Source organism: Helicobacter pylori SA221C (genome assembly GCF_000476855.1).
In the GTDB taxonomy this organism is placed as follows: Bacteria; Campylobacterota; Campylobacteria; order Campylobacterales; family Helicobacteraceae; genus Helicobacter; species Helicobacter pylori_DK.
In genome coordinates, this window is the sequence record NZ_CBPT010000002.1 from 173,015 (window position 1) to 227,756 (window position 54,742).

Consider the following 54,742-nt stretch of genomic DNA (forward strand, 5'->3'; position numbering starts at 1 on the left):
AACAAAAGCCCAAAAAATAAGCCCTATCAGTTGGGCTGCACTGGCCATGTCTTTAGCTTTTTTGGCTAATGGGTGGAACTCGGTGCCAGTAAAATCCACAGCCTTTTCAATAGAGCTATTGATGAGTTCAACCACCACCGATAAAAAACAAGGCGCAATCAATAGCCCCCATTCTAAAAAATCTTTAGCTAGATAGCTCGCTAGAGTGATACAGAAAAGAGCCAAGATGGCAATTTGTCTGAACGCGCTCTCTTCAGCCCATGCGCATTTAAGCCCGTCTTTAGAATAAAAAAGGGCTTTAAAAAGGCGTTTAAACCCTTTAGCTTTGGGGGGGACTTTGAAATCACTCATGGCTTATTTTGTAAGATTGAAAGAAATTCACGCTAAGGCTATCCAACAAGGCGTTAAAAGTCAGCTTGGTGTTGTCTTTAGCCTGGGCATTAAGAGTGATCTGAGATCGTTTGTCTTTAGCCATAGAAACAAAGGCTTGCAACAATCCCTTAAAATTTTGTTGGAGTGCGCTATCGTCTTTAAAACGGGATTGGAACAAGGCCATAAAATAGTTTTCTAAAGAAGCTAACGCGCTTTCATAAGAGACGCTAGGGGTTTGAGAACGCAAGCTAAAATAAGGGGAAAAAAAGCCCAAACTCTCTTTATGTTGGTGGTAAAAGGCTTCTAAAACATTTTTAAGATGGCGCGCTTGGATAGAAACGCCCAACTTTGGTGCTGAAAAACGCAGTTTGTTTTGCAACTCTTCTATGGCTTTAGCGTCTTTAGAACTCAAGGTTTTAAAAATATTTTTAAGGGATAGATTTTCTTGCACCTCCATTAAACCCTCTTGAAAAAAAGTGTAAGCAAAGATATTCTCTGCATTAGTCAAATCGCATTTTAAGTTGTCGTTTAAGGTTTTTTCATCTAAAGCGTTGAATGCTAAAGAGCAATTCAAGCGCGTGGGTTTCATTTTTTCTAATAAGGTATTCAAATCTTTTAGGGGGATTTGGCTGATTTTTTGCTGAATATCTTGTTCTAAAATAGGGGATTGGATTTGAGAATGGACAGAAAGAGTGAGAGAGCTTTTATCTAAAGAATGGAGCTTGATACTCAAATTTTTAAAATCCATAATAGGGGAGTTTTGAGAATTTAAAAAACTGAGCTCTTTAGAAGTGCATGCAATTTTAAAAAACCCTTCGCATTCAAAAGGAGCGCCTACAATCCCCATGCCCTTAATATGGGGGCGTTGATCCAAATAAGCGTTAAGATAAGCACTTAAAGATTTTTTAACCGACATGCTAGTAAAGAAGATAAACACCCCTAAAAGCACGCAAATTAAAGCCCCAATAACCACCATCCAAGACATGAATTTTTTAGTCAAAAACACCCTTTATTTTATTGAAAGCATAGTGATAGAACCCATAAAATGCGTTTTCTTATTTTTAGAGATATTGACAATATCCTGCAGTAATTTTTCACAATTTTCTTCTTCCCAAGTGTGGTTTCGCTGGTGTACAAGGACAGAAAATATCGTGTTTGTTAGGGCAAAAAAGTCGTTAGTGGTGTCTTGTGTTATTTTCATAGCTTTCCTTTTAGGTGGGTTAAGATTATACCAAGTATTAAATCAAAAAAAAAGAAAAAGAGCTTAAAATTTTGAAAAAGTCCTAATTTGTGGCTGAATTTGTTGGGATTGAAGAAAAATTCGCTTGAGTTGAATTAACCCAAGCTTTTTATAAGTGTGTCAAAGAGGCATAAAGCCTCTTTATAAAAAGGATTGAGCGATTTTAGCGTCTTTCTGGGGGCTGTATGCCTAGCCAATCTTTATAAAACACCTCTATATCAGGCTCAAAATCATGGATCACAGGATACCAAGGAGTTGGGGCTTCAACATCTAAAAGGATGCCGCAATCCGGACAAATATACTCCCGATACACTTGCCAGTTGGTATCACTAGCTAAGAGTTTAGGATACACCTCTTCCATTTTTTCTGCTGTATCGCGCACATAGATGTTTGCATGCAATTTCCAGTTCTCCTCTGGAGCGCAAAACGCATGACCGCATGAACACTTAATGACCCACTTCTTTTGAGGATCTTGCACCACAAACAAATGCGGCCCCAAGGGTAAGACGATTTTGTCATCAAAATCTACCTTATCTTGCAACACCTTCAAATACATTTGGAACCTTTCATGATCTTTAGGCATGCTCAGCATTTTTAAGACAGTGTTCCAATCCAAGTTCCCCTCTACCAAATTTTTAATTTGTTCTTGTGTGTATTTTGACATGACCATTCTCCTTTCTTTATTTCTCATCAACCAACAGAACTGTGCGCACATCAGGCAATTTGCTCAAATCCATCCTGTATTTAGATCCATAGGTGAATACGCCAAGCTCATCTTCTTTCACGCTCCAGCTCTTTGGCAAGTTCCAGAATGTTTTAAAATCATTCAAAAACTTAGGCGAGAGATCAAAGCTAGTCGCATACATGTGTTTAACTTGTTTGGAAGCCTCTTTTTCAAGGATAGCGTTCCTTTCTTGCTCCATCCATTGTTTTACCGGTATGGATCTAGCCTTTCTGTTTTCAAGAATTTCTTTTCTTCTGGCTTTCGTTTTGGCTTCATCTCCTACCCAAATGCCGTCTTTATTCTGGCTCACAATCGCACCATAAACCTTGTAAGCGTATTCTGGCAATAGTTGTTTGCTGTTGAGATCTTCTAAAATCGCGTTCAAATCCCTTTCAATCGGATCGCCAAATCCAGGACCGCCTTTGATGTAGTTCAAATACAAGTCGTAATTGTCAAAGCAATTTTCTGTGGTGATGCATTGCTTATCCCTTTTGACTTGAGACGCATGAGAAATGTGCTTTTCATAATCTCTATCCGTTGGGTTAAAATCACCCCCCAAAGGCAAGCTGGCGTTATTTTTAATCCTGTTTTTTAAATCGGTGTTGTGCGCTTCAAACCTATAGCCACTAGCCGCTGGATAGCCCCCCATCATACCCCAATCGCTATTCATATAGCCATTACCCATAAAGAACATGGTCCAATCATGCGCACCCCACACCATTCTTAAGGTTTCAAACCCGTTACCGCCTCGATATTTCCCATACCCACCGGTATTGGCTTTGACATTCCTGCCCAAATAAAGAAGAGGCTCTGCCATTTCCCAAATTTCAACATCGCCCATATCGCCTTCTGGATTCCAAATAGCCGCTGCGTGATTCAGGCCGTCTTTTATCGCACAAGCTCCAGTCCCACAAGAACTTGTCTCAAAGCTATTCACCGCATGGATTTCTCCATCCTGGTTGATACCACCGCCTTGCAACCAATTGGAAGTGTTAGCGTTTCCAGAATTGACCTCTTCTAAATACCCTCGGCTGTAATACGCTTGAGACAAGCCTCTCCACAAAGCGCTCCAGCCTGATACCAAGAAATGCCATGCATAAGCATGCCCGGTGCGCCTGTCATCTGGATTCATCCAAGTCCCTTTTTTGAGTCTGAATTGAGTGGCGAAATAAGCACCATCATTGATGCGAGAAGTGGGTATCAGCGTTTGAGTCATCATCACCCAAATACCGCTAGTGAAAGACACTTGGTTGCAATTGAAAGAGTGCCATCCCCACCTAGACGCGCCATCAAAATCCAATTTCCATGTAGCGTCTTTATTGATAGTGATTTCCACAGGAGAGTGCATGATCGTGTCTAGCTTAGCAAATTCAGAGCACACGCCAATATCCTTATGCGCATAAGGCACATCCACAAACGCTACCTTTCTATACTTGCCTGGTATGGTCATGGATTTGATCCTAGAGATAAGACCTCTCCTCCCCTCTTCAATCACCTCATCAATAAATCGCATGTAAGAATCAATGCCGTCTTCTTTAATGACTTCCATCACTAAATCCCTAATCATATGGCATCCTGCAATTCTAGTCCTTTCATCTAGAATCCAATATTTAGGCGTGCGAACCGATCTTTGAGATTCATGCAACCAATCTTTAAAGCTCTCATCATTCGCTCCTGTCTTACGGCAAGTGATCATGTATCCATCCCCAAATCTTTGAACCTGTCCAGTGCTCATCGATCCTGGAGTAACCGATCCCGTATCAATCACATGCGTAACACCGCCTACCCACCCAATCAATTTTTCATCGTGAAAAATAGGCACAAGAGTCATAATATCGCATGGGTGCACATTCCCAATCGCGCAGTCGTTATTGGTGAAAATATCCTTGTCATTGATGCCTGGGTTATCTTCCCAATTATTCTCTACCATGTATTTGATAGCTGATCCCATAGTGCCTACATGGATAATGATACCCGTAGAAGTCAGCACGCTATCGCCCACAGCGTTATAAAGCGTGAAGCACAATTCCCCCTCTTGCTCAACAATAGGGCTTGCCGCAATCCTTTTAGCCGTTTCTCTGGCATGCACGATACCGCCTCTTAATTTAGAGAACATCTTCTCATAACCAATCGGATCTCTTTCTTTAAACTCTAGTTTTTTGAGACCATTATAATGCCCTGTTTTTTCTGTCCTGGCTAGGATTTCATCTCTAGCTTGTTTTAAAGTTTTGCCGTTTTTCAATAAATTTGCCATTTTGAACTCCTTTATTTAATTTCTTTCAAGTGGAACAATCGGTGTTTGTCTAGTCTTGTCGCAAAGCCTTTGGGTATCACGAAAGTGGTCGCATCTGATTCCACGATCGCAGGCCCTATAACTTCATTTCCAGGCAGTAATTTTTCCATTTGCCACACATCTGCATCCACCCATTTTTTATGCCGATAGAATTTTCTAACGCCTATTTTGGCTTCTTTTGGGGGCGTAGCGCCATGCTCTTTTTCAACCGGAATTACAGGTTTTTGCGTAGCCACAACACCACGCATGATCACGCCGGTCACGCTAAAACCAAGCTCTGGAGAACACGCTGATTCAGAATAAACACGAGCGTAGGTTTTTTCATATTCTTTGACAATTTCTTCCCAATCAGCCACGCTTGCAGCTTTTGATACAGGAGAAGTGATCTCTAAGTCATTCAATTGTCCCATATATTGCATCCTGTATCCAGGTCTTAAGATCACATCTTTTTCAGAGAATCCATTGATCTTGAACTCTTCAATCACTTTGAGAGTCAATTCATCCCATGCGTCTTGAATGATCTTGCATGCTTCTACTTTTGACTTGTCTGAAGAATACTGCGGAATGGCAATATCCACGCTCTTGTCGTATCTGTATTCAAAATCAGCGCAAGCGCAACCAAAAGCGCTAAATCCAGCCGCCCACGCAGGCACTACCACATCCTTAAACCCTAAGCCTTCTGTATAGCCATAGGTATGCACAGGCCCCGCGCCACCATATGAAAAGCACACAAAATCAGACGGGCTATACCCTTTAGCGCTAATATTGGATCGCAAGTACTCTTTAAGATCCAAATCAAGCAACTCAATCACACCTGCAGCCGCATCTTCTACGCTAATGCCTAGCGGATCAGCGATTTGCTCTTTAATGTGTTTTTTAGCCCTATCCACATCTAATTTGATCAAACCGCCTAAGAAATTATCCGGGTTCAAATAGCCTAAAACAATATGGCAATCGGTTACTGAAACCGTGTCTAACCCACTGTCTTTCCAACAAGTGCCAACTCTATACCCCGCACTGTCAGGCCCTAGTTTGACAGATCGGCTGTGTGGATCAATGCGCACAAAACTCCCCGCACCTGCGCCAACAGAGTCCATAGCCACAAGCGGTAGAGATAAAACAAGGCGTGCCATATCAGGGTCAGAAGCGATGTTGAAATTGCTCTTAACGATAAGCGCCATATCAAAGCTCGTGCCGCCAATATCGCTGCATGCAATATTGTCATAACCAAGCGTTTCGCCTAGCAATTTAGATCCAATCACGCCTCCAATAGGGCCGCTCACAATAGTCCTAGCGAGCTCTTTAGCTTTCCAGCTAATGGTGCCTCCATGCGTTGCCATCACACGAAGATCAAATTTAGCGCCATGCTCTTTGAATCGGTTGCTGACTTTAGAGAGAGTTTGCCTGCTTGGCTCAGCCGCATAAGCTTCTAAGATAGTGGTGTTCATTCTGTGGCTTTCTTTTCTTTGAGGGTAGTAATCCACAGAAGCGAATACGGAAATGTTTTTACCCAATTTTTCAATTTCTTTTAACGCAATATCTCTAACGATCCGCTCGCTTTCAGCGTTTTTATGAGATTGCAACAAGCAAATCACAATGGCTTTCGCACCTGCTTCTAAAAGCTCCTTAACAGCAACTTTAACCTCTTCTTGGCGCACTGGGATAACCACTTGCCCCTTGACATCGGTTCTTTCTGTAACGCCTCTAATCCTTTTTAAAGGAATCAGCGGATCATCATACTTGTGCGTGTTGATATGCAACCTTTCTTCTAGCGCATACCCCAAGTAGGATTGCAACGCTCTGCCCATAGAATGCATTTGCTCAAAACCCTTATTGCAAATCAGGCCCACTTCCATCCCGTGCCTTTGGACGACCCGATTGAGCATCGCCGTGCCTGAATACACGCAAGTGACCAACTCTGGATAAACCTTACTCACATCCGATTTCCAGTGCGATAAAGCGTCTTGCGAGCTATTATAAATAGCTAAGCTCTCATCTTCTGGGTTGCTTTGGGCTTTACCAACTACGAAACTGCCATTTTCTTTCACAAAAAATGTGTCCGTCATGGTGCCACCGGCATCAATACCCATCACCTGAACTTTTGCGTCTTTCATTGTTAGACTCCTTTGAATTAAAGTGTTTCTCAAGGAAACCTATTCAAATTATAAGGCGGATTTTTAAATGGAAATCGTTTATTTCAAAGTTGTTTGCAATAAGGAAAAATTTAGTGTAATAAAGTGAAAAGTAGTAACAAATTCATTCAAAACGCTACTGATATTCATCTTAAATCGCCAAAAAATATCATATAAATATCATATAGGCAGAAAAACATTAAACCTATATTAAATCAAAAGGCGAAATTCAATTCTAAGGTGCCGATTTGGTGGTGCTTAGGCTGGGATTGAAAGGTTTTACTAATATCAGTGATCGTAAAAGCCACCCTGAGGCTACGCCACATCATAGCCGCTCCTATTTCACTGGCATAAACAAAGTATTCCAAATTGGCAATGCCCCTAGTTTCAGGGCTATTGCCTTGAATGAAGATGTTAAGGGGTTGGAAGCGCCCAAAAGCCCCTGCAAAAAAATAGATGGAAAACTTATCGCTATAAGGCATGCCCCCATCAAAAGCGGTATTGACCTTATTGACACCATAATCAGCGTCCAGGTTATACCCAGCCCTAAAGAGCGAGCCGAGTTGGAAATAATCCCTCGCATTACCCAATTCCACATTAAACCCAGGCATTAACTCCATAGAAAAAAAACGAGTCTTTAAAAGGGGGACTTTTTTGAGCAATTGGTAGTGCAATTCAAAGATAAATTCGTTTTTGAGCTGTGTGTTCCAGCCATAAAATTGGGGGTCATGGCCCCATTTATGAATGAGACGCTGCGTTTGAGCGGCCAAAGAATCTTGCCCTGTCGTGCCTAAAGAAAGCGTGAATAACTCCATAAAAGTTTGATGGCGGTTATACACATTCAAATTCACTCTCAAATACCCCCCATAAGGGTGGTTGTCATGCAAATGCACTAGTTTTCTGTTTTTAAGTGAAGGGGTATACATGTCTTGGGCGAGGGAAATGCCAAAACGAGTAACCCTAGGGCTTTTATTGAAAAACCCTAAATACGAAGTCCATTTCATCGCTTTATTTTTGGAAAAATCAAACTCTTTAGTAGAAAAGCCTATTTGATTGCCTGCGGTATAATACTCATCAATGTAAGGGTTGATATAACCATCATTTTCAGTCATCAAATTGATAGAATAGCGTTTAGAGGGCGTTAATGGGGTAGGAATATCCTCTTTTGCCCATGCAAACATTCCTAATAATAAACATAAAATAAATTTGAAAAACAAAACACTTCCTTAGGTTATTATGGGGGTTATTGTAACGAAATAAGGCTTAATTACAAGAGCGTTTAAAGGGTAAAAAGAGAAAACTTTACCCATTGAAAAGAGCGTGGTTTTAGGCATAAAAAACTCACACTAAAAAATAAAACACCCCACACACGACTAAGCCTACAAAAATTAAAGTCAAAACGCAATAGCCCATAATATCTTTAGCGCCCAAACCCGCAATGGCTAAAGCAGGCAAAGCCCAAAAAGGCTGTATCATATTCGTCCAAGCGTCTCCCCAAGCGATAGCCATAGAAACCACGCCCGGATCCACGCCCAAGCTTTGCCCAGCCGGGAGCATGATGGGAGCTTGAATCGCCCATTGCCCTCCGCCAGACGGAATAAAAATATTGACAATCCCTGCGCTCAAAAAAGTCATGAGCGCGAAAGTTTTTTCATTAGCGATGTGCGTGAAGGCTAAAGAAAGCATTTGCGCTAAAGAATGACCCCCCACGCTATGGCTTGCCATCATCCCCATAATCCCAGCATAAAAAGGGAATTGCAATAAAATCCCAGCCACGCTCCTAGCGGAATGATTGATCGCTTTCACATAAGCCAAAGGGGTTTTATGGAGCAAAATCCCTAAAAAAAGGAAAATCGTATTGACAATGTTTAAACTAATCCCTCCCTCTTTAAAAAAATAAATACCAAGATAACCAAAACCCAAAAAAACCAAAAGATAAGAAAGCAAAGCGCTGTTTTCCAAAAAATGCGCAATCGTTTTGTCTTGTTGGTGGTCAATAAGTTCAATCTCTTTGTATTCGTCTTTTAAAAGCTTTGAATCAATCTCAACGATTTCTTCTTTTTTAGGGTGGATCATTGCCATTAAAAAGGGTAACCCTACAAGAATGATCCCTATAATGATTAAATTATAAGTAGAAAAAATCGTCTGACTGATAGGAATGGCTTTTTCAATCACCCCAGCGCTCATTTTGGACAGATTTTCATTTTGGGTGGCAACGCTTAAAGGGATAGAGCCTGATAAACCCCCATGCCAGATGACAAAACCCGAATAAGCGCTAGCAATGAGCAACCTGTAATCCACCCCTTTAACATTTTTGGCGATCTCTTTTGCAAAAATCGCGCTGATCACTAAGCCAAAACCCCAGTTGATCCAATTAGCGATTAACGATAAAAAAGTAACCAACCATAAAGCCGTGTAATACCCTTTAGGCAAAGATGCCAAGTATTTTAAAAGCTTTTGGACTAATTGAGCGCTAGCTAGAGCCTGACCTAGCACCAAAATAAGGGCCATTTGCATAGAAAAACCTAAAAGCGTCCAAGCACCATTCCCCCAACTAGAAATGACAGACGAAGCGTCTTGCCCTGTCAAGCAATAAACAAGAACAAACACGACAAACGATAAAAGAGCGACCAAGACAAAGGAGTCCGGCAAACATTTAGACGCCAAAAACACGCACGCTGAAGTCAAATGCCTTAATAAAAACATAAACACCCCCTTTTATAAGCTATAGATGCACTTCAAATTCAGCTTCTGTTTTTTCTTTCACTTGATCAAGGCTGACCCCCTCTTGCAATTCCACTAATTTCATGGCGTTATTGGAAAACTCAAACACCGCTAAATCCGTTATCAATTGATGCACCACGCCCTTTCCTGTTAAAGGCAATGAGCATTCTTTTTTCACTTTAGACTCCCCGTATTTGTTGCAATGCTCCATGATGACAATCACTTTTTTAGCGCCATGCACCAAATCCATAGCCCCTCCCATGCCCTTTATGAGCTTTTTAGGGATCATCCAATTAGCCAAATCCCCATTTTGTGAGACTTCCATCCCCCCTAAAATCGCTAAATCAATATGCCCCCCACGAATCATCGCAAACGAATCCGCGCTATTAAAAAACGAAGCGCCCGGCACCACGGTTACGGTTTCCTTTCCTGCGTTGATAAGATCCGCATCAACGCCCCCTTCTAAAGGGTAAGCACCAATCCCTAACAGCCCGTTCTCGCTTTGGAAAACGATATTCATCCCGCTCACTTCATTAGCCACAAGCGTGGGCAAGCCTATCCCTAAATTCACATACATGCCCTCTTTTAATTCCTTTGCCGCTCTTTTAATGATAGCCTCTCTCATTTCGCGCTCCTTGTGGTGATTTTTTCTATCCGTTTTTCAAATTTCTCACCCTTATAGATGTGTTGCACATAGATTCCTGGCAAGTGTATTCCATCTGGGTCTAATTCCCCGGCCGGGACAATTTCTTCCACTTCAGCGACGCATACTTTTGCCGCCATCGCGCACAAGGGGTTGAAATTTCTGGCCGTTTTTCTGAACACCAAGTTCCCAAGAGTGTCGCTTTTATAAGCTTTGATAAGCCCATAATCGCCTGTTATGGCTCTTTCTAAAATATACTCCTTGCCGTTAAATTCCCTTGATTCTTTGCCTTGAGCGATCAAAGTCCCAACCCCTGTTGGGGTGTAATAAGCGGGTATCCCAGCCCCTCCAGCGCGCAAGTTTTCAGCCAGCGTGCCTTGCGGTGTCAAAACGACTTCAATTTCTCCGTTCAGCATTTGCGATTCAAAAATCTTATTCTCCCCCACATACGAAGCGATAATCTTTTTAATCTGTTTTTTTTCTAAAAGAATGCCAAGCCCAAAGTCATCAACGCCGCAATTATTGCTCACGACAATCAAATCCTTGATGCCTTTCTTGTAAATGTAATCAATGGCGTATTCGGGTATCCCGCACAGCCCAAAACCACCCACTAAAATAGTATCTCCGTCTTTTAATGCGCTCAATGCTTTGTCTAAATCGGTTATAACCTTGTTCATCTCATTCTCCTTATTTTTGTTCCACTACCACTGATAGCCCTTGACCGCCACCCACGCACAACGACGCGCAACCCACGCCATGCCCACTTCTTTTCATTTCATGCAATAAAGTCACTAAGATTCTAGCGCCGCTCGCGCCAATAGGGTGGCCAATGGCTATCGCGCCTCCATTCACATTCACGATATTAGGGTTTAACTCAAGCTCTTTTAACACGGCGATGCTTTGCGCGGCAAAGGCTTCATTGAGTTCAAAAAGATTGATGTCGTTGAGATTCATTTTGACATTTTTAAGGTTGTTTTTAATCGCAATGCTAGGGCATATACCCATTATATCCGGACTGCAACCACCCAAACCAAACCCCTTGATAGTGGCCATGGCTTTTAACCCCAATTTTTGCGCTTTTTTAGCGCTGCATAAAATGATAATACTCGCGCCATCATTGATCCCTGATGAATTCCCTGCCGTTACCGATCCGTCTTTTTTGAAAGCGGGTTTGAGCTTTGCAAGGGATTCTAGCGTCGTGTCTCTAGGGTATTCGTCTTCTTTAAAAACCACCACGCCTTTTTTATTCGCTATTTCAATAGGTGTGATTTCTTCTTGGAATTTCCCTGCATTAATGGCGGCTCTTGCTTTGAGTTGCGATTGGAGCGCGAAATTATCTTGCTCTTCTCGGCTTATGTGGTATGCTTGAGCGACATTATCAGCGGTGATCCCCATGTGGTAATCATTGAAAGCATCCCATAGCCCATCATGTACCATGGAATCTATCATGTTCGCATTCCCCATTCTTTTCCCCTCTCGCATATCAAACGACAGGTAGGGCGCTGCACTCATGTTCTCCACGCCGCCGCACACCACCACCTCATCGCGCCCAAGCACGATGCTATCATGCGCTAACTGGATAGCTTTCATAGACGATCCGCAAACCATATTGACGCTGAAAGCGTTTCTGTCATTAGGGATACCGGCGTCTAGTTGGATCTGTCTGGCGATATTTTGACCCAAACCAGCACCTAAAACATTGCCTAAAATGACAGAATCCACATCGCTAGGCTTAAGAGCACTCGCATTCAAAGCGTCTTTAAGCACGCAAACACCCATTTCTCTAGCGCCTACATTCTTTAGAGAGCCTAAAAAACTCCCCACCGCGCTCCGCTTTGCCGCCACTACAACCACTTCATTCATGTCTTTGCCTTTAAGTTGATTTGCTCATCATGATATCACTTTTAGATAATTGACGCCCTAACAGGTTGGATTTTACTTTAGGTTTTGTTTTAGATTGAGGGCGATCCGTTTATTTTTTTCACAAAATATTATTCTTATCGTTCAATAATTATTGCACAATATAGCTTCAAGTGGGGATCTAAAATCAAGCAGATACGCACTTTAGGCTCATGTTTCTCTAACGCTTTAAAAAATTTCTTTCTAAGCAGTCTTTACCTAGTTTCAAGGTTTTAATAGAATTTTAAGCAAACTCCCTAATCTCTTTTTCTAAAGCGTTAATAAAAACGCTTGAATAGGATTTTTCCTTAGGGAATTTGGCTAAAAAATCATTCAATAGCCCAAGGTATTGCTCCTTACTTAAAGCCCCTTTCAGCACTTCGTATTTTAAAAAAAGCCAGTAAGTGTTAAGCACATCGCTTTGGCAATAGCCATCAATAATGCCTTTTTTCTCCTTTTGGCTTATCTTAGGGTTGTAATAAATCGCATGCACTAAATCCCCGCTCACATCAAATTTACCAGGAATATTCATCATAGAGCAAATGCCATTCAAATTCAACCCCCTAACGGATCCATAATGGCTCAAGCTATCCATTAAATCCAAATGGAACTGCTCGCTATAACGCGCGCGGTAATTCTCCCACAATCATAAAAAAATATTTTTAAGGCTTTAAAAAACAATAGATAGTTTTTCTAAAACTCACATGAAAAAATCCAGTTAAGTTACCTTGATCTTTTTAACCAAAGAATATAGTGTTACATTTTTCTAGTAAAGTTTTATGCCACTTTAAAGCTTTTTCTTCCCCTTTATAAAGTTTTAAAGTGTCATAAATAGCTTGTATAAATTCATGTGTATTTTGAAAAGCAAAAGCCTTATTGGTTTTAAAAGCACTATTAGGGCGTATATTATAAATCATTCCTCTTTTTACTTGCACTTTTAAAGGATAATAAGATGAACGCCCTGCAATTTCATAAATTTTATGCAAATAAATTTCTTTAATTAGAATATCCCCATTTTCTTGCATCTTATAGGCAAAAATCAAGTAAAAAGTGTTTAAAATTTGTGGATTTTCTAGCAATCTATCACAATAAGACTCAAAATTTGCAATATCAAATGCAGGGTTTTTTTCGTATTGAAAAGCCTTGATTTCTAAAAACTCCCAAATTTGTAATTCTTGATTAAACAATAAAAAATCAGGAAAACTTTGTGAATTTTTTGGTTCTTCAAATTGATAGCCAACCTGCAACATAAAATCTTTAAGCCATTCTTGCAAAACAAACCCTACTGTATCTTTGGCTTTTAGAGTAGTAGAAATATTAGCTAAACAAAAAATAATTTTTCCTTGTGTTTTATCCCATTCGATCTTTTTTAAATCTCCATAAAGTCGTGTTGTGCTTATAGTTTATCCTTTTATTGTTGTTAATAAGCCAAATTATAGCCAAAAACAATTATAATAACTCCATGATAGTAGAACAAGACCTTTTTGCACCATTGTTGAAACCCAATAATTTTAAGCCTTATTTCACAGATTATAAAAATCAAATTGTGCGTTTTGTAGATTTATTTGCAGGTCTTGGTGGGTTGCGTTTGGGACTTGAACAAGCTTTATCTAGCATAGGGTTAAAATCACAATGTGTTTTAAGCTCTGAAATTAAAAAAAGTGCCTTACAAGCTTATATAAATCATTTTAAAGAAACGCCACAAGGTGATGTTACACAAATTAATACAAATGCTATTCCTAATTTTGATATTTTATTAGCAGGTTTTCCTTGTCAACCTTTTTCTAGTGCTGGGAAACGACGAGGACTAGACGATACTAGGGGAACTTTATTTTTTGAAATCATGCGGTTTTTATTAGCTAAAAAACCTAAAGGATTTTTGCTAGAGAATGTTCCTGGACTTCTTACGCATGACAAAGGAAAAACTTTTTCCATTATGTTAAGCCATTTAAAAGAATGTGGTTATTTTGTCAATTATAAACTTTTGAATGCCAAAGATTTTGGGGTTGCACAAAATAGAGAACGCCTTTATATTGTAGGTAGTTTATCTTGTCCTATTGATTTGAATAATTTTCCTACTACAAAATGTGTTTTTAAAGATGTTCAAGAACACCACTTGGAACTTTTAAATACCCCTTTCACAAAAAAAATTTTGTCTCAATTTACTCCAGATGAACTTTATGGTAAGGCTATTAAAGATAAAAGAGGGGCTAGCAACAATATCCACTCATGGGATTTAGAGCTAAGAGGAGCGGTTAATCAAACTCAAAAAGACTTTCTTAATCTCTTTTTAAAAGAGAGACGCAAATCTAAATATGCCATACTTTGGGGAACACCCAAGAAAGATGGTGTACCTCTTAATTTGAAAAGTATTCAGGATTTTTTTAACCATGTAGATTTAATCAATTTGTTAGATGATTTGGTCGTTAAAGGCTATTTAAAAAAATTTAAAAATCCTAAAAATAACGAATTTGGTTTTGCTCTTAGTGGTGGAAAACTTTCTTTTGAATTTTCTAAAATCTTGCACCCTAATGAACCTACTCCAACCTTAGTAGCGAGCGATATGCATAAAATGGGAGTAATAGATTTTAAAAACAAAAAGGTAGGATTACGGCGTTTGAGCATTCAAGAAGGATTAAGATTGTTTGGTTTTCCTAAAAATTATAACCTAAATACATCCTACAAAGAAAGCATGGATTTATTAGGCAATAGCGTGTGTGTACCTGTTATTCAAGCCATTAGCAAGAGACTAATAAAAATTATATAAAAAGGGATTGAAACATCTCAAAAAAGTATATAGCTAATCTTAAAAACACATTTTTTATTTTATTAAATTTATAGAATTTTAAGCAAACTCCCTAATCTCTTTTTCTAAAGCGTTAATAAAAACGCTTGAATAGGATTTTTCCTTAGGGAATTTGGCTAAAAAATCATTCAATAGCCCAAGGTATTGCTCCTTACTTAAAGCCCCTTTCAGCACTTCGTATTTTAAAAAAAGCCAGTAAGTGTTAAGCACATCGCTTTGGCAATAGCCATCAATAATGCCTTTTTTCTCCTTTTGGCTTATCTTAGGGTTGTAATAAATCGCATGCACTAAATCCCCGCTCACATCAAATTTACCAGGAATATTCATCATAGAGCAAATGCCATTCAAATTCAACCCCCTAACGGATCCATAATGGCTCAAGCTATCCATTAAATCCAAATGGAACTGCTCGCTATAACGCGCGCGGTAATTCTCCCATTTGTTTTCTTGGTTGTAAAAAGCGTCTAAGGTTAAATTGTATTTAAGGGCTTTGAGCGTGAGTAGAGGCATATCAAAACCTCTGCCATTGAAGCTTATTAGGCGCGGTTGCTTTTCGTTAAAGTATTTGAAAAAGTCCTCTAAAAGCTCTTTTTCGCTTGTAAAACCCTCTTTATTTTCGTGTTTTTGACCAAAATTCCCCACTTTGATAAATTGCCCGTAATCATCGCCAATGACTGCTGCAATAGAGATGATTTCATGCAAATAAAGGGGCAAAAACTCGCTCCCACTTTTTTCTTTTTGCTTTTCAAAACTCCATTCACAGATTTTTAGCGCATCATTTTCTTCTAATTGAAAATGCTCTTTACACAAACTCACGCTAGGAATGGTTTCTATATCAAACACGCACAACATTACACGCTCCTTTCGCATTTTGACATTCTTGTCTCGCTTTTATTATATAACAATTAGTCTTATAGCGCTATAGTGCCAACTTTTAATATCAAAACGATATAACCAAAAATTAAAAAAACTTATTTGGAGAATTGGAAGTGAAAGAAATCACTATCGCTCTTGTGGGCCAACCTAATGTGGGGAAATCGTCTCTCATCAACGCTTTGAGCAACGCCCATTTGAAAGTGGGGAATTTTGCTGGGGTTACCGTGGATAAGATGGAAGTGGGTTTGATCCATAAAGAGCATCAAATCACTATCATTGATTTACCGGGCACTTACGCGCTCAATGACTTCACCACTGAAGAAAAGGTTACTAAAGATTTTTTAGAAAAAGGGCAATACGATCTCATTCTTAATGTGGTGGATTCCACCAATTTAGAGCGTAATTTAGCCTTAAGCGCTCAGCTGTTAGACACGAATAAAAAAATGCTTCTCGCGCTCAACATGTGGGATGAGGTGCAAAAAGAAGGCGTTAAAATTGATACAGAAAAGCTTTCTAAAGAATTAGGGGTTGTGTGCGTGCCTACAAGCGCAAGATCCAAAGAAGATCGCTTGAATACAGAGCTTTTATTAGATGAAATTGTCAGGCTTTATTCTCAAAATACTACAAATAATGAAAGCATAAAAGTCCCGTCTCAAAGCTTTAAGGAGTCTTTAAAATACAGCCAGAGCGCTCAAAGAATCGCTCAATTAGTGATCAGTGAAAACAAGCAAAATGCGAGCTTTGAACACACCTATAAGATTGATAAGATTTTAATGCACCCTCGTTATGGGATTTTCATTTTTTTAGGGTTTATGTTTATCATTTTTTCCTTGAGCTTTTTAATAGGGGGGGGAGTGCAAAAAGCGCTTGAAGCAGGGTTTAAATTTTTGAGCGATGGCATCAAAGAAAATGTGGCTAATGAAGATTTAGCGTCTTTGGTGGGCGATGGCATTATTGGGGGAGTGGGAGCGACGGTTTCATTCTTGCCTTTAATTGTGGTGTTGTATTTTGGGATTTCTTTACTAGAGACGACAGGCTATATGAGTAGGGTAGCGTTTTTACTAGACGGGATCTTGCATAAATTTGGCTTGCATGGGAAGAGTTTTATCCCTTTAATCACCGGTTTTGGCTGCTCTGTGCCAGCTTACATGGCGACAAGAACCTTACAAAACTATAACGAACGGTTGATCACGCTTTTTGTGATCGGGTTTATGAGCTGCTCGGCAAGGCTGCCTATTTATGTGCTGTTTGTAGGCTCGTTTTTCCCTTCTTCAAGCGCGGGGTTTGTGCTGTTTTGCATTTATATTTTGGGGGCGGTTGTGGCGTTAGTGATGGCCAAATTACTCAAATTAAGCGTGTTTAAAGGACAGACTGAATCCTTTATCATGGAAATGCCCAAATACCGCTTTCCCAGTTGGAGAATGGTCTATTTCAGTATCTACACCAAATCGCTTTCTTACCTAAAAAAAGCCGGGACTTACATTTTAGTGGGGGCGATTTTAATCTGGTTTATGTCTCAATACCCTAAAAGCGATGCGGCTATGAAAACTTATAAACAAGAAAGCTTATTAGTGGATAAAAACACCACTCTTTCAAGCGAAGCTAAAGAAGAAAAATTAAAAGAATTAAAAGCAGAATTGGATAAAAAGAATTTAAAAAACAGCATTGTAGGAAGAGGCGGGGCGTATTTAGAAAAAGTCTTTAGCCCTATGGATTTTGATTGGCGTTTGAGTGTGTCGCTTGTAACCGGATTTATGGCTAAAGAGGTGGTGGTTTCTACTTTGGGGGTGTTGTTTTCTTTAGGGGATCAAAATGAAAAATCTGACGCTTTTAGAGAGATTTTAAGAAAAGAAGTCAGCGTGCCTAGCGGGATCGCTTTTATCGTGTTTGTGATGTTTTATATCCCTTGTTTTGCAGCGACCATCACTTTTGGTAGGGAAGCTGGGGGGATAAAGTTTGTAGCGTATTTATTCATCTTTACAACCGTTGTAGCGTATGCGTTTTCCTTGATAGCTTTTTATGCAACTCAAATTTTGGTTTAAAGACCAGCCATAAAAGGGTTTTTAAACCCTTTATTTGTTTAAAATCCACCCCATTAGAAATATTAAAAAATTTTTATTTTTCTTTATATCCCAATCTTTTCTATAAACATTCGCATTAATCGGCATTTTTGATAAAAAAGTCATTAATATTATCTAAATAATAATTTTTTAAAAATTTAAGCTAAAACTAATAATAGTTATTATAAATTTCACCTTGTTGTAAAAAAGAACATTTTTCATAAAAGGTGGTAAATGAAAAGAATTTTAGTCTCTTTGGTTGTTTTGAGTCATAGCGCGCATGCTGTCAAAACTCATAATTTGGAAAGGGTGGAAGCTTCAGGGGTGGCTAACGATAAAGAAGCGCCTTTAAGCTGGAGGAGCAAGGAAGTTAGAAATTATATGGGTTCTCGCACGGTGATTTCTAACAAACAACTCACTAAAAGCGCCAATCAAAGCATTGAAGAAGCTTTGCAAAATGTGCCAGGCGTGCATATTAGAAACTCTACAGGTATTGGAGCTGTGCCTAGCATTTCCATTAGGGGGTTTGGTGCGGGAGGCCCAGGGCATTCTAATACGGGAATGATTCTAGTCAATGGGATCCCTATTTATGTCGCGCCCTATGTTGAAATTGGCACGGTTATTTTTCCTGTAACCTTCCAATCTGTGGATAGAATCAGCGTAACTAAAGGTGGGGAGAGCGTGCGTTATGGCCCTAACGCTTTTGGCGGTGTGATCAACATTATCACCAAAGGCATTCCTACCAAGTGGGAAAGTCAAGTGAGCGAGAGGACCACTTTTTGGGGTAAATCTGAAAATGGGGGCTTTTTCAATCAAAATTCTAAAAACATTGATAAAAGCTTAGTTAATAACATGCTTTTTAACACCTATTTAAGAACGGGGGGTATGATGAATAAGCATTTTGGAATCCAAGCCCAAGTCAATTGGCTCAAAGGGCAAGGGTTTAGATACAACAGCCCTACCAACATTCAAAACTACTTGCTAGATTCGTTGTATCAAATCAATGATAGTAATAAAATCACTGCTTTTTTTCAATATTATAGCTATTTTTTAACAGACCCTGGGTCTTTAGGTATAGCTGCCTATAATGAAAATCGTTTTCAAAATAACCGCCCTAATAACGATAAAAGCGGGAGAGCGAAGCGATGGGGAGCTGTGTATCAAAACTTTTTTGGGGACACGGATAGGGTAGGGGGGGATTTCACTTTCAGTTACTATGGGCATGACATGTCAAGGGATTTTAAATTTGATTCTAACTATTTAAATGTCAATACCAATCCTAAATTAGGCCCTGTTTATACCGATCAAAATTATCCAGGATTTTTTATTTTTGATCATTTAAGGCGTTATGTGATGAACGCTTTTGAGCCTAATTTGAACTTAGTTGTCAATACCAATAAAGTTAAGCAAACTTTTAATGTGGGCATGCGCTTTATGACGATGGACATGTTCATTAGATCCGATCAAAGCACATGCGAAAAATCAGATATTATTGATGGGGTGTGCCACATGCCCCCATATGTTCTTTCTAAAAAGCCTAGTAACAATCAAGAAATGTTTAACAACTATACAGCGGTATGGTTGAGCGATAAAATAGAACTTTTTGATTCTAAATTGGTGATAACTCCAGGGCTTAGATACACCTTTTTAAACTACGATAACAAAGAGCCAGAAAAGAACGATTTTTCCGTATGGACCAGTAAAAAACAGCGTCAAAACGAATGGAGTCCCGCCCTTAACATTGGCTATAAACCTATGGAAAATTGGATATGGTATGCGAACTACCGCCGCAGTTTTATCCCCCCACAACACACAATGGTAGGCATTACTAGGACTAATTACAACCAAATTTTCAATGAAATTGAAGTGGGGCAACGCTATAGTTATAAAAATCTATTGAGCTTTAATACCAATTATTTTGTGATTTTTGCCAATCGTTACTATGCGGGAGGCTATAGCCCGCAGCCTGTGAATGCTAGGAGCCAAGGGGTGGAATTGGAATTGTATTACGCGCCGATTAGGGGTTTGCAATTCCATGTGGCTTACACTTACATTGATGCACGCATCACTTCTAACGCTGATGATATTGCTTATTATTTTACAGGCATTGTCAATAAACCCTTTGACATTAAAGGGAAGCGTTTGCCTTATGTGAGTCCTAACCAATTCATATTTGACATGATGTATACTTACAAGCACACGACTTTTGGAATCAGTAGCTATTTTTATAGTCGCGCTTATAGTTCTATGCTCAATCAAGCTAAAAGCCAAACCGTGTGCTTGCCCCTAAACCCAGAATACACAGGGGGGCTAGAGTATGGTTGTAATTCAGTGGGGTTATTGCCCTTATATTTTGTGTTGAACGTTCAAGTAAGCTCCGTTTTATGGCAAAGCGGTAGGCATAAAATCACAGGAAGCTTGCAAATCAATAACCTTTTTAACATGAAGTATTATTTTAGGGGGATTGGCACAAGCCCTACAGGGAGAGAGCCAGCACCAGGGAGATCCATTACAGCGTATTTGAATTATGAGTTTTAAATTAATTTCAAGCTTTTATAGCTTGAATGTTTTTAATGTTAAACCATTTTAAAACTCGCTACTAAATTTTCGGTCAATAAATTAAACCCATCCACCAGAATAAACACTAAAATTTTAAAAGGCAGAGAAATCATTACAGGCGGGAGCATCATCATACCCATCGCCATTAAAATAGAGCTGATAACCATATCAATCACCAAAAAAGGCAAGTAGAGTAAAAAGCCGATTTGAAACGCTGTTTTCAACTCGCTTATCATAAATGCCGGGATTAAAACGCTCAAGCTCACCTCATCAGGGGTTTTAGGGTTAGGCAAATTCCTAATCCTAAAAAAAAGCGCTAGATCCTTTTCTCGTGTGTTTTTAAGCATGAATTCCTTGAAAGGCAGAGCGCTTTTTTCAAACGCTTCGGTGTAAGAAATCTTTTTATCCATGTAAGGCTTAATCCCTGTATCATAAGCCTTTTTCAAGCTAGGTTCCATGATGAAAAAAGTCAATATCAAAGAGAGCGAGACTAAAATTTGAGTGGGGGGGGTTTGTTGCGTGCCTAAAGCGGTCCTCAAAAAAGAAAACACCACAATCAAACGGGTGAAACTCGTCATCACTAAAATCAATGATGGGGCTAAAACTAAAAGCGTGAGCAGGGCGATGACATTAAGGGTGGTTACAAGCTGTTTGGGATCATTAGGAGCGTTTAAAGAGAGATTGACGCTAGGCAAAGCGCTATCAGCGCTCATTAAAGGGCATATTAAAGGGCAAATGAGAATGAAAAAAATGAAAAAACGCAAAATTCTAGCCTTAAATCTTTGATGAAACGAAGTCAAATTATAAGATAAGGCATGTTAAAATTCCCTAAAAAAAGGATTTTAATGCTTTCTGTAATCATACTAGCCGCTGGCAAAGGCACTCGCATGCATTCTAGCCTGCCTAAAACTTTGCACACCCTTTGCGGAGAGCCTATGTTATTTTACATTTTAGAAACGGCTTTTTCAATCAGCGATGATGTGCATCTTGTCTTACACCACCAACAAGAACGCATTAAAGAAGCGGTGTTGAAGCGTTTTAAGGGCGTAATCTTTCACACTCAAATCGTGGAAAAATATTCAGGGACAGGTGGGGCTATCATGCAAGAAGATAAAACGCCTATTCCTACAAAACATGAGCGGGTTTTGATTTTGAATGCGGACATGCCCTTAATCACTAAAGACGCTCTCGCCCCCTTATTAAAAAGCCATAATAACGCTATAGGCTTACTCCATTTGGCTGACCCTAAAGGTTATGGGCGCGTTGTTTTAGAAAACCATCAGGTTAAAAAGATTGTAGAAGAAAAGGACGCTAATACCAAAGAAAAAGAAATTAAAAGCGTGAATGCTGGCGTGTATGGGTTTGAAAGAAAGTTTTTAGAAAAATACTTGCCCAAGCTTAATGACCAAAACGCCCAAAAAGAATACTACCTCACGGATTTAATCGCTCTAGGAATCAATGAAAACGAAACAATTGACGCTATTTTCTTAGAAGAAGAGTGTTTTTTAGGGGTGAACAGCCAAACAGAAAGGGCGAAAGCTGAAGAAATCATGCTAGAAAGACTACGGAAAAACGCCATGGACTTGGGGGTAGTGATGCAATTGCCTAATAGCATTTATTTAGAAAAAGGCGTGAGTTTTAAGGGGGAGTGCGTTTTAGAGCAAGGGGTGCGTTTGAGTGGGAATTGTTTGATAGAAAACGCGCATATTAAGGCTTATAGCGTGATAGAAGAAAGCCAGATTGTTAATAGCAGTGTGGGGCCGTTTGCCCATGCACGCCCTAAAAGCGTGATTTGTAACAGCCATGTGGGGAATTTTGTAGAGACTAAAAACGCTAAACTTCAAGGCGCTAAAGCAGGGCATTTGAGCTATTTGGGGGATTGTGAGATAGGGAAAAACACAAATGTGGGGGCTGGCGTGATCACTTGCAATTACGATGGTAAAAAGAAATACCAAACGATTATCGGTGAAAATGTCTTTATAGGGAGCGATAGCCAGTTAGTCGCCCCCATAAATATCGGCTCTAATGTTTTAATCGGCAGCGGCACCACCATCACTAAAGACATTCCTAGCGGTTCGTTGAGCCTTTCACGCGCCCCTCAAACCAACATTGAAAACGGGTATTTTAAGTTTTTTAAGAAACCTTAATTTGCTTCAATAATGAAAAATCCTAAAATATTATAATCATTTACTTTAATCCTGTAATTTGAGTAGAAACAAAACATTTACTTATCTTTTTTGTGATATTTCGCTGATTTGTAACAATGCTTTTAAATAGGGTTGTGGTATAAATATTCTTATCAAGGTGTGCCCAACATGCCTTGAATCTCAATTTTATGAAAGGATTTGTTATGAGTGGATTAAAAGCATTTAGTTGTGTAGTGGTTTTATGCGGTGCAATGGCTAATGTGGCTATAGCTAGTCCTAAAATAGAAGCAAGGGGTCAGCTTGGTAGAGATATAGGAGGTGGTGTTGGAGCTGGAATGGGTGGTGCAATGGGTGGAATGATTGGGGCTCTTGGAGGTCCGTGGGGTACTGTGTTTGGTGCAGGCATTGGTGGTGGAATAGGGGCATATTCTGGGGCTGAAATAGGCGATAGGGTAGAAGATTTTATCCGTGGCGTTGATAGAGAGCCACAAACCCCAAGAGAACCCACCCATGATCGTCATTTCGTGTATGACAGGTAGCTTTGGGCAAGAAAGGAGAGAGCATGAATATCAAAAATCGTTTGAGCGATTTGGAATATCGATGGGCAATGGCTCTAGTCTATGGAGGATGTATCTCCATAACCATTAGGATTTTTTATGACATAAATGGTTCAGCTAGCGATCCGATTTTTGACCCTAAATACAGCTATTATGTGTGGTTAGTGGGTCTAATAGCGGCTTTGTTGTCTAATCTCTTGTTCAACCCAAAAGGCAGGTCGGTAGGTTATTTCATTATTGAAACTTGGCAAGGATTCCCCAAGTTTTTTAAAGCCATTTTTAAGGCTAGGTTTTTTGGCGCATTTTATGACGCTGTGTTAGGATCAAGGCTAAGGGATTTTTATGTGATGCTTTTAACGATACCCTTTATTATCGCTATGCATGAAATTTCGGCGTATTGTGGGCATCCTAGCAATCTCCTTGTAGAGGGTTTGGTCATTTTGGGGTTTCAAGGTTTTCTTAAGCTTTGCGCTAAATGGGGGTGGTGATTTAACTCAAATGTCATTAAATGGAGGGGGTATAAAAAAATTAAAAAACTTTAAAACTCATTCTCATTAATAAAACAGATCCAACTTGAACTTTTCTTTTTCTTAAGTTTTTTATTGATACAATGCCAAATTTAAAAGAAAACGATTTAATTCAAATTTAAGGAAAAATTTTGATTACGGTGGTTAAACGGAACGGGCGCATTGAGCCTTTGGACATTACAAAAATCCAAAAATACACTAAGGACGCTACGGACAATTTAGAGGGCGTGAGCCAAAGTGAGCTGGAAGTGGATGCGAGGTTGCAATTTAGGGACAAGATCACTACTGAAGAAATCCAACAAACTTTGATTAAAACCGCTGTGGATAAAATAGATATTGATACGCCTAATTGGAGTTTTGTCGCCTCAAGGCTTTTTTTGTATGATTTATACCATAAAGTGAGTGGTTTTACAGGGTATAGGCATTTGAAAGAGTATTTTGAAAACGCTGAAGAAAAGGGCCGCATCCTTAAGGGCTTTAAGGAAAAATTTGATTTAGAGTTTTTAAATAGCCAGATCAAGCCTGAAAGGGATTTCCAATTCAATTATTTAGGGATTAAAACCTTGTATGATCGCTATTTGTTAAAAGACGCTAACAATAACCCTATTGAATTGCCCCAACACATGTTTATGAGCATTGCGATGTTTTTAGCGCAAAACGAACAAGAACCCAATAAAATCGCTTTAGAATTTTATGAAGTTTTAAGCAAATTTGAAGCGATGTGTGCGACTCCCACTCTAGCGAACGCTCGCACCACCAAACACCAACTCAGCTCATGCTATATTGGCAGCACGCCGGATAATATTGAGGGGATTTTTGACAGCTATAAGGAAATGGCGCTGTTGTCCAAATACGGCGGGGGGATTGGCTGGGATTTTTCTTTGGTGCGCTCTATTGGGAGTTATATTGATGGGCATAAAAATGCGAGCGCTGGCACGATCCCTTTTTTAAAAATCGCTAACGATGTGGCGATTGCGGTGGATCAATTAGGCACACGAAAGGGCGCGATTGCGGTGTATTTGGAAATTTGGCACATTGATGTGATGGAGTTCATTGATTTAAGGAAAAATAGCGGCGATGAAAGGCGAAGAGCGCATGATTTGTTCCCGGCTCTTTGGGTGTGCGATTTGTTTTTGAAAAGGGTTTTAGAAGATGCGATGTGGACTTTGTTTGACCCTTATGAGTGTAAGGATTTGACTGAGCTTTATGGGCAGGATTTTGAAAAACGTTATTTAGAGTATGAAAAAGATCCCAAAATCATTAAAGAATACATCAACGCTAAAGATTTATGGAAAAAAATCTTAATGAATTATTTTGAAGCCGGCTTGCCTTTCTTAGCCTTTAAAGATAACGCCAATCGGTGCAACCCAAACGCTCATGCCGGAATCATTCGATCCAGCAATCTATGCACGGAGATTTTTCAAAATACCGCACCCAACCACTACTACATGCAAATAGAATACACTGACGGCATCATAGAGTTTTTTGAAGAAAAAGAGTTGGTAACGACAGATAGTAATATCACTAAATGCGCTAACAAGCTCACTAGCACGGATATTCTAAAGGGCAAACCAATCTATATCGCTACTAAAGTCGCCAAAGACGGGCAAACGGCGGTGTGCAATCTGGCGAGCATTAATTTAAGCAAAATCAACACTGAAGAAGACATTAAAAGGGTTGTGCCGATCATGGTCAGGCTTTTAGACAATGTGATTGATTTGAATTTCTACCCTAACCGCAAAGTCAAAGCTACCAATTTACAAAATAGAGCCATAGGGTTAGGGGTTATGGGTGAAGCGCAAATGCTCGCAGAACACAAAATCGCTTGGGGGTCTAAAGAGCATTTAGAAAAAATTGACGCTTTAATGGAGCAAATCAGCTACCATGCGATTGACACGAGCGCGAATTTAGCGAAAGAAAAAGGGGTTTATAAGGATTTTGAAAATTCAGAATGGAGTAAGGGGATTTTCCCCATTGATAAAGCCAATAATGAAGCCTTAAAGCTCACCGAAAAAGGGCTTTTTAATCACGCTTGCGATTGGCAAGGTTTGAGGGAAAAAGTCAAAGCCAACGGCATGCGTAATGGCTATTTAATGGCGATCGCTCCCACTAGCTCCATTTCTATTTTAGTAGGCACAACCCAAACGATTGAACCCATTTATAAGAAAAAATGGTTCGAAGAAAATTTGAGCGGGCTCATTCCTGTCGTAGTGCCTAATTTGAATGTAGAAACTTGGAATTTTTACACATCAGCCTATGATATTGACGCTAAAGATTTGATTAAAGCAGCGGCCGTGCGCCAAAAGTGGATCGATCAAGGCCAAAGCATTAATGTGTTTTTACGCATAGAAAACGCCAGCGGTAAAACCTTGCATGACATCTACACGCTCGCTTGGAAATTAGGACTCAAATCCACTTATTATTTGCGTAGCGAAAGCCCTAGCATAGATGAAAAAAGCGTGTTGGATCGATCGGTGGAGTGTTTTAATTGCCAATAATATAAGCTTAAATAAGCTAATCTTTGCTAACATAAGATTAAAATTCTTGAAGGAAGATGAATGCTTTTTGCGATGATTGGTTCAGGGGGGTTTATCGCTCCCAAGCACTTGCAAGCGATTAGAGATACAGGGCATTTTTTGGATTGCTCTTTTGATATTCATGATAGCGTGGGGGTTTTAGATGAGTATTTCCCGCAATCAGAGTTTTTTATCAACATTGAAGATTTTGAAAAGCATTTAGAGCAATCTAGGGCTATGGGTAAAGAAATCAACTATTTGAGTGTTTGCACGCCCACGCACACGCATTTTGATCACATCCGTTTCGGGTTAAGAAACGGCATGCATGTGATTTGTGAAAAACCCTTAGTTTTAGACCCTGGCGAAATACAAGAATTGAAAGATTTAGAGGTGAAACACCAAAAAAGGGTGTTTAGTCTTTTGCCCTTGCGCTTGCATTGCGACACGCTGGCTTTGAAAGAAAAAATTAAGAGCGAATTAGACAAAAACCCTGAAAAGGTGTTTGACATCACGCTCACTTATATCAGCGTTCAAGGGAAATGGTATTTTTCTTCATGGCGAGCGGATGTGAATAGGAGCGGGGGGTTAGCCACTCAAATGGGCATAAACATTTTTGATGCTTTAATCTATTTGTTTGGAGGCGTTAAAGACAAGGTTATCAACAGAGAAGAGCCTGATTGCGTGTGCGGGATACTCTTTTTAGAGCATGCCAAAATAAGATGGTTTTTTTCCATCAATCCAGAACACATGGGAGTGGCTAAAGAGAAAGTTTATCGCAGAATGATTATAGAAGGTGAAGAAATCAATCTCACGCAGAGCTTTGATAACTTGTATATAGAAAGCTACAAACAGATTTTAGCTCAAGGGGGGTTTGGTTTAGATGAAGCTATGGCGTCTATTAAACTGGCTTATGAATTAAGAAATCTCTCTCTTAGCGAACCCAATGAAGATTCGCATGTTTTGTGTTGCAAAAACAAAACAGACCAATAAAGGCATCACTTTTAAAAGCGTTGTTTAGGGGGTTTTGGTTATCATTTGATTAGAATAGGTTTTTTTAATTTTCTTTTAAGAGGGGGTTTTACTTGTTTAAGGGTTTTTATGGATATTTATGCGTTATACATAGCGATAGGGCTTTTTACTGGCATTCTATCAGGGATTTTTGGCATTGGTGGGGGGATGATCATTGTCCCTATCATGCTCGCAACCGGGCATTCTTTTGAAGAATCCATCGGGATTTCCATTTTGCAAATGGTGCTTTCATCGTTTGTGGGATCTGTTTTGAATTTCAAAAAAAAATCGCTTGATTTTTCTTTAGGCTTGTTGATAGGGGCAGGGGGGCTGATAGGGGCGAGTTTTAGCGGATTTGTTTTAAAAATCGTTTCCAGTAAAATTTTAATGGTTATTTTCGCGCTTTTAGTCGTGTATTCTATGATCCAATTTGTCTTAAAACCCAAAAAAAAAGATTTTACAGCGGATACTAAACGCTACCATTTGCAAGGTTTAAAATTATTTTTAATTGGCGCGCTCACAGGGTTTTTTGCCATCACTTTAGGGATTGGTGGAGGGATGCTCATGGTGCCTTTGATGCATTATTTTTTAGGGTATGATTCTAAAAAATGCGTGGCGCTAGGGTTATTTTTCATCTTGTTTTCTTCTATTTCAGGAGCTTTTTCTTTAATGTATCACCACATCATCAATAAAGAAGTGCTCTTAGCAGGGGTGATCGTGGGATTAGGCTCTGTTATGGGCGTGAGCATTGGGATTAAATGGATCATAGGGCTTTTGAATGAAAAAATGCATAAAGCTTTGATTTTGGGGGTGTATGGTCTGTCGCTATTGATTGTTTTATACAAACTCTTTTTTTAATTGATGGTTTTACACCACTACTATTTTAAAACCCCTAAGAGTTTCCCTTTAGAGTATTTGCATTTGTGCGCTAATGAGAGCCATTTATTAAGATTGGATTTTGATGCGGCCCATTTTTCTCATAACACCCCTATGAATACCCCATTAAAACTCAGCGTTCAAGCCTTGGAGCGTTATTTCTTGGGACAACTTTTTGAATTTGATGCGCCTTTAGATTTGATAGGGACTTCTTTTCAAAAACAAGTTTGGTCTGCGTTAACGGCTATCCCTTATGGTAAAACAAAAAGTTATGATGAAATCGCAAAACTCATTGATAACCCTAAATCTTGCAGAGCGATTGGCAACGCTAATCATAATAACCCTATTTCTTTGATCGTGCCTTGTCATAGAGTGGTGCGTAAAAATGGCGCTTTAGGGGGGTATAATGGGGGCATAGAAGTCAAAAAGTGGCTGTTAGAATTTGAAAGCAAAATTTTAAATGAGCAAGCTAAAAACTCTTTAATTTCTTAAAAATGGGGTTTTAGTCGTTTTATGGTAAAAATCATTTTTTTAAGGGAGTAGGGGGTGTTTTTTAATTTTCTTCCCAAATGCTCGCCGCTTCTTCTAAACGCTCTTTGTCAAAATGCGTGTAAATCCTACTCGTGTTCAAGCTCGCATGCCCTAGAGCTTCTTGAACTAAAATCAAATCATGGCGTTTTTGATAAAGCAAGGTCGCAAAAGAATGCCTTAACATGTGCGCCCCATTTTTCTCCCGCCTGAGTCCTGCAAAATTGATGATGCGTTCCACTTGCCTATACAAATAAGCTTGCGTTAAAGCGCTGCCTTTTTGGTTGCAAAACAATAAATCATTTTTAACAGGATACAATTCCCTTTCTATGAGCCATTCTTTTAAAAGGTTTTCAATGTGGAAAGCTTTGAGCATCACCGCTCTGTATTTATCGCCCTTACCTTTAATCAAAATCGTATAACAGCCATTTTCTAAAGTAAAATCCTTTATTTTAAGCTGTAAGGCTTCGTTAGAGCGCATGCCTGTAAAAACGATGATTTTAATGAGCAGGCGGTTTCTGGCACGCACTTTAGCGGACATTTCTATTTTATCAATGCCCTCTAAAAATTTTTCTAATTCTTCATTATTTAAATGAGTAGGGAGCTTGTTGCCCGCGCTTTGATTGGCTCCGCTAATGTTTTTAAGCGTGATATTATAAATATAAGATTTTTCATTTTCATCTTGATTTTGCTTGTCTATGTAGCTAAAAAGCCCTAGTAGGGCGATCCGGTAATTTTTCTTAGTGGCTAAACTCAAACCCCCGGTATAAACGCTCAAAAATTCAGCCAACATGACTTCATCAATGCTTTTGAGCGATTTTAAAGAAATCTTTTTTGTGTATTCGTGGAATTTGAGTAGGGGCAATGCGTAGGTGTTGATCCCGAGTAATCCGGCGTTACGGGCTTTTTTACAAACTTTTTCTAACTGGCTTGAGCTGATGAACGCATGATTTAGTTCGTTCAAGCATTCAAAAACCTTGTTTTGGTCTTTCACTTGGGAATTAGACAGGCTTGTGCATTTGTAACGCAAAAAGCGCCCAATCCATAATAAAAGATTTTCTATAGGGTCTTTTAATTCTTCTAGGGGGTGTTTCATTTAGGGTTTTTAAATTAATCTAAATCGTCATCATGCGGCGTATCACTAATCGCATTCGCAATAAGTTTGTTGCTAACTACCTTAGCTTGTTTTAAATCATCAGCAATTTGATTGATTTTAAGGTTCTGTGCCGAACCTATTTTATATTGTTCTCTTTCTTCAATAACTTCTCTTTCTATGCTCTCTATCTTTTCAATATCAAAAACTTTAGGATAACCGCCCCACTGACTATGCTTAACAGATAATTTTATGTCATCCTCAAATGCCCCAGTAACAATATTAGGCATGCATGTCGCTTTTATTTGAACCTTATCAATTTCCTTAAAACTCATACCACAATTGCCACCAGGCTGTTTTGAAAAGAATGTAGCTACCTTATTTTTTAAGTGTGTGAGAGATTGCGGTAATTGACTAGGCACTGAGAATGTAATATCTGAGAATTTAGCCCACACTTCATTAAAATCACTAGATAAAGCACTCACCAATTCTACCTTATAAATGTTTTCTTTATCATGAATAGCGTTTTTACAATAACAGATCGCCTCTTGATCAAACAATCTTGCCAATAACAACAAATAATTTCTTAAATTGAATGTCTTGCTTGGCTCGTTTTCATATACAAAAAACAAGCTTTCGCTAGGTCCAATAATAATCTCAACAAACCCTATAAATTCACACTTAATTTATTAAGAAAGATCTTATTTTATTAAAAAGCATTTGCATTTCTTCCATCCATTCAGAGTTATTGTTGTTGTGATCAAATCTTATTGCCATAATTATTCCTTAAAATCTCTTTTAGTTATGAAAACTGCACTTTTCAAACTTTTAAATCAAACCATTATACCACACTGATTAAAATCCCCCTTTTAAATACCAATTTTTTTATCCCTTTGATTTGACAAAGCGAGCGATGCGTTCAATCCCCTTTTCAATCTGTTCTTCTGAACATGCAAAAGACAAACGAACATAGCCTTCCAATCCAAAAGCCTTTCCAGGCACTAACGCTACGCCTTCTTTTTCTAACAACTCATGGCAAAATCGCATCGAATCCCCCCCACAAAGGCTACCGATATGGATAAACAAATAAAACGCCCCATCAGGTTTTAAAGCACTCAGCCCTCCAATCGCATTGATTTTTGCGTGGGCTAAATTACAGCGTTTTTCAAAAGCCTGACGCATCGTTTCAATTTCTTTATCCACCAACCCCTCAAGCGCCACAATAGAAGCCATTTGCGTGATAGAATTGATATTGGAAGTGCATTGGCTTTGCAAATTATTCATCAATTTGACTAATTTTTTATCCTTGCTCGCCGCATAGCCCATACGCCAGCCTGTCATCGCCACTGACTTGCTCAAGCCATTAATGGTAATGGTGCGTTTTTTCATCTCTTCACTCACTGCTGCACAAGAAACAAACTCCCCCTTATAAACAAGCTTTTCATAAATTTCATCGCTAAGCACCCAAATTGGAGTCTCTTTTAAAACTTCGCTTAAAGCCTCTAACTCCGCCTTACTATAAAGCATGCCGGTAGGGTTTGATGGGGTGGTGAGAATGAGCATTTTTGTTTTGGGGCTTAAAGCGTCTTTAAGCTGCTTGGGGGTGATTTTAAAGCGGTTTTTTTCATCGGTTTGAATGAATTTACTCACCCCATTGCTGTATTTCACAAGCTCAGGGTAAGTTACCCAAAAAGGCACAGGGATAATCACTTCATCGCCCTCCCCTATTAAGGCCTGAATCGCATTGAACAGGCTCTGCTTAGCGCCGTTGCTCACTAGAATTTCATTCGGTTCATAATCCAAGCTGTTTTCTTTTTTCAATTTAAAAGCGATCGCTTTTAATAATTCAGGGATCCCGGCCACCGGCGTGTATTTGGTGAAGCCATCATTTAGGGCTTTTATAGCCGCATCTTTAATCGCTTGCGGGGTGTCAAAATCAGGCTCGCCCGCTGAAAAACTTAAAATATCTTTTCCTTGCGATTTCAATTCTTTAGCGAGTGTGCTGATAGCGATCGTTGCGGATTCTGAAAGGGATTGGATTTTAGAGGAATATAACATGCTTAATCCTTGTTAAATTTTTGAACTATCATAACATGATCAAAAAGATTTTAATTCTAATTTTCAAAAAACTTTTAAAAATGTTTCAAAAGAAAGCGGTGGTCTATGCAAGAAAACTCTAATTGAAAATTCAATTAGAGAAAAACAAGCGTTTTAAATCAGAAATTGTAACGATACCCCACATAAAGGCTGTATTGACGGCGGTAAGTGAAGCTCAAATTCCCATGGTTAAAATAATAAACATTGATAGTGGGAATTTTCACGCCAAAGTCAAATTCTTGATGCCGACCAATATGGGTGCGGATCCCTAAATTAAAAAGGAACTGGAAAATCGCCGGATCAAGGCTATAGGAAGTGTGCTTATAAGGGCTTTTAGTTTCCAAAAAGGCCCCTGTCGTATTACCCCAAGAGTTACCAGCGATTTGAGCCCCAAAAAAGAAACCAAAACTCGCGTCTTCTTTATTAATGACATTGTATAAAGTGTCAATACCCACACCATAAGTGAACATGTCAGACAGATTGCCCATTGTCCCTACTTTGGTCGCGCATGGTTCATTGAGTTTGCACACCCCACCATTATCTGATGTCAAAGCGTTCGCTCCAAACACGGCATGCCCGTAATCCATAAAGCCGTAATAACGGGCACCAAACCATCTCTTCTGTCCGAAAAACTGCTTATAACCCACAGTAAGCCCTAAGCCTTGCATAACGGCCAGATAGTCGGTTTTACCCACAGGGAACTTAGGATAGTTAAATTCACTGCTTTTGGGGGGGTTTTTAACGCTTTGTGAAGCCTGACCGACTTGATAGCTGATCCCCAAATACCAAGCGTTTTGCTCGCCTTTCACTACTTTATAATCTTTTGGTTTTTCCAATTGCTTTTGCACTTCCGTGCTACCTTCTGCTGCCAAAAGACTATTACCTAACACTACCGATAAACAGAGCGTTTTAAACACTACAAACTTTTTCATACAACATTTTTCCTTCTAAAAGTCTACATTTCGTATAATAATAACATAATAATCTATAAAAAACCTAAATTCTTAAGAAAAACACCCCTAAAACTTAAAATTTTAAATTTTCTAGGGGGTTTTAGCGGTTTGGCTCTGCGATTTTTTCTGTTTTTGGGGGATTTTGGGATAAAGGGCATAAAAAGCGTTTGTTTTTACGCCCTCTTATACCCTTTGTATTGACTCTTTTTTTGTTGGTTATTCACTCAAACCTCTTCTCGCTGATCTTTTCAATCAAATCCACGCTTTTTACCGAAAGCGTGATGACCCTACAAAGGAGTTCAAAAATATATTTGCCGCCGGCGTAATGATTTGGGTTGTTTTCAATCAAGCTGTCTTTATCGGTAGTGATTGAATAGCGTTCGATCACCCAGTCAATCGCGCTTTTGCCATTCACCACATAGTCAAAGGCTTTTTTAGGGATTTGAGTGATGGTGATATGGTGGTTATAAATGATGCGATCCTTTTCTTTTTTCATTTTAACCACATCGTAATAGCCCTCCATTCCGGCGTTCTCTAGTAGGTTATGTTTAACGCTTGTGTGCATTTCCCCACTCTCATAGTTCAGATGCAGTTCGGCTAATTCTTTGCCAAGCACAGAGAGCGCTTTAAAATCCTCACTCAAAGCGACGCGCGGCGCTTCTTTGGCGAGAGAGTTTTTGTATTTTTCCAAATAGCCTTTATGGTGGAAAATCGCATAAATGTAGTAAAAAATCTCTTCTTCGGTGATCGAGTTATCTTGGTAATGCCTCCTGAACAAATTGAGCGCATAGCCGCTGATAGCGTTATAGCGGTTCCCCAGATCATCATAATAATACAAAGGATAAGCTTGATTGTGAAATAATAAATCATAGCAAGGGATTTCTGATGAAATTAACGCTGAAAATACCTTACCCACACCGGTATTGATCACCACATTGCGCGCGCTTTTATCCGGGAAAATTTTTGAAAATCGTCCTTGTCTGTTTATTAAATCCTTATCCCAATAAAGCCATTGTTTGTTAAAAGGGCGGTACAAGGCTAACCTTACGCGCTCCATGCTGCTTGCTGGCAAGATTTCATTTCTAATGAGTTTGTTTTTCAAACCATCAGTCCAAGAAATTTTCGTTTTATCGGTGGTGATTTCTTTATCGCTTAGGTGCTTGTAGCGATCGGCTGGTTTAACGCCTTTATCTTTAGCCGTGCGTTGTTTGAAAGCTTCCCTGAAACGCTCATTGAAGCGCTTCAAATCAGCGTTATAAGTGTCAATGCAGTTTTGCACCGATTGAATCAAATTTTTTTGCGAAAAGTTATACACCCAAGGATCACGCCCGCTTACCACCCCCATAGAATTGAGATCAAAAATGCTGTCGTTTTGGAGTTTTGTATCTCTTTTTAAAGGGATGAGCTTTTCAAAATCGTCATTCCTTTGGTTGATCCAATCGCCTTTATTATTCGGCGTGATCGCCTTAAAAGGCACCGAATCCAAATTTTCAAAATTTGCAAGCAAGTTGAGTTTGGCTTCTCTTTTCAAATAGTCCTCCACTTCATAATAATGAATAGTGCTGTTTTGAACGCTCTCATCTTTCACAAAAAAGATGATCGCTATCGTCGCCCTGGATCCGCTATCAAAGATTCCATCTCCTTCTTTTTTTCGCTCCTCTCCTGAAGTCCTAGCGTTCCCCCTCAAATTCAGCGCATAAAGATGCGCAAAATCTTTGGCCACGCATTTTCGGAACCCGTCCGCGCTTTTAGAGTCAATGAAACTCCCGTTCACCACAAAGCCTACCACCCCCTTATCTTTAACGACATCGCTCGCCATGCGTATGCTGTGAATGAGCGTGTCTCGTGTGGTTTTTCCCGTTTGCCCGGGCGCAGTGGAATTTTTGCCGTATTTTTCATTAACCCATTTTTCCAGCTTAGGGTGGGAGAGGTTTTGGTTGTTGTCGTTTTGGCTCTTTGCTCCGGCTGAATAAGGCGGATTGCCGATGATGACTCTAATGTTTTGGCCGGCTAGAGTGTCTTTGATGTCTTTGTTTTCTTTCAAATCTTCAAAGAGAGAGAATACCCCCTTATCGTTTTTCTCTTCTAAATAATCCAGGCTGTCCGTGAGCGCGATGTTTTTGAAAAATTTTAACGAGCTGTCCCTATTTTGCGCGGCTTGAGTGATATTGATTAAAGCGATGTAATAAGACAAAAGCACGATGTCAAAAGCGAACAAATTTTTTTGAAACTTCTCTTTTAAGGCTTCGTCGCTAATGAGATTATTTTCTTTAGAAAGCAAACGAGCGATAAAACTCCCGGTGCCCGTGAAAGGGTCAAAAATCGTGATATTTGAATCGTTAAAATCCGTGTTGAAATGCTTTTTCAAAATGCCGTTAGTGGCCCTTAAAATGAAATCCACCACCTCTATAGGCGTATAAACGATCCCTAGTTTTTCGCTTTGCTTTCTAAAGGCTACTTTAAAGAAAGTGTTGTAGAGGTTTTTAATGAGTTCTTGCTGGCTTTTTTGGCTTTTGGCGTGCGCCGCTTCGGTTTTCACGCTTTCATAGAGGTTTTTAAGATCTTTAGTTTCCCCTTCTAAGCCCAGAGTGGAGAGTTTTTCTACCATTTTATCCAAGGCTTTTGCGATAGGGTTTTGGATATTGTCCCCAAAAAGCGCATCAAAAATGGGCTTAGTGATGATGTGAGAAGTGATCATGTCTAAGGCTTCATCTTCTCTGATGCTTTGGTGGATATTTTCCCTTAAGGAATCTAAAAAGCCGTGGAAAAATTCAGGGTTTTTTTCAAAAATCATTTTCAAGCGGTTGTTCAAGGTCCTTGCGATGTTACCCGTTTTTTTAGTGAAATTTTCCCAATAGTTCCTGTCCCCCAATTTAGTGGGCATGACATTATACATGGCGTCCGCTAGATCTTGCAATAAGATAGCGTCAAAAAGGGTTTTTTCATCGTTTTGATTATTGCTATCATCGCTCCCAAAGATTTTGATTTTTTCTTTAAAAGTGGCTTCATCAATCAGGCTTGGGTCATGGCTTCTTAAGGCTTTTATCACTTTCCAAATGTTTTTGAAATTGGTGTTATTGACGGCTTCATCCAGGTTTTGGATTTCACTCTCTTCTAAAGCGATAGGCAAAATGATATAGCCTCTTTTCTTGCCTTTGGCTTTTCGCATCACCCTACCCACCGCTTGGATAATATCCACCATAGCGCTTTTGCCATCAAAAAAGACGATGCTATCTAGCGCCGGGACATCCACCCCTTCACTCAAACACCTGGCATTACTTAAAACCTTACAAGTGTTGGGCTCAAATTGATTGAGTTTTTCTAATTTTTCAAGCCTATCCTTACAATTCATGGTGCCATCAATGTGATCGATGCTGATTTTTAGGTTTTTAAAACTCTTTTTCTTCAACTCTTCATCATAGCATTCCATGATCGTTTCAAAGGAGTCTTTAATGTTCTTGCTCGTGTTAATGCTTTTACAAAAGTTTATGGCTCTTTGAGAAGGAGCGGTGTCGGTTTTGTTTTGCAAGTCGTTGTCTTCTTTGTTTTCCTCATCTAAAGCGATTAAATCCTGCTTGGCTAACCCTTTATGAGTGCCGACAATCTTACAAACAAATTCGTTATTGATGAGCTTTTTATCCAGTTTAGTGCCTTCGGCTTTGAGCTGGCTGATCTTTTTATTCACGCTGTTAGTAACGCCGCTTAAATTTTCTTTTCGCACCGCTAGAATGATGACTTTATAATCGGTTAAGAGATCCAAAGCGATCGCTTTTGAAAAATTGAGCGTATAGATTTCTTCGCCAAAAGTATCCGCATCATCCATGGAATAGATAACATTATCTTTCTCTTTAGCTTTAGCTTTAGAGCTTTCGCTATAAACTTTAGGCGTGGCGGTCATATACAGGCGTTTTTTAGCCTTGATATTTTTATCGCTATGGCACAGCGTGAAAGCGTTTTTATCGTCCCTTTCATTACTAGAATACATAGCCCCTACCGTTCGGTGGGCTTCATCGCAAATGATGAGATCGATTTCATTCAAACCCGCTTCTTGCGCTTCTTTAATACGCAGCGCGCTTTGATAAGTTGAAAAGATAATGAAGCGTTTGTTTTCTTTTTGCGCTTTTTCATAAACGCTTAAAATGTCTTCAAGGCGAGTGGAGGGCTTTAAAGGGAGCTCAGAAAATTTAATATCGTCATTGTCTTCGTTCTTACTTTTCCCGACTTTATCATCGCTGCACACGATAGAAGCGTAAAAAGGCTCGCTTTTTTCTTGTGCGTATTCTCTAAAAGTTTGAGAAAGCAAAGCGATGCTTGGCGCTAAAAAAAGCATGATCTTAGGGTCTAAAGCTTCCATGATTTTTAAAGAAGTATAGGTTTTGCCTGTCCCGCATGCCATAATGAGCTTGCCTCTAGCGTTTTTAGGATTAGAAAAATACTCTTTGGTAGCGTTTATGGCTTCTGTTTAGTGGGTGCGCGGCTTTTTCTTGTCGCACAAGGGGAGTTCGTCTTCGGTTTTTGTGGGATCAAACTTTTCCCAATCAATACGAGAATAGATGAAATCCTCTTCAGTGATTTCATCAATGTCAATCCCCATTCCTGTGCTTCTGATTTGCTCAATTGCTTTAAGGGCTTCAGAGGTTAAATTAGAAGTGGAGATGATGATCCCTTTTTTAAACCTGACCTCCCCCACTCCGCTTTGCAATTGGGTTAAAAAAGTTGAAATGTCGTTAAGCGAGATGCTGTTTTGATGGAATTTGCATTGCACGGCGATATATTCTTTTGAAGTCGTTTGAATGACTATATCAATCCCCCTATCGCGCTCCTTCCCCTTTAATTTCCAATCACTCCAAAGATCAATAGACTCGTATTCATTAGCGCTGTCATGCTCTTGTAAAAATTGCTTAGAAATTTTTTCAAACAAGCTCCCTTTATGGCGAAGGTTAGGTATGGCTTGCAATTTTTCTTTGATGAGTTTATAGGCGCTGATTTCTGACATTGTCATTCCTTAAATAGCGGTGTTAAAGTTCTGTATTATATAAAAAAATAGGATTTTAATTAACTTGCTTTATCGTTTTAGATTTCATTTTATTGTAAAACTCTTAAGGGGATAGGGGGTATTTTGAAATAATTCCCCCCTTAACCCCCTTTAACAACCCCCTAACCCAAGACCGCTTTTTATAAGCTATCGCTTGCTTTTCGCAAGCTCTTTGATATTTTAATTGTTAAAAATGCCTTTAAGCGCTTTTTAATCTCTATTCAGCGCTTTTTAAGGCTTTAGCGATGAGTTCTAAAGGGTGCAAAAATGGCGGGGTGTTAGGGTCGTCTAAAGACTTTAAAGCGTTGTTAAGCTGCATGTGGCATGCCCCGCATTCAGCGCTTAAAATTTCAGCCTTGGTGTCCATGATTTCTTTAGCCCTAAGAAGCCCTACTTTTAAAGAAAATCCCACCTTTTCTGTTTGCATCGTAATCCCCCCAAAACCGCAACAATTGTCCGGCATTTCTTTAATTTCATAATGCGCATTGAGTAAGTTTCGCACTTCTTTATGAGCGTTTAGGGTTTTTTTGGCATGGCAAGGGTTATGATAGGTGATAGTCTCTCTTTTTCCTTTAGGGATTTTTTCTAAAAGATTTTTTAAAGGGGTGTGTTTCTCTAAAAACACGCTCGCCAGATAGATTTTAGGCGTGATTTTTTCCAAGCGCTTCACATACAAATCCCTATCTTTTTCGCCTAAAAACACCTTGTAATAATCGTTAATAAGCATGCTCGCGCATGTGGCTTCAGGCACGATGATCGCATCCACTTCATCTAAATAGCTTTCAAACCATTCTATGTTTTTTTTCACTAAAAAAAGCGTGGTGTCTTTATCGCCGGTAAAATACGCAGGGGCTGAGCAGCATTCTTGCTTAGGGATGATTGCTTGAATGTTGAGCTTTTCTAAAATATACAACAAGCTTTCCCCCACTTGCTGGTAATGGTAATTGCTCAAGCACCCTATAAAAATGGCCACTTTTTGAATGGGGTTTTCTAAAGGCTTAACCTCTGCATGCTTTTGTAAAAAACTTTTTTGATTTAAAGGAGGCAGAGCGCTTTTTTTAAAGCGTTTGAACAAGCCTTTAAACACCATTCTAGGCTCTAAACTATCCCCCACTTGCTTGAAAAGGCAAGGGGCTAAAAAATGCGCAGTTGAAAACACTCTATCCATTTTTTTGCGGTTTTTTAAAAGGGAAAAATAGGATTTTTTATACCAAGCGATGCCGTGCTTTTGAGCGATTTTTTCTCTGGCTTTTTCTATTAAGGTGTCTATGGGCAAATGAAAAGGGCAAATTTCCACGCAAGCGGTGCATAAAAAACAAGTTTCTAAAAGGTGTTTTAAATTCGTGTCTAATTGGAGCTTGTTTTGAGCGTTTAGGCGCATCAAATCTAAAAAGCCCCTAGGCGAAGTCGTTTCGTCTTTATGAATGCGGTATATGGTGCAACCTGGCACGCATTTAGCGCATTTAACGCAAGCGTCCCCTACTTCTTCAAAAATATTCTCATTCATAGCGTTTTACTGAAATGTTTTTCGCCCCCACGCAAATACGCGTCAAACTCCATCGCCATGTTTCTTACGAGCATGCCCCCTGTTCTGGTCATCTCAAAGCCTTTAGAATTGAAAGAAAGCAAGCCCGCTTCTTCATAAGGCTTTAATTTTTCTAATTCTTTTTTAAAATGCGCTTTAAAATCAACAGAAAATTTTTCCTCAATCTTAGAGTAATCCAGTTTTAAATTGCTCATCATTTGCATGATCACTTCTTTTCTTAACACATCTTCTTGACTGAGCGCTACACCCCTTTCTACCGGTAAATGCCCCAAATCAAGGGCTTTTTCATACTGGTGCAAATCTTTATAATTTTGCGTGTAATAATCGCTCCCTTCGCCAATGCTCGTAACGCCAATGCCAATGGTTTGAGTGAATTTTTTCGTGGTATAGCCTTGAAAATTACGGCGCAATTGCGCTTTTTGAAGGGCTAGATACAATTCGTTATCGCTTTTAGCGAAATGATCCATGCCTATCATTTGGTAGTTGGCTTTTTCTAAAAAACTGATGAGGGATTCTAAAATCTCTAGCTTGTCTCTAGGGCTTGGCAATAAGGTTTCATCAATTTTACGCATCGTTTTTTTCACCCAAGGCACATGCGCGTAATTGAACACCGCTAATCGGTCCGGATCTAATTTCAAAACCCATTCCAAAGTTTTTAAAAAACTCTCTTTAGTCTGGTTGGGCAAGCCATAAATCAAATCAAAATTAATGGATTTGATGCCGTAATCTCTGGCGAGCTTCACGGATTCTTGAACCATTTCAAAAGGTTGGATTCTGTGAATGGCTTTTTGAACCTCAAAATCAAAATCCTGAACCCCAAAACTCAAGCGGTTAAACCCCCTATCAAACAAGGTTTGCATGTGTTCTTTAGTGAAATGCCTAGGATCAATCTCGCAACTCATTTCAATATCTTTGCTGAAATTGGGGAAAACTTCTTGAATGCTTTGGGTGATCTCGTCTAATTGAATGGGCGAAAAAAAGGTCGGCGTGCCGCCTCCATAGTGGAATTGCACCACTTCTCTGTTGGTATCCATGGCGTTTTTTAAAAGAGCGAGTTCTTTTTTAAGGTAGCTGATATAGCGGACTTTTTTCTCTTCTAAACTGGTGTAAATGACTGAACAAGCGCAAAAATAACACGCACTCCTGCAAAAAGGCAAATGCGTATAAAGCGATAAAGGCATGGGGTTTTTGAGATGGTCATGGTTAAAAAATGCTGTTTTCAAGCTCTCTTCATTAAAATTTTCTTTAAACTCCACCGCTGTGGGGTAGCTGGTGTATCGTGGGCCGGGCTTGGAATATTGTGAAAATTTTTCAAAATCAATGGTTTGCATTAAAAATTTTCCTCATCGCTATTGTCAAAATTTTCAAAATGGTTTTCATTAAAAGGGGGTTGTTTGAACATGTTGTCAAAATTAAAAAATAAATTAGGGTGTTCTTTTTTGATTTGTTTGACAAAGTTTAAGGTGTTGATATTGGGCAAATTCCCGTCTTTTTGGCGTAAATTTTCTAACAATTGCAAGGAAACTTCGCGCACGTCTTCAAAATCAATCGGCGCTTGGGTGATAATATCCCTTTCTAATTCCGCCCTAAGCCTGGCTTCAAAAGCCTTTCTGGCGTTTTCTGCCAAAAGAGAGATCACATTATCTGGCACTAAAACGTAATTTTTATCTTCTTCATCAGAAATAAAGTAAGCTTCATTTTTTTTAAACGCTCCTTTTTCTAATTCTAAAAGCATTTCATTAGCGCTGATTTTTTTGAGAAAGGCTCTGTTTTTTTGGGTGGTTAGGCTATTGATAAGTTTTTGTGATTTGGTTTTAGAAACTCGTTTTTTAGGTAATTTTTCCACTTTATATCCTTTTTAAGCTGATTGTATCCAATTTCGTTTAATTCTCATTATAAATCGTTTTTAAATACTCTATTTTTGAAGTCAAATTGAGTAATACCATATCAGCCAACACCAATGAAAGCAAACTCTCGCACACCACGCTCCCTCTAATCGCAATGCAAGGATCATGCCTGCCCTTTAACAAACATTCGCATTCATGATTGTTAATGTCTATGGTTCGTTGAGGTTGGAAAATGCTTGGCGTGGGTTTGAAATGCGCTCTAATAATAATTTCTTCCCCATTGCTCATGCCCCCTAAAACCCCTCCGCTATGATTGCTCAAAAACCCTTTTTGATCCATTAAATCATTATACTCTGAGCCTTTTAATAAAGAGCTTTCTACCCCCTTGCCTATTTCAACCGCTTTCACCCCGTTAAGCCCCATCATCGCTTCAGCGATTTTAGCGTCTAATTTAGCGTATAGCCCTTGACCTAAGCCAATGGGGAGCTTTTGATTGGCTTTCACACTCCTCGCTCTAATCAAAGCCACACCCCCTATGCTATCGTGGTTTTTGATGGCGTTTTGAATGGCTGTTTTTTGCGCTTCTTCTTGTTCTTCATCTAGGGCAAAAATCTCGCTTTTTAAGGCGTGATTAAAATCATAATTTTTGGCTTTAATGCCTCCTATTTCCATGATCCCGCTTTCACAAACAACACCAATTTCTCTTAAAAGCATTTTAGCAAACGCCCCAGCAGCCACTCTTATAGCGCTCTCTCTGGCCGAACTCCTCCCCCCACCCCTAAAATCTCTGATGCCGTATTTATGAAAATAAGTGAAATCCGCATGGCTAGGCCTGAAAAGGTTTTTAATGTTATCGTAATCCTTGCTTCTAGCCCTTTGGTTGTGGATTAAAAACCCTATGGGTGTCCCTGTGCTGAAATCTTCAAAAACCCCGCTTGTTATTTCCACTTTATCGTCTTCTTTTCGTGGTGTGGTGAAAGCATTTCTCCCCCCTTGGCGGCGCTTCATTTCATTTTCTAATAGCACATAGTCTATTTTAATCCCGCTAGGCATGCCGTCTAATACCCCCCCTATCACATCCCCATGCGATTCCCCAAAAGTCGTGAGTCTTAAAAAACGCCCCAAAGTGTTCATTTTGCTTCCTTAAGTTTTTGAAGCGCTTGATAAGCGCATTGCTGTTCGGCTTCTTTTTTGCTTTTGCCTTTAGCGGTCGCATACATTTTATCTTGGATGTATAGAGCCATTTCAAATTCTTTATGGTGATCGGGACCTTTTTCTTTGAGCAATTGGTAAGTGGGAATCACGCAAAATTGCGCTTGGGTTAATTCCTGCAAAGCGGTTTTATAATCCACAGACAAATGCTCCAAATCCAAACGCTTGTAAGCGCGATTGAGCAAATTTTGCATGATTTTACGCACTTTATCTAACCCTGCTTCCAAATATACCCCAGCCATTAAAGCTTCAAAGGCGCTTGATAGAATAGAGGGCTTTTCCCTCCCTTTAGAGGTTTCTTCAGAAGAAGAGACGCGCAAATAATCTTGCAAAGAAATCACTTTCGCTAATTTCGTAAAACCCTGCGCGCTCACGATAGAAGCCCTTAATTTGGAAAGTTTTCCCTCATCGTATTGATAAAATTTATGGTATAGCAACTCCCCTATCACCAAGCCCAACACCGCATCGCCTAAAAATTCCAAGCGCTCATTGTTTAAAGCGAGCTTGCATGATTTATGCGTTAAGGCTTGCTCCAATAAATGCTTATCTTTAAAAGAATACCCTAAAGCTTTTTCTAGCGTAATATAAGGGCAATCTGCAAGCTTATTGTTTTTGTCTTTCATCTTATCCCTTTCAAGTGGCCGTTTTGACCCATTTTTGCGCCTCTAATTTAGCGAGACTATCGCACCGCTCATTTTGTGCATGCCCGTTATGCCCCTTGATCCAAACAGCCACAATAGAATGCCCTTGAGAAACTTCTAAAAATTCTTTCCACAAATCCACATTTTTGACTTTAGCAAAATTCTTTTTTTGCCAATTGATCAGCCACACATTAATCGCTTGGCACACGTATTGCGAATCGCTATAAAGCGTGATATTGCATGGGCGTTTTAAGATTTTTAACGCTTCATTCAACGCCCTTAATTCCATGCGGTTATTGGTGGTGCATTTTTCGCCCCCACTGATGATTTTTTCTTTATCCTTATAGCGTAAAATCGCTGCATACCCGCCTGGCCCGGGATTGCCTAAAGAAGAGCCATCGCAAAAAATTTCAATTTCTTGCATCTAATCCACTCCCATAGCATGCGTTTTTCTAGAGATTTTAAGCACTATATCCATAAACGCTAATTGGTAACACACAGGACACCTATGGCTTTCAAAAGGAAAAACTTGTTTGCAATTTTTGCAGCGGTATTCAAAAGTCAAATTCGCTTTTATAGGGCTATTCAATAAAGCGCGCAAAACCTCTAATTCAAAGATTTGACAAAACTTACCATCTAAAAGCAACCCTTGAGATCGTGCAATGTCTTGCAAAAGGGCATGTTTTTCTAAAATAAAAGCAGGGATATTTTGATCCCATAAAAGATCGATTAAATTTTCTAAACGCTCGGTTTTATCAATCTCTTGCCAAAAAAGATTTTCATCGCAAGATTTTAAATAATTTAAAGCGATTTTTTTCAAATCTGGCGAATTTTTTGCCACATGCAAGATTTTACTCGCATCTTCCTTGCTCTCTATTAAATGCATTAAATAAAGGTAGTTTTTGATCGTTTCAATTTCAGGGGCTTCTAATTCTTCCAAACACTCTAAAGTTTCTAAAGCCTTTGAATAATCCTTTTCTAATTCATACACATGCATGAGTTTCAATAACGCTTCCACATTCCTTGGAGAAAAGCGTAAAATTTCTTTCAAAGTGTCTTGCGCTTTTTGCAAATACCCCACGCTAAAATAATTTTTAGCCAATAAATCCAAAACAGCGGTTTTTTCTTCATCTTTTAAAGGGCGCGCTAAAAGCCCTTTTAAGATTTCAATACTCATTTCTATGTCAGCGATTTTAGAATACGACCTGGCTAAAAACATCAAACTAGAAAATTTTACATGCTTGAAAAGCTCGTCTAAATTTTCACTACTCACATAAGCGTTTTGGTTTTGAGCGAATTTTTGTAAGAATTTTTTGTTTTTCTTTTGGGTGAAATACGCCCTAACCTGTTCTAATAAAATGACAAGAGCGATAATAAAAGTTAATAAAGCGATAGAAAAAAGAGAATCTTTATAGAAAAAATTAAAATGTTGCACGATCTAAAGATCACTCTCTAATCATCACAATCCTAGACTTGACGCGCAATTTTTCAAAATGCTCTTCTAAAATCTTATCTTTAGATTCTTCTACTAATTTTTGAGCGATGAATTGCTTGGCCTGGCTGAAGCTCACTTCATTTTTACCCTTTTTTTCTTTGATATAAAAGGTGATAAACTGCCCCCCACCCCCATTCATAACGGGCGTAAAAGAGCCTTCAGCATGAGAAATAAAGACTTGAGCGATTTGAGGGTTTAAGGTTTTCATCTCTATTTTTTCATTGGCCTTAGTTACCCCTGGAATTTCCAAATTAGGATCTGCCATAGCCCTTTCTAAATCTTCTTGATTGGTGGAAGTGTAGCGCACGGTTTCTACTTCTGTGGGGATACTGAATTGCTCTTTGTGTTTGTTGTAATACTCGCGCATTTTGGTTTCAGAGCTAGTATCCACATTAGTGAGCAAGATATTACGCAACAATTCTTGCATTTCTAAATGCTCCTTAAGCTGATCCCTATAGAGTTTATAATGCCCCTCAGCCATAAGCATTTGTTTGAAATGATCCAAATCCATGCCTTGCTGTTGCGCCATCATTGCCATTTCTTGGTCTAGCTTGTCATCATCTACATGGATTTTTAAGCGTTCGATTTCTTGGTTTTTGATGCGTTCAGCGATCAAGCGATCCCTTGCTTGAGCTTTACTCACTTTAGATTTTTCTTGCTCTTCTTGGATTTGATACAGCGTGATAGGCGAGCCATTAACGAGCAAGGAAATACCCCCTACAACTTTATCTTCAGGGGTGTTATTGGTAGCGTTATCAGGATTACCAAAAATGGAATTGAATTGCGATCCAGGGCTTGTCCCTTTATTTTTTTCAAGAGTTTGAGAGGTTGTCTCTTTTTCCTCAGGTTTTGGTGCATTGCTTTGAAGGCCTTTATTTTGAACGCCTTTAGCGCTCTCTTTAATTTTAGGAGGCGCAATTTTTTGAGGCGGGCTTTTAGCGTCCCCATGATGGACTTCTGCTCTGGGCTTTCTTTTGGGTTTTACTTCTTTCTTTTCTTCGGTTTTTTTCTTTTCTTCTTTATCTTTCAATTCTTTATTTTTTAAATCTTTATTCTTCAATTCTTGGCGGATTTTTTTATCCAAAGAAGAATCTTGTTTCTTCCCTTCTAGGGCTTCCACTTTAGATTCAGGCTCTGCATAAACCACCCTAAACAACAACAAAACTTTCAAAACATAAGAAAAAATTCTTCTCATTAATCCAATTTCTCTTTCAAAATAGCATTCACCACGCTAGGATTAGCGCCTTTGAGATTTTTCATCGCTTGACCTACAAAAAACCCAAAAAGCTTGTCCTTACCGCTTTTGTATTCAAGCACCTTATCGGCGTTGTTTTTCAACACTTCCTCTATGACTTTAACAATCGCTTCCGTGTCATTGACTTGAGACAAGCCCATTTGTTCAATGAGCGCATCCACATCGCCCCCTTGCTCTTCTAAAAGCTTGTCTAACACGTCTTTAGCGCTCTTACCTGAAATCTTGCCCTCATCAATGCGTTTGGCTAAAGCGCCTAACGCATGAGCGCTAATTCCGCAATTTTCTAAAGTGGTTTCGGCTTTCAAGCGCCCTAATAATTCCACACAAAGCCATGTTACGCTCGTTTTAGCCTTAACCCCAAGATTGAGCATGCTTTCAAAATACTGCGCCAATAAAGGATCGCTCACCAATAAATTCGCATCGTCTTCTTTAAGGTTAAAATCTTTCATGTAGCGGGTTTTTTTCGCACTAGGCAATTCATTGATCTTTTGAGCTTCTTTTAAAAGCTTTTCATCAATAAAAACAGGATACAAATCCGGATCTTTAAAATAGCGGTAATCCGCTGACTCTTCTTTATTGCGCATAGAAAGGGTGATCCCTTTATGGGTGTCAAAAAGGCGCGTTTCTTGAACCACCTCTTCATTATAGCGCCCGTTCTCCCACGCCGCGCTTTGGCGCTCTATCTCGTATTCAATCGCTTTAGCGATAAATCTAAAACTATTCAGGTTTTTAATCTCCACCCTCGTGTAAAGCTTTTCATCGCCTTTGGGCCTGATGGACACGTTCGCATCGCACCTGAAATTCCCCTCTTGCATGTTCGCATCAGAAATCCCTATAAAACGCACGATAGCATGGAGCTTTTTCAAATACGCTATGGCTTCTTCACTATTTTGCATGTCCGGCTTACTGACAATTTCTAATAAAGGGGTGCAAGCGCGGTTCAAATCCACTAAAGAATAGCTGCCCTCATGGATATTTTTACCAGCGTCTTCTTCCATGTGAGCCCTTTCAATACGCACGATTTTTACGCCCTCTTTAGTGTCAATCTCTAATTTCCCATCGCTCACAATGGGGACTTCAAACTGCGAAATTTGATAAGCCTTAGGCAAATCAGGGTAAAAGTAATTTTTCCTCGCAAAAAGGGAATACTGGTTGATGTTAGCTTCAATGGCTGTGCCTAATTGGATGGCTTTTTTAACCACTTCTTTATTCAATACCGGCAAAGCTCCCGGTAAGCCCAAACACACAGGGCAGGTGTTAGAATTGGGGGTTTCTCCAAAGCTTGTAGAACAAGAGCAAAAGATTTTGGTTTTGGTGTTGAGTTGGACATGGACTTCTAGCCCGATTACAGCTTCAAATGGCATTATTTGTCCTTACTCTTTTTATTGCTCACAATGGCAAAAGTCAAGTCGTTGATTTCGGTGTGCGCTTTAATGAAATCATTGATTTCTTTCAAACTCATTTTTTGGATTTGATTGAGCAGCGTTTGGTTGAAATTTAAAGGCAAATCCAAATAAAAATAATTGTAAGTGGTGTTCAAGCGGCTAGAGATCGTTTCATTCCTTAAAGGCTCAGAGCCTAGTAAAAACTTTTTAGCGTCGTCTAATTCTTGTTGCGTCATGCCTTTTTCTATAAATTCTTTGACTATTTTTTTAACTAAAGCAACGCTTTTAGCTTGAGTGCTGAGCTTGGTTTGCAAATACCCGCTCGCAAAATGCGCCACTTTAGAAAAATTGGAGCGGATATACACGCTATAAGCCAAGCCCTCCTGAACCCTGATTTTTTCCATCAAACGAGAGCCAAACCCCCCCCCAAGCACAAACATCATGACTTTAGATTTCGCTAAATCCTGTTTTAAATCCTTGATTTTAAAGGGTGCGCCAAAATACACGAAAGCCTGTTCAGTGTCTTTATAGAGGATTTTTTCGCTCTTTTGATCGCTCGTTTCAAAATAAGGCTCTTCATACGCTTTACCTTGTGGCAAGAAATTAAGAGCGTTATCTAAACGCTTAAGGGTTTGATCGATTTTCAAATCACCCCCAAGCACCACCACGAGTTTATTGAGTTCAAAGACCTTAGAAAATTGCTGTTTCAAATCCTCTAGCTTGATTTTTTGGAGACTCTCTTTAGTGCCTAAGGCTGCGTTAGCTAAAGGGGTGTTAGCAAAAAGTTCTTGTTTTAAAGTCAGTTTAGCCAAATAATCAAAATCGCTTTCTTTTTGTAAAAGCGCGGCCAACATTTGGGTTTTGACTTTTTCTAAAGCGTTTTGCGTGAAATTAGGGGATTTTAAAAGCTCTTTTAAGCGCATGATGGCTTCATCTTCGTATTCTTTTAAAAATTCTAAAGTGATTTGCAAATCTTCTGCGCTAGTATCCACATTCAAACTGATCGCTTTTTGCTCTAAAAGTTGCGCAAACCCCACCGCACCAAGCTCTTTAGTGCCTTCGTTTAAAACTTGTGCGAATAATTTCGCCAAACCCAACTGGTTTTTATCGCTTAAGCTCCCACCCCCTCTAAAAGCTAAATGGATAAACCCCATAGGCAATAAATGGTTTTCTTCATAAATCACAGGGACTTTAGCTTGATTGATTTCTTGGTGTGTCAAAGCGCTCGCTTGTAACCCCATAAAAACTCCTAATAATAAAATGATTAAAATTTTTTTCATGCTGTTTATACCTTTGCTTTAGCCGGGTAACGCTTTAAGATTTCATAAGCGGTGTTTCGTTTAGCCGCCACGCTCCCAATGTCTTCAATAAGCTCTATCATTTCCGCTTCATTCATGCAAAAACTCGTTCCGGCCGCTTTCACTACATTTTCTTCCATCATCACACTCCCTAAATCATTCGCTCCAAACAATAAGGCTAACTGCCCTATCATAGAGCCTTGAGTAACCCATGAGCTTTGTATGTTTTGAATGTTATCCAAAAAAATCCTACTGCACGCCAAATAGCGTAAATACCGATTGGAACTCGCTTTTTTAATGCTTGGGATTTCTTCTTTTAAGGGGGTGTTGTTGGGCTGAAAACTCCATAAAATAAAAGCCCTAAAGCCGCCGGTTTCGTCTTGCAAATCGCGCACTCTTTGTAAATGCTCCACCACATCTTCTTCATTATCCACGCTCCCAAACATCATGGTAGCCGTGCTTTTAATCCCGCAAAGATGCGCCATTCTATGCACTTCAATCCACCGATCACTGCTCAATTTTTTAGGAGCGATCACGTCGCGCACCCTATCGCTTAATATCTCTGCTCCCGCTCCTGGAATGGAGCTTAAACCGGCGTTTTTCAACCTTTCTAAAACTTCTTTTAAAGACAATTTAGAGATTTTAGAAATGTAATCAATTTCAACCGCGCTAAAACCATGAATGGTGATGGTGGGGAATTTTTGAGCGATATGGCTGACTAGATTCTCATAATAATCAATCTTTAGCTGCGGGTGCACCCCCCCTTGAAAAAGGATCTGCGTGCCGCCAATAGCGAGCAATTCTTCAATCTTTTGATCGATTTCTTCATAGCTCAACACATAGGCGTCTTTTTCTTTTAGGGTGCGTTTGAACGCACAAAACTTACAATCCACAAAACAAATATTGGTGTAATTGATATTCCTATCCACAATAAAAGTCGTCAAGTTTTCAGGGTGCAAGCGTTGCTTTATTTCTAAAGCCTTTTGCCCTAATTCTTTCAAGGGCGCGTTTTTCATTAAATCCAAAATTTCTTCTCTGTTGATGCGCATTTTAAAACCTTGTTCCCATAGAAAATTCAAAGTGTTGCGTGTAATCGTCCATGTTAGGGTTGAAGCACAGCCCTTTACATTTTTTGCCATTGCCATCGCCCCATTGGTTGAAAAACGCTATAGGGAAAATCAACACCAAAGGCCCCATGGGCGAAATCCATTCAATCTGCAAGCCTGTAGAAGCCCTCCAAGTCGCTCTTTCAAACCCAGCCCCTATCACGCCATAATCTTTAAAATTCGCTGTCGTGAAGGGAGCGTTATAGAAGAAACTCCCCCTAGTTGGGGTTTTAAAGGTTAGGAAACCAAAGTCAAAAAACCACGCTAAGCGCATTTTAGCCGCTTTCAACACCCCATAGCTCAATTCGGTAGAAGCGGTAAAAATCCCATCGCCTCCAAGCCACAAGCCAAACTCATCTTTAGGCGTAACTGAGCCGTTCCTAAAGCCTCTCACCGTGGTTACGCCCCCCATGTAGAAAGTGGAGTTTAAGGGCAAGTAATCATCGGTGTTATACCTAAAGATATAGCCCCCTTGCGTTTTAAAGCGAGCGATCAAATCTATCAATAAATATTTTTGCAAATGGTGGTAAGCGGCGAATTTACCATAGACTTTGGTGTTACGGACATTCCCGCCTAACCCGTTCCACGAATTGAGCGTGCCAGAGCTTGGCAAGCCAGACATTGTCGCATAGGAATTAAAGATAACCCCATTTCTAGGGAAATAATAATCATCGGTGTTGTCATAGCTCACATCAAGGGTGAAAGAGCTGGTGATAGGCGTATGGTAATCCCTATCCCAAATACCTTTTATTTCTGGTGAAGTGGTGATCGCTCCAGGGCTAGAACAACTTTCAGGCTGTAAGGGGGTTTTACCGCCTGATAAGCGGTTGATAATCACTGATGCGGGGGTAGAACATTGCCTTGGAGAAACCACTTCATTAACAGAGGAATAGTAGCGGTTGTATAAAGGGCTGCTGAAACCAAGGAGCTTGGTAACGTTCAAGTTATACCCTAAGCTCACATGGGTTCTGTTACCCAGCATGCGCCCAATATTCACCCCAAAGCCCCCACCTTGTTGGATATATTGATAGCTTATCCTATAATCCGCATAAAGATTGATCGTAGAGCTATACCAGCTGTCAAAAATCCTTGGATTAGTCAAGCTTAAATTCCCGGCAAACATACGCCCCGCTCCTTTTGGCATGCCCGGATAAGATCTACCCCCCCCTGTAGCGATGTTAGCATACAAGCTCATGCTTTGGCCGGTCCCAAAAAGGTTTCTTTCGCTCACGCTCCCATTAAGCATAAGCCCTCCATAAGAGCCATAGCCTAACCCAAATTGCAACTGCCCGGTGCGCCCCTCTTCCACGCTCACTAACAAATCCATAAGTGAGCTATTCACCCTTTTTTCTTCAATTTTGACTTTAGAGAAGAATCCTAAACGCCTTAAAGAATTTTCAGAATTTCTCAGTTTGGTCAAGTTGTATTTATCCTTAGGCCCTAGTAACAATTCCCTCCTAATGATCCTATCGCTCGTGCGTTGGTTCCCTGAAATGATGACATCATTGATATACACCATATCACCCACTTCAATACGATAAATGACTTTCACAAGCCCGTTTTTTTCATCTTTATCCAAGTCTGGCTTCACCACCGCAAACGCATAACCCTTATCGGCGATTTCGGTTTTTAAAATTTGCGCATCCGCTCTTAAATGCTCAATATTAAAGACATCTTTTCTTTTAACTTTAAGCGCTTTTTCTAAGGTTTTTAAGGGGACTACCGGGTTGTCAATCTCTATTAAAATGTCTGAAATCCTGTATTGGATCCCCTCTTTGACTTTATAATGAAGCTTAGCGTCATGGGTAGAAAAATCCGTTTTCAAAAAAGGCGAAGAAATATGAGCGTCCAAATAACCCCTACGCATATACACATCTTGGATACGCATAGAATCGTATTCTAATTGATCTAAGCGCAATTTCCCGTCATTCAAGCCCCACATCCAACCCATGAAATCTCTTTGCTTGTTCGCGCTCAAAGATTCAATCATGCGGCGTTTTAATTTCGCACTTCCCTCATAAATGGATTGTTTGATATAAATGCTATCCCCCCTATTCACATCAAACACGATCAATAACGCGCCCTCACTGACCTTTTCTGTGCGCACCTCCACCACGCTCCCATAATAGCCCTGCCCCTCTAAAGCTGTTTTTAAAGCCGTTTTAGCATGCTCTAATTTTTGCTCATCAAAGGTGTCGCCCTTTTTGATCCCCATTTGGGATTTTAAGCCGTCTTTTTCCTTTTCAGTCCCATAACCCTTGATTTCTACCCCGGCAATCCTGGCTTTTTCATCAAAATGAAACTCTAATATGCCGCTTTCAAAAGTGGCATAAACGTCTTTAAAATACCCTTGATTGAACAAAGCCAAAACAGCGGTGTCTATTTTTTTAGAATCCACAATGTCGCCCACACGAATTTTTACAATTTCATTAGCGAGCATGTCAGACATGTAAGAAAGCCCGATATACGAAATGGACTTGACTTTCATTTCTTTAGGCGTTTGACTTGATTGGAGGGTTTCTTTTTGAGCTTCATTTCTTTGGGATTCTTGAGAGGCTTCTTTTGGCGGAGCCAAATCGTTTGGTTTAGAGCCGTCATTTTCTAAAGCTTCAACGCTGGTATTGATACATGCGAAAACAAGAGAAGATAGAATAAATTTTTTAATACTGATTTCCTTAATAGATTTTAGCTTGAGTGTTGTTAGTAGCGTTATTATAACTAATCATTCTTAAAAACGCTAAAAATTATTAAAATTTCTGTATAAAATTATACAAACTATCCCTTTCTACCGCAACAAAACCAGCGTCCTTGATTTTAAATATTAAATCTTCTTTTTCTAAACCATGCCGGCTCTTCGCGCCTGCCGCGCTTTGAATGCTCTCTATTTCTATCGTGCCGTCTAAATCGTTAGCGCCAAATTCTTGAGCCACTAAAGCTAAATTCAAGCCCAAAGTCGCCCAATAGGCTTTAATGTGGGGGATATTGTTCAAAAGAATACGAGATATGGCGATGGTTTTTAGGATTTCTATCGCGCTAGGGGATTTTTCTACTTTCAAATAATTGTTTTCTTTTTGATACAACAAGGGGATAAAAGCGTTAAAGCCCCCTTCTTTATTTTCCACTTTATTTTTAGGGCTTTGAATTTTTTTGATCCTCAGCATATGATCGATGCGATGGATTTTATTTTCAATATGCCCAAAAAGCATGGTAGCGTTACTCATTTTGCCTAATTTGTGCCAATAAGCATGGATTTCTAACCACCGAGAAGATCCCACCTTACCATTACAGATTTTACGCCTGATTTCTTCATCAAAAATCTCTGCCCCCCCACCAGGCATGGAATCCACCCCGGCTTTGAGCATGTCTTCTAACACCAATTCAAAAGGTTTGTTGAATTTAACGCTTAAAAAATGCACTTCTGCGGCGGTCATGGCTTTTAGGTGTAAGTTAGGCATTTCTTGTTTGATGGTTTCAAACACCTTCAAATACCATTCATAAGAGTAATTAGGGTTATGAGCGCTCACGATATGGACTTCTTTAATCCCCTTGTTGTAGGAATTTTTAACCTTTTCTAGGATTTCTTCTAAGCTCATTTCATAAGGGTTAGGGTTTTTTCTGTGGGCTGAAAAGGCGCAGAATTTACAAGCGTCCGTGCAAATATTGCTAGGGTTTAAATGCCTATTGACGTTAAAATACACGATTTTTTGGTGCATGTTTTGGCGCATGTGATCCGCTGCTTCCCCTAGCGTGTATAAATCATAATCATAAAGCTTCACTAATTCTTTACTTTCAGTAACTTGATTGTCTAATACTTTTTTTAAAAAGTCCATGGTTAAATTGCCTTTCATTTTAAAGATAAACATTGTAGCATTTTTAGATTGAATAATGCTTTTTATATATTATATAAAAATATCCCTTTTAATCCCCCCCTATTGATACCAGCCCCTTTTTTTGACCTAATTCTCATTAAAGTGATTTTTATGATAAAATATAAGCTTTATCAAACCATTAGCTGGTGTTATTTCTCATTTTTATAAGTTTTTAAAAATTTTCATACTCTTGTTTACTTTTTCATTATCATTTATGCTATAATTATGGGACAACTTAAACCAACACAAAGGAGATACTATGTTATCAAAAGACATCATTAAGTTGCTAAACGAACAAGTGAATAAGGAAATGAACTCTTCCAACTTGTATATGAGCATGAGTTCTTGGTGCTATACCCATAGCTTAGATGGCGCGGGGCTTTTCTTATTTGACCATGCGGCTGAAGAATACGAGCATGCTAAAAAGCTTATCGTCTTCTTGAATGAAAACAATGTGCCTGTGCAATTAACTAGCATCAGCGCGCCTGAGCATAAGTTTGAAGGTTTGACTCAAATTTTCCAAAAAGCCTATGAACATGAGCAACACATCAGCGAGTCTATTAATAATATCGTCGATCATGCCATAAAAGGCAAAGATCATGCGACTTTCAATTTCTTGCAATGGTATGTGTCTGAACAGCATGAAGAAGAAGTGCTTTTCAAGGATATTTTGGATAAAATTGAGTTGATTGGTAATGAAAACCATGGCTTGTATTTGGCCGATCAGTATGTCAAAGGGATCGCTAAAAGCAGGAAATCTTAATTTTAGGGTATTGGGTGCAAAAACTAGCCGTTTTTGATTTTGACTCCACGCTAGTCAATGCTGAGACGATTGAGTCTTTAGCGAGGGCGTGGGGGGTGTTTGATGAAGTAAAAAAGTTCACTTCACAAGCCATGAATGGCGAAACAGATTTTCATAAAAGTCTTATTTTAAGGGTTTCTAAACTCAAAAACATGCCCTTAAAACTAGCCAAAGAAGTTTGTGAAAGTCTGCCTTTGTTTGAAGGAGCGCTTGAGCTTATTAGCGCCTTAAAAGAGAAAGATTACAAGGTGGTTTGCTTCAGCGGGGGCTTTGATTTAGCGACGAATCATTATAGGGATTTATTGAATTTAGATGCGGCTTTCAGTAACACGCTGATAGTGGAAAATGACGCCTTAAACGGCTTGGTTACGGGGCATATGATGTTTTCACACTCTAAAGGCGAAATGCTGCTTTCCTTACAACGCTTGTTGAATATCAGTAAAACGAACACTTTAGTCGTGGGCGATGGAGCGAATGACTTGAGCATGTTCAAACATGCCCATATTAAAATCGCTTTCAACGCTAAAGAGGTTTTAAAACAGCACGCCACGCATTGCATCAATGAGCCTAATCTAGCCCTAATCAAGCCTTTGATTTAAAAAAATTTTTTTGTAAAATTCC

Annotated in this window: 42 protein-coding genes and 4 pseudogenes (1 of these 46 only partly in view); 12 read left to right on the forward strand and 34 right to left on the reverse strand. The window is 39.4% G+C overall.

Going from position 1 to position 54,742, the window contains the following annotated elements:
• The 13 genes and pseudogenes from QU01_RS02335 to QU01_RS02395 form a co-directional block, all read right to left on the reverse strand.
• Positions 1-351 carry the 5' portion of a diacylglycerol kinase gene (locus QU01_RS02335; protein WP_033761626.1) on the reverse strand. 36 nt of this gene lie to the left of the window's left edge, so the window shows 351 of its 387 coding nt (coding positions 1-351); its start codon is at positions 349-351; its stop codon lies beyond the left edge, outside the window.
• Positions 344-1,372, reverse strand: a complete 1,029-nt coding sequence (locus tag QU01_RS02340; RefSeq protein WP_033761625.1) for a hypothetical protein — start codon at positions 1,370-1,372, stop codon at positions 344-346. The genes QU01_RS02335 and QU01_RS02340 overlap by 8 nt, the downstream gene beginning before the upstream one ends.
• A gap of 9 nt (positions 1,373-1,381) precedes the next feature.
• Positions 1,382-1,573, reverse strand: a complete 192-nt coding sequence (locus QU01_RS02345; protein ID WP_033761622.1) for a hypothetical protein — start codon at positions 1,571-1,573, stop codon at positions 1,382-1,384.
• A gap of 202 nt (positions 1,574-1,775) precedes the next feature.
• Complete coding sequence (locus QU01_RS02350) at positions 1,776-2,276, reverse strand: acetone carboxylase subunit gamma (protein WP_001885650.1); 501 nt, start codon at positions 2,274-2,276, stop codon at positions 1,776-1,778.
• 16 nt (positions 2,277-2,292) lie between these two features.
• Positions 2,293-4,590 (reverse strand): hydantoinase B/oxoprolinase family protein, encoded by a 2,298-nt coding sequence (locus QU01_RS02355; protein WP_025275922.1) that lies wholly within the window; start codon positions 4,588-4,590, stop codon positions 2,293-2,295.
• A gap of 11 nt (positions 4,591-4,601) precedes the next feature.
• Positions 4,602-6,743, reverse strand: coding sequence for a hydantoinase/oxoprolinase family protein (locus QU01_RS02360; protein WP_033761620.1), 2,142 nt, complete (start codon positions 6,741-6,743; stop codon positions 4,602-4,604).
• A gap of 233 nt (positions 6,744-6,976) precedes the next feature.
• Positions 6,977-7,978, reverse strand: coding sequence for a lipid A deacylase LpxR family protein (locus QU01_RS02365; RefSeq protein ID WP_033761617.1), 1,002 nt, complete (start codon positions 7,976-7,978; stop codon positions 6,977-6,979).
• A gap of 124 nt (positions 7,979-8,102) precedes the next feature.
• Positions 8,103-9,467, reverse strand: a complete 1,365-nt coding sequence (locus QU01_RS02370) for a TIGR00366 family protein (RefSeq protein ID WP_033761616.1) — start codon at positions 9,465-9,467, stop codon at positions 8,103-8,105.
• 19 nt (positions 9,468-9,486) lie between these two features.
• Complete coding sequence (locus QU01_RS02375) at positions 9,487-10,110, reverse strand: 3-oxoacid CoA-transferase subunit B (RefSeq protein ID WP_001206254.1); 624 nt, start codon at positions 10,108-10,110, stop codon at positions 9,487-9,489.
• Positions 10,107-10,805 (reverse strand): CoA transferase subunit A, encoded by a 699-nt coding sequence (locus tag QU01_RS02380; protein ID WP_033761613.1) that lies wholly within the window; start codon positions 10,803-10,805, stop codon positions 10,107-10,109. The genes QU01_RS02375 and QU01_RS02380 overlap by 4 nt, the downstream gene beginning before the upstream one ends.
• A 10-nt stretch (positions 10,806-10,815) precedes the next feature.
• Positions 10,816-11,991 (reverse strand): acetyl-CoA C-acetyltransferase, encoded by a 1,176-nt coding sequence (locus tag QU01_RS02385; protein ID WP_033761611.1) that lies wholly within the window; start codon positions 11,989-11,991, stop codon positions 10,816-10,818.
• A gap of 280 nt (positions 11,992-12,271) precedes the next feature.
• Positions 12,272-12,670: pseudogene (locus tag QU01_RS02390) on the reverse strand (3'-5' exonuclease); the annotation flags it as partial.
• A 94-nt stretch (positions 12,671-12,764) separates the two neighbouring features.
• Complete coding sequence (locus QU01_RS02395) at positions 12,765-13,427, reverse strand: NgoBV family restriction endonuclease (RefSeq protein WP_033763524.1); 663 nt, start codon at positions 13,425-13,427, stop codon at positions 12,765-12,767.
• A 62-nt stretch (positions 13,428-13,489) separates the two neighbouring features.
• Here QU01_RS02395 and dcm point away from each other — a divergent pair, with 62 nt between their 5' ends.
• On the forward strand, positions 13,490-14,794 hold the full coding sequence (dcm, locus tag QU01_RS02400; protein WP_033763421.1) for a DNA (cytosine-5-)-methyltransferase: 1,305 nt from the start codon (positions 13,490-13,492) through the stop codon (positions 14,792-14,794).
• A gap of 78 nt (positions 14,795-14,872) precedes the next feature.
• Here dcm and QU01_RS02405 read toward each other — a convergent pair whose 3' ends face one another.
• Positions 14,873-15,685 carry a 3'-5' exonuclease gene (locus QU01_RS02405; RefSeq protein WP_033763525.1) on the reverse strand — a complete coding sequence of 271 codons (813 nt, stop codon included), beginning with the start codon at positions 15,683-15,685 and terminating at the stop codon, positions 14,873-14,875.
• 137 nt (positions 15,686-15,822) lie between these two features.
• Between QU01_RS02405 and feoB the strand changes: the two genes are divergently transcribed.
• Together feoB and QU01_RS02415 are read left to right on the forward strand one after the other, a co-directional pair.
• A complete protein-coding gene (gene feoB / locus QU01_RS02410) occupies positions 15,823-17,751 on the forward strand; it encodes a ferrous iron transport protein B (RefSeq protein ID WP_033763068.1) in 1,929 nt (642 codons plus the stop codon).
• A 252-nt stretch (positions 17,752-18,003) separates the two neighbouring features.
• The gene (locus QU01_RS02415) at positions 18,004-20,307 is read left to right on the forward strand and encodes a TonB-dependent receptor family protein (RefSeq protein ID WP_033763039.1); all 2,304 of its coding nucleotides are present in this window, start codon (positions 18,004-18,006) and stop codon (positions 20,305-20,307) included.
• A gap of 38 nt (positions 20,308-20,345) precedes the next feature.
• Here the strand turns inward: QU01_RS02415 and fliP are convergent, their stop codons facing one another.
• Entirely contained in the window at positions 20,346-21,092 is a 747-nt protein-coding gene (gene fliP / locus QU01_RS02420) for a flagellar type III secretion system pore protein FliP (RefSeq protein ID WP_001210273.1), read from the reverse strand.
• Positions 21,093-21,127: 35 nt separating this feature from the next.
• Positions 21,128-21,217, reverse strand: a pseudogene (locus tag QU01_RS08465) (flagellar biosynthesis protein flip); the annotation flags it as partial.
• On the opposite strand from QU01_RS08465, the gene glmU reads away from it, so the two are divergent.
• The 7 genes from glmU to QU01_RS02460 all read left to right on the forward strand — a co-directional run bounded on the left by glmU (position 21,174) and on the right by QU01_RS02460 (position 28,451).
• Positions 21,174-22,475, forward strand: coding sequence for a bifunctional UDP-N-acetylglucosamine diphosphorylase/glucosamine-1-phosphate N-acetyltransferase GlmU (gene glmU, locus QU01_RS02430; protein WP_033763040.1), 1,302 nt, complete (start codon positions 21,174-21,176; stop codon positions 22,473-22,475). The pseudogene QU01_RS08465 and the gene glmU sit on opposite strands and share 44 nt — an antisense overlap.
• A gap of 188 nt (positions 22,476-22,663) precedes the next feature.
• Positions 22,664-23,014 carry a hypothetical protein gene (locus QU01_RS02435; protein ID WP_033763041.1) on the forward strand — a complete coding sequence of 117 codons (351 nt, stop codon included), beginning with the start codon at positions 22,664-22,666 and terminating at the stop codon, positions 23,012-23,014.
• Between the two features lie 23 nt (positions 23,015-23,037).
• Positions 23,038-23,520 (forward strand): hypothetical protein, encoded by a 483-nt coding sequence (locus QU01_RS02440; RefSeq protein ID WP_033763042.1) that lies wholly within the window; start codon positions 23,038-23,040, stop codon positions 23,518-23,520.
• 170 nt (positions 23,521-23,690) lie between these two features.
• A complete protein-coding gene (locus tag QU01_RS02445; protein WP_033763043.1) occupies positions 23,691-26,057 on the forward strand; it encodes a ribonucleoside-diphosphate reductase subunit alpha in 2,367 nt (788 codons plus the stop codon).
• A gap of 60 nt (positions 26,058-26,117) precedes the next feature.
• A complete protein-coding gene (locus QU01_RS02450) occupies positions 26,118-27,065 on the forward strand; it encodes a Gfo/Idh/MocA family protein (protein ID WP_033763044.1) in 948 nt (315 codons plus the stop codon).
• 108 nt (positions 27,066-27,173) lie between these two features.
• Complete coding sequence (locus QU01_RS02455) at positions 27,174-27,941, forward strand: sulfite exporter TauE/SafE family protein (RefSeq protein ID WP_033763045.1); 768 nt, start codon at positions 27,174-27,176, stop codon at positions 27,939-27,941.
• 3 nt (positions 27,942-27,944) lie between these two features.
• Positions 27,945-28,451 (forward strand): methylated-DNA--[protein]-cysteine S-methyltransferase, encoded by a 507-nt coding sequence (locus tag QU01_RS02460; protein ID WP_033763071.1) that lies wholly within the window; start codon positions 27,945-27,947, stop codon positions 28,449-28,451.
• Positions 28,452-28,512: 61 nt separating this feature from the next.
• Here QU01_RS02460 and xerH read toward each other — a convergent pair whose 3' ends face one another.
• From xerH to mqnE, 18 genes and pseudogenes are all read right to left on the reverse strand, one after another.
• Positions 28,513-29,583, reverse strand: a complete 1,071-nt coding sequence (xerH, locus tag QU01_RS02465; RefSeq protein WP_033763046.1) for a tyrosine recombinase XerH — start codon at positions 29,581-29,583, stop codon at positions 28,513-28,515.
• Between the two features lie 14 nt (positions 29,584-29,597).
• Positions 29,598-30,263, reverse strand: a pseudogene (locus tag QU01_RS02470) (hypothetical protein); the annotation flags it as partial.
• 202 nt (positions 30,264-30,465) lie between these two features.
• Positions 30,466-31,638: a pyridoxal phosphate-dependent aminotransferase gene (locus QU01_RS02475; RefSeq protein ID WP_033763049.1), complete on the reverse strand. Its 1,173-nt coding sequence runs from the start codon at positions 31,636-31,638 to the stop codon at positions 30,466-30,468.
• Between the two features lie 158 nt (positions 31,639-31,796).
• Positions 31,797-32,609 (reverse strand): outer membrane protein, encoded by an 813-nt coding sequence (locus QU01_RS02480; RefSeq protein ID WP_033763052.1) that lies wholly within the window; start codon positions 32,607-32,609, stop codon positions 31,797-31,799.
• A gap of 241 nt (positions 32,610-32,850) precedes the next feature.
• Positions 32,851-37,626, reverse strand: a pseudogene (locus tag QU01_RS02485) (type ISP restriction/modification enzyme).
• A gap of 256 nt (positions 37,627-37,882) precedes the next feature.
• Positions 37,883-39,172, reverse strand: coding sequence for a (Fe-S)-binding protein (locus tag QU01_RS02490; protein ID WP_033763053.1), 1,290 nt, complete (start codon positions 39,170-39,172; stop codon positions 37,883-37,885).
• Positions 39,169-40,542 carry an oxygen-independent coproporphyrinogen III oxidase gene (gene hemN, locus QU01_RS02495; RefSeq protein WP_033763055.1) on the reverse strand — a complete coding sequence of 458 codons (1,374 nt, stop codon included), beginning with the start codon at positions 40,540-40,542 and terminating at the stop codon, positions 39,169-39,171. Before hemN ends, QU01_RS02490 begins: the two co-directional genes overlap by 4 nt.
• Complete coding sequence (locus QU01_RS02500) at positions 40,542-41,057, reverse strand: DUF2603 domain-containing protein (RefSeq protein ID WP_000413477.1); 516 nt, start codon at positions 41,055-41,057, stop codon at positions 40,542-40,544. The genes hemN and QU01_RS02500 overlap by 1 nt, the downstream gene beginning before the upstream one ends.
• Positions 41,058-41,094: 37 nt before the next feature.
• Positions 41,095-42,192 carry a chorismate synthase gene (gene aroC / locus QU01_RS02505; RefSeq protein ID WP_033763056.1) on the reverse strand — a complete coding sequence of 366 codons (1,098 nt, stop codon included), beginning with the start codon at positions 42,190-42,192 and terminating at the stop codon, positions 41,095-41,097.
• A complete protein-coding gene (rnc, locus tag QU01_RS02510; protein WP_033763057.1) occupies positions 42,189-42,893 on the reverse strand; it encodes a ribonuclease III in 705 nt (234 codons plus the stop codon). Before rnc ends, aroC begins: the two co-directional genes overlap by 4 nt.
• A 10-nt stretch (positions 42,894-42,903) precedes the next feature.
• On the reverse strand, positions 42,904-43,335 hold the full coding sequence (rnhA, locus tag QU01_RS02515; protein WP_021436142.1) for a ribonuclease HI: 432 nt from the start codon (positions 43,333-43,335) through the stop codon (positions 42,904-42,906).
• Entirely contained in the window at positions 43,336-44,346 is a 1,011-nt protein-coding gene (locus tag QU01_RS02520; RefSeq protein ID WP_033763058.1) for a periplasmic protein, read from the reverse strand. It lies immediately after the preceding gene.
• A 10-nt stretch (positions 44,347-44,356) separates the two neighbouring features.
• Positions 44,357-45,601, reverse strand: coding sequence for a peptidylprolyl isomerase (locus tag QU01_RS02525; protein WP_033759796.1), 1,245 nt, complete (start codon positions 45,599-45,601; stop codon positions 44,357-44,359).
• Complete coding sequence (gene gatB, locus QU01_RS02530; RefSeq protein WP_033763059.1) at positions 45,601-47,025, reverse strand: Asp-tRNA(Asn)/Glu-tRNA(Gln) amidotransferase subunit GatB; 1,425 nt, start codon at positions 47,023-47,025, stop codon at positions 45,601-45,603. The genes QU01_RS02525 and gatB overlap by 1 nt, the downstream gene beginning before the upstream one ends.
• Positions 47,025-48,326, reverse strand: coding sequence for a M16 family metallopeptidase (locus QU01_RS02535; protein ID WP_033763061.1), 1,302 nt, complete (start codon positions 48,324-48,326; stop codon positions 47,025-47,027). The genes gatB and QU01_RS02535 overlap by 1 nt, the downstream gene beginning before the upstream one ends.
• A gap of 5 nt (positions 48,327-48,331) precedes the next feature.
• On the reverse strand, positions 48,332-49,393 hold the full coding sequence (locus QU01_RS02540) for a dehypoxanthine futalosine cyclase (RefSeq protein ID WP_033763062.1): 1,062 nt from the start codon (positions 49,391-49,393) through the stop codon (positions 48,332-48,334).
• Between the two features lies 1 nt (position 49,394).
• Positions 49,395-52,115 carry an outer membrane protein assembly factor BamA gene (gene bamA / locus QU01_RS02545; RefSeq protein ID WP_080248333.1) on the reverse strand — a complete coding sequence of 907 codons (2,721 nt, stop codon included), beginning with the start codon at positions 52,113-52,115 and terminating at the stop codon, positions 49,395-49,397.
• An 82-nt stretch (positions 52,116-52,197) separates the two neighbouring features.
• Complete coding sequence (gene mqnE / locus QU01_RS02550; RefSeq protein WP_033763073.1) at positions 52,198-53,280, reverse strand: aminofutalosine synthase MqnE; 1,083 nt, start codon at positions 53,278-53,280, stop codon at positions 52,198-52,200.
• 298 nt (positions 53,281-53,578) lie between these two features.
• On the opposite strand from mqnE, the gene QU01_RS02555 reads away from it, so the two are divergent.
• Positions 53,579-54,082: a ferritin gene (locus tag QU01_RS02555; protein WP_000949202.1), complete on the forward strand. Its 504-nt coding sequence runs from the start codon at positions 53,579-53,581 to the stop codon at positions 54,080-54,082.
• Positions 54,083-54,096: 14 nt separating this feature from the next.
• Positions 54,097-54,720: a phosphoserine phosphatase SerB gene (serB, locus tag QU01_RS02560; protein ID WP_033763065.1), complete on the forward strand. Its 624-nt coding sequence runs from the start codon at positions 54,097-54,099 to the stop codon at positions 54,718-54,720.
• The last annotated feature ends 22 nt before the right edge of the window (positions 54,721-54,742 follow it).

Coding starts and splice junctions, on each gene's coding strand:
- QU01_RS02345 (WP_033761622.1), bottom strand. CDS start 1,573: ATGAAAATAACACAAGACACCACTAACGACTTTTTTGCCCTAACAAAC.
- QU01_RS02350 (WP_001885650.1), bottom strand. CDS start 2,276: ATGTCAAAATACACACAAGAACAAATTAAAAATTTGGTAGAGGGGAAC.
- QU01_RS02355 (WP_025275922.1), bottom strand. CDS start 4,590: ATGGCAAATTTATTGAAAAACGGCAAAACTTTAAAACAAGCTAGAGAT.
- QU01_RS02360 (WP_033761620.1), bottom strand. CDS start 6,743: ATGAAAGACGCAAAAGTTCAGGTGATGGGTATTGATGCCGGTGGCACC.
- QU01_RS02370 (WP_033761616.1), bottom strand. CDS start 9,467: ATGTTTTTATTAAGGCATTTGACTTCAGCGTGCGTGTTTTTGGCGTCT.
- QU01_RS02375 (WP_001206254.1), bottom strand. CDS start 10,110: ATGAGAGAGGCTATCATTAAAAGAGCGGCAAAGGAATTAAAAGAGGGC.
- QU01_RS02380 (WP_033761613.1), bottom strand. CDS start 10,805: ATGAACAAGGTTATAACCGATTTAGACAAAGCATTGAGCGCATTAAAA.
- QU01_RS02385 (WP_033761611.1), bottom strand. CDS start 11,991: ATGAATGAAGTGGTTGTAGTGGCGGCAAAGCGGAGCGCGGTGGGGAGT.
- dcm (WP_033763421.1), top strand. CDS start 13,490: ATGATAGTAGAACAAGACCTTTTTGCACCATTGTTGAAACCCAATAAT.
- QU01_RS02405 (WP_033763525.1), bottom strand. CDS start 15,685: ATGTTGTGCGTGTTTGATATAGAAACCATTCCTAGCGTGAGTTTGTGT.
- QU01_RS02415 (WP_033763039.1), top strand. CDS start 18,004: ATGAAAAGAATTTTAGTCTCTTTGGTTGTTTTGAGTCATAGCGCGCAT.
- glmU (WP_033763040.1), top strand. CDS start 21,174: ATGCTTTCTGTAATCATACTAGCCGCTGGCAAAGGCACTCGCATGCAT.
- QU01_RS02435 (WP_033763041.1), top strand. CDS start 22,664: ATGAAAGGATTTGTTATGAGTGGATTAAAAGCATTTAGTTGTGTAGTG.
- QU01_RS02440 (WP_033763042.1), top strand. CDS start 23,038: ATGAATATCAAAAATCGTTTGAGCGATTTGGAATATCGATGGGCAATG.
- QU01_RS02450 (WP_033763044.1), top strand. CDS start 26,118: ATGCTTTTTGCGATGATTGGTTCAGGGGGGTTTATCGCTCCCAAGCAC.
- QU01_RS02455 (WP_033763045.1), top strand. CDS start 27,174: ATGGATATTTATGCGTTATACATAGCGATAGGGCTTTTTACTGGCATT.
- QU01_RS02460 (WP_033763071.1), top strand. CDS start 27,945: ATGGTTTTACACCACTACTATTTTAAAACCCCTAAGAGTTTCCCTTTA.
- xerH (WP_033763046.1), bottom strand. CDS start 29,583: ATGAAACACCCCCTAGAAGAATTAAAAGACCCTATAGAAAATCTTTTA.
- QU01_RS02475 (WP_033763049.1), bottom strand. CDS start 31,638: ATGTTATATTCCTCTAAAATCCAATCCCTTTCAGAATCCGCAACGATC.
- QU01_RS02480 (WP_033763052.1), bottom strand. CDS start 32,609: ATGAAAAAGTTTGTAGTGTTTAAAACGCTCTGTTTATCGGTAGTGTTA.
- QU01_RS02490 (WP_033763053.1), bottom strand. CDS start 39,172: ATGAATGAGAATATTTTTGAAGAAGTAGGGGACGCTTGCGTTAAATGC.
- hemN (WP_033763055.1), bottom strand. CDS start 40,542: ATGCAAACCATTGATTTTGAAAAATTTTCACAATATTCCAAGCCCGGC.
- aroC (WP_033763056.1), bottom strand. CDS start 42,192: ATGAACACTTTGGGGCGTTTTTTAAGACTCACGACTTTTGGGGAATCG.
- rnc (WP_033763057.1), bottom strand. CDS start 42,893: ATGAAAGACAAAAACAATAAGCTTGCAGATTGCCCTTATATTACGCTA.
- rnhA (WP_021436142.1), bottom strand. CDS start 43,335: ATGCAAGAAATTGAAATTTTTTGCGATGGCTCTTCTTTAGGCAATCCC.
- QU01_RS02525 (WP_033759796.1), bottom strand. CDS start 45,601: ATGAGAAGAATTTTTTCTTATGTTTTGAAAGTTTTGTTGTTGTTTAGG.
- gatB (WP_033763059.1), bottom strand. CDS start 47,025: ATGCCATTTGAAGCTGTAATCGGGCTAGAAGTCCATGTCCAACTCAAC.
- QU01_RS02535 (WP_033763061.1), bottom strand. CDS start 48,326: ATGAAAAAAATTTTAATCATTTTATTATTAGGAGTTTTTATGGGGTTA.
- QU01_RS02540 (WP_033763062.1), bottom strand. CDS start 49,393: ATGCGCATCAACAGAGAAGAAATTTTGGATTTAATGAAAAACGCGCCC.
- mqnE (WP_033763073.1), bottom strand. CDS start 53,280: ATGGACTTTTTAAAAAAAGTATTAGACAATCAAGTTACTGAAAGTAAA.
- QU01_RS02555 (WP_000949202.1), top strand. CDS start 53,579: ATGTTATCAAAAGACATCATTAAGTTGCTAAACGAACAAGTGAATAAG.